Genomic DNA, 57,671 nt, shown 5'->3' on the forward strand with positions numbered 1-57,671 from the left:
AAAATAAATATAATATTCTATTTTAACTTTTCGACTAAAAAATAATGTGTAAATATATAACTAATATCTAATGAAATAATTGTAAAATGGCAATATACCATTATTTTTCAACAAAATCATTATATCATATTTAAAAATTATTGTCTATTATATTATTGTTTTTATATTTATAAATACACATCCCAACATTCCACGATGCTTGCATAGGATAGATTCCCTAGAACCTTGTTGTTTCAAAATAAAAAGAGAAGAAATACTAAAATTTCTTCTCTATCTTCATTCAAATTATTTTAGAATATAAACTTTTACATTTCTTCTACCAAAAGCTTCAGCTTTTGCTCTATCAGTGTAGCAAAGGTCTATTCTATTTCCCTTTATGGCTCCACCTGTATCTTCAGCAACAGCGTAACCATAACCTTCAATGTATAATTTTGTTCCTAAAGGAATAACTCTAGGATCTACGGCAACTACCCCATATCTAAGTCTAGTTCCCATTTTTGTTGTGTTATATCCTCCATTTTCTGCTGGATCATCAGTATATGAAGTTGCATTCATAACTAATACTTTACTATATTCAAAGCTTGTATCAGTTTTTTTGTTATCAGATGTTTCTGTAGTTGATACTGGTTTAGTTTCAGCTTTATCAGCTGCTACCTTTTCTTGTTCTTGTTCTTTAGAAACAACTTTTCCATCAACTAAAACTTCATTTGAATTAACTGTAACTTTTTCTGAAACTGCACTTTCATCTTTCTTATCTGCATTAGAATCAGATACTTTAATTTCACCTTCAGTTTCATTTACTTCAAATCCTGTAGCTTCTTCTTTGTTTACAGATGATAATAAAGCTCTAAAATTAACATATTTTGCTAACTCATCAGTAGAAACATAATATAAGTTTTTAGCTCCAGATTCAGTAATTAGCTTTTCAACATCTAAATTCATTGAATCTGAATCAATTACCAAATACTCATAATTAACTTTATCAGCAAAGATATAAGAACTTAACATATCTGTTAAATTTTTATTTTCAGTTAAAACAACATTGCTGTCGTTTTTTGCTGAATAAGCATCTTTGAATATTTTAACTAAATCTTTACCATCCAAAGAATAACTTTTGATTTCTTTTTTATCTTTTTTAGATAAATTATATATCTTAACTTTTAAATCTTCTGGTAAAGAATTAACTCCATCATAGAAGTATATATTACCTTCATTCTTTACTTCTGAAATTATATTTTCATCGACTTTTTTAGTTGAATCATAGATGTATAAGCTCATATTATAGATACGTGCATAATGAATAGCACCTAAAATATCAGAATCATTTCTCGAATCAACAATCAAAAGATCACGATTATCTAAAAATTTATTTACATATAAATTCGTGTCATCAGGATTGTTAGAACCAATTCTTTCGAATTTAATTCCTAAATCATTCAAAATATCATCTGAAATTGAACTATTATCTCCAACAACATACACTTGCTCGCTTTTTTTCAAAAGTTCTTTTGAAACATCATCTATATTATTATTCTTTACTGGAATAACAACTCCGTCCTTATCTAGTGAAAGTAAACCTGCCAAGCTGAAGTTAATTTTATCGTCTATATTAACTACGTAAGAAACTTTTGAAGCACTACCATTAGTGTTATCTAAAATTCTGTTGTTTACTTTTTCAATAGTTTTAAAATCGGATTCTGATGAAATTACAAATCCTTTTACTTTTTCGTCTGCAAGTGACTTAGATGAAAATCCAGAAAATGTAGCATATACACACAAACATGCTAAAACACTTCTAAATATTGCTCTTTTCAAATAATCACTCCTTAATTAAATTAACCAGACTAACAGCTTTAATCTGATAATAAAATTATAATGATTTTACATAAACCAGTCAATAAAATTCAAATTTTTCTAGAAAAAACCTAAAAAAACGAGTAAAATTAACAAAGTTTTTAACTCGAAAATAGTATTTGTAACATTTTTGTAATTTTTTTCAATTTCTACTTCTCTAATTTTCAAAGGTTACAGAAGTGTTACAATCAAAAGGCGTTTTTTCTTAAAAAAAACTTGAAAATATTAAAAAAATGTAATATTTGCTATTTTTTATGCTTTTTTCTCTCTATTTTTCTTTGTGTTTAATAAATATGACATTAAAGACATTGAGAAAATTAAGCTAATTCCTATTAAACTATAGATACTTACAGACTCATTTAGTATTAATTTTCCTAGTATAACTACAAATACAATTCCTAAATAATTAAATATACTTACATCTGAAGCATTTGCATATTGATAGCTGATAGTTAATCCAAACTGACCAACTGCAGAAGCAATTCCTATTAAAATTAAATATATAATACTAGTTAAATCCGGTATATTTAAATTATTAAAAATAAATGGAAAACTACAAATAGTTGAGAATAATGAAAAAACAAAAATTATTGTTTCGGTTTTTTCTGATTTTCCTATTTTTGATACACACATATATGCTATAGCCGAACTAAGAGCCGAACTCATTCCAACCATTGCAGGAAGTAATCTAGAATTAAATTGTGGTCTTACTACAAAAATCGCACCAATAAATGAAAATGTTAAAGTTAAAAATCTTTCTAATGTAAATTTTTCCTTAAATAAAAAACAAGCTATTAAAACTACAAAAATAGGACTAGTTCTTTGTAAAATCCCTGCATCTGCAACAACCATATTATTTATAGCATAGAAATTAAAGATAACACCCATGTATCCAAAAGTTGATCTCATAAGAAGTAATTTTCTATTTTTCTTTTCTCCCAGGAAACTACTTCCTCTCACTAGTATATATATAGCACAAATAATTAGCATTACAAAATTTCTCATAAAAACTTGTTGCATAAGTGTGTATTTCCCTGCTGTTAGCTTTACAAAAATTTGCATAAAACTAAAACCAAGTGTAGAAATTATCATAAAAATAATACCTAGTCTTAAATTTTTATTATTGGAATTTTCTACCATAAAACCTCCTTATTAAAAAAATAAATGCCACGCAAGTGGCATTTATTAAAAAATTAATTTTAAGAAACTATTATAATGATGCTTCATAATCAGCGTCATTAGTTAATTCTTCTAATTCAGCTGGATTAGACATTTCAATTTTGCAAACCCAAGCAGCATAACAATCTTTGTTAATTTCACCTGGTTCGTCGTCTAATAATTCGTTAACTTCGATAACTTTTCCTGATACAGGAGCGTTAATATCACTTGCAGCTTTTACTGATTCAACAGATGCTAAAGAATCACCAGCTTCAACTTCATCATCAACTTCTGGAAGTTCAACGTAAACAATGTCTCCTAAATGATCTTGTGCATAGTCAGCTAAACCAACTGTTGCAACATTTCCTTCAACTTTTACCCAATCATGATCTTTAGTATAAAGTAATCCTTTTTCTACTCTCATTCTAATATACCTCCTAAAATTTTTACTATAACAATAATTCCAATTATGTACTAATTTATTGGATATTAACTATAACATTATAGTATACTTAAATTATAGAGTAGTTTAGAAAAAATTTCAATACCTTTTATTAATTTTTTTGAAATTTATTCAAAAATTTAAAAAAAATAGTTAAATAATAATACTTATAAAGTAAATTTTTTATGTTTTTCACATTAAATAATACATAATTAAAGAAAAAAACAAATAAATCGTAAAAAATTTTTAGGAAAACTTTTATCTTATTAATTTTTTAATTGATTTTTTTATAAATTGTTGTATAATATATGTTAATATATTTTTTAATAAATTTTGTTGTTAAATAATAAAATATCTCTATAATATAATAAAAATATTACATAGTTAAATGAAATATTTATTATACAATAAATTTTTTACAAAAATATGTTTGAATTTAATAAAATTTTTTAGGAGGAAAAGATATTATGTGGGAAACAAAATTCCAAAAAGAAGGATTGACATTTGATGATGTACTTTTAATTCCAGCAAAGAGTGAAGTTCTACCAAAAGATGTTGTTTTAACATCACAATTAACAAAGAAAATTAAATTAAATATTCCAGTTATTTCTGCTGCAATGGATACTGTAACAGAACATAAAATGGCTATTGCTATGGCAAGAGAAGGTGGACTTGGTGTAATACATAAAAATATGCCAATAGAATTACAAGCTGAAGAAGTAAGAAAAGTTAAACGTTCAGAAAGTGGAGTTATTAATGACCCATTTTTCTTAACTCCAGATAATAAGGTTCAAGAAGCTGAAGATTTAATGAGAAAATATAGAATTTCTGGAGTTCCAATTGTAAATTCTCTTGAAGAAAAAAAATTAGTTGGAATTCTAACTAACAGAGATTTAAGATTTTTAGAAGATTATTCAGTAAAAATTGATTCTGTAATGACAAAAGAAAATTTAGTTACAGCTCCTTCAAAAACTACATTAGATGAAGCTGCTAAAATTTTAAGAAATCATAAAATAGAAAAATTACCACTAGTAAACGATGAAGGAATCATTACTGGCTTAATAACTATAAAAGATATAGAAAAAGTTGTTAAATATCCAAATTCTGCAAAAGATGCACAAGGAAGACTTCTTGTAGCAGCTTCTGTAGGAACTGGTGCAGATACTTTTGAAAGAGTTGAAGCTCTAGTTAATGCAGGTGTTGATGCTCTTGTTATTGATACAGCTCATGGTCATTCAATGGGAGTTGTTAAAAAAGTAAAGGAAATAAGAGAAAAATATCCAGATCTTGATATTATTGCAGGAAATGTTGTAACAGCTGAAGCAACTAGAATTCTTTTTGAAGCTGGTGCAGATGTTGTTAAAGTTGGTGTTGGTCCTGGATCAATCTGTACAACAAGAGTTGTTGCAGGTGTAGGTGTTCCTCAAATTACAGCTGTTTATGATTGTGCAACTGTTGCAAGAGAAATGGGAAAAACAATTATAGCTGATGGTGGTTTAAAATATTCAGGAGATGTTGTTAAAGCTCTTGCAGCCGGTGGAAATGTTGTAATGTTAGGCTCAATGCTTGCTGGAACTGATGAATCACCAGGAGAATTTGAAATTTTCCAAGGAAGAAGATTTAAAACATATAGAGGTATGGGATCTCTTGCAGCTATGGAAAAAGGCTCAAAAGATAGATACTTCCAAGAAGAAGGTAAAAAACTTGTTCCAGAAGGTATTGAAGGAAGAATTCCTTATAAGGGAACTTTAGCAGATGCTATTTATCAAATCGTTGGTGGAATTAGAGCTGGTATGGGATATACTGGTGCAAAAGACTTAGAAACTTTAAGAGAAACTGCACAATTTGTTAGAATGACAGGTGCAGGATTAATTGAATCTCACCCACATGATGTTCAAATAATTAAAGAAGCTCCAAATTATTCAAAATAGAAATATAAAAAAGGCTATTCGTTTTAAAGCGAATAGCCTTTATTGTTCTTATAATCAGAATACCATTTAGGTATAATTGTTTTAAAATTCTCATAATTATCAAAAGTCTTATAAAATCTTCTTTTCATTCCAAGAATTTCTTTTTCTCCAAATTTTTCAGCCCATTTAATTGAATACAAGGTGTAACAAGCAACATAAATTGCTTGAATTTCCCAAAATTCATTCGGAACATCATCTTCAAAATATGAGTCAATCTGCCCGACACAGTATGGAATACTAAACTCTATCCCGAAACTTTCCAATTTATAAAATTCCTCATAAGAATTAGATATATCCCAACGATTAAAATCTATAACACCTATATCTTTATTTTCCATTAAAATTAAATTTGAAGGATGAAAGTCTCCATGTAAATAAGAATAATTTCTACAAACTTTATCTACATTTCTTTTAACATATTCAATAAAATTATCGTCATTTTCAACTCTCACATCAGATGATTCATATTTTTCTATTTTACCCAACAATTTTATTTTAAGCTTGTCTTCAAAATTTTTGTCCTCAACTTTTAGACTGTGAATAGCTTTTAGAATTTTCCCTGCTTTTCTTCCAAGTAAATATTGTTCTTCTTTTGAAAGTTTTGGAAGTGCATCACTTAAATCAACTCCGTCAATCCAAGATAAGAGTATATACACATTCTTTTCATCATTACATATTCCAAAACTAATAGGCTTTGACATTTCAAGGCCTAGTTTAGAAAATTTTGAAATAACTTCATATTCTTCCTTTTTTTGTTCATAAAGGGAAATATCGGATAATCTTAAAAGCAAATACTCATCTTTATTTTTCAATTTTATCTTAAACTTTTTATCTTTGGAATATCCTTTACTTATCTTTTCAACACTCTCTACGTCTTCCAATTCTTTTATATCTTTTAAAAATTCAAACATATATTCTCCAAGTAACTATTGATAAACTGCTCTACTTCCGCCAATCAATTTTGGTCTTGAAGTTAATGCAGTCAAATGTGCATTTCCTATTTCTTTTATTGATAATCTAACTGGAACTTGAACAAATTTAACATGCATTCCAATTGATGTATCTCCAATATCAAGTCCTGCTTTTGCAACTATTTTTTCAACAACCACTGGATTTTTAAATAATTCGTATGCTGAAGTGGCAACTCCACCACCAGCATTTTTTTGCGGAATAACATTTACTATTTCAAAATTATTTTTAATAGCAACTTCTTTTTCTACAACTAATGCTCTATTCAAATGTTCACAACATTGAACGGCAAAATTAACTTTAATCTTATCCAACTTTTCTTTTATAGTTTCAACAATTAGCTTTCCTACTTCAATATCAGTATCTTTTCCTATATATTTTCCTTTTACCTCACTTGTACTGCAACCTAAAACAAAGATGTCTCCCTCTTCAAATTTAGCTTTTTCGATGAGTTCATCCATACAAATTTCTAAATCTTTTCTAATTTTACCTAAATCCATAATAACCTCCTAAAAAGTACTAATCTTTTTAACAGTTTTTAAAAGCAAAATAAATCCTGTTATAGCGGAAATAAAATCAACTATTGGGTAAGTAATCCACGCTCCTAAAACACCAAATTTACCTATCATAATTATAACTATCGGAATATATAGAAGTGTTTCTCTATAAATTGATAAGAAAAAATTGTATTTTTCCTTTCCGACTGATTGAAAAAAGTATATACAAATGTAATAAAAACTTAAAATCGGAAAAACTAAAATAACATATCTAAAACTATCTGTCGCCATTTGTAAAAGTCTTTCATCTTTTAAAAATAGTCCTATAATTAAACTAATATTATAATTCATGAAAATCCATATAATAGTAGATAATGAAAAGACAAAAACAAATCCTGTTTTTAAAATTTTCTTTATTTTCAAAAAATCTTTAGCCCCATAATTGTATGATATAAGTGGTTGGATTGAACTACTTACACCTATCATAGCAACAAACATAAACATAGAAACTTTTGTTATTACACCATTAAGAATAATTGCATCGTTGCCACCTACAGGTAATAGTAAATGGTTTAATACACTAATCAATATCGCATCTGAAAATTCAATTATAAAAGAGGAAAATCCAATTGCTAATATATTTCTAGAAATGTTAAAATCAAGTCTTGGAATTAAAGAAAAATTGTTTATTCTTTGTAATTTTTTTACAAAAATAAGTGAAAAAACAAATGATATAAATTGGCTTGAAATAGTAGCTATTGCCGCCCCTTTAATACCCATATGCAAATTTTTAATTAAAAAATAATCAACTATAATATTTATAAAAATACCAATACTTGAAGCTAATAGCATTACTTTCATATTGCCATAAGCAATATTCATATATCCAAAAACTGTTGTAAATGCTAAAAAAACACTTCCAAACATAACTATTCTTAAATAGTTAGTAGAATATAATAAAATATTATCTCGAGCTCCTAAAAACATACAAATATTCGAAGTAAATAGAAATGTAAATACACTAACTATTAATATTATTAACAAAGTTAGTCCATTTACTGCTGTTGTATATTTTGTTATATCCTTATTCCTTTTTTCACCAAGTCTTCTAGAAATTAAATTTGAAACTCCAATTCCTAAACATACTGAAATTGCAATAATAAGTCTTTGTAATGGAAAAACAACACTTAAAGCACCTATAGAATCTGCTCCTACATATCTACCTACGAAAAAAGTATCAACCATATTGTATAGTTCTGCAATCAGTATACTTAAAATTCCTGGAATTGCAAAATGTAATATTGCCTTAACTATATTATTTTCGTTATAAATGTTTTTCGTGCCCATTTTAAACCTCTTTAATCCTCATATCCATTTGGATTATTTACTTGCCATCTCCAACTATCTTCACACATTTCTCTGATTCCATATTTAGCTTCCCAACCTAATTCATTTTTAGCTTTAGAAGAGTCAGCATAACACTCTGCAATATCTCCACTTCTTCTAGGAGTAACTACATATTTTATTTTTTTTCCAATAACTTCTTCAAAGTTCTTAATCATATCTAAAACACTGTAGCCCTCTCCAGTTCCAAGATTATAAATCCTAACATCTTTACTATCTTCAAATTTCTTTATAGCTTTTATATGACCTAAAGCTAGGTCTAAAACGTGGATATAATCTCTTACACCAGTTCCATCTTTAGTTTCATAATCATCACCAAAAACTCTAACATATTCTAATTTACCAACTGCGACTTGAGTTATATATGGAATTAGATTATTAGGAATACCATTAGGATTTTCACCTATTTTGCCACTCTTATGCGCACCAATTGGATTAAAATATCTAAGAAGAACAATATTCCAATTGTTATCTGAAATATATAAATCTCTAAAAATTTCTTCTAAAAATAACTTTGTTCTTCCATAAGGATTAGTTACAGAAAGTGGAAATTCTTCATTAATTGGAACTGTTTTAGGCTTTCCATATACAGTTGCTGAAGAACTAAAAATAATATTTTTTACATTAAACTCTCTCATAACTTCTATTAACTTTAAAGTTCCGTTAATATTATTATCATAATATTCTATAGGTTTTTCTACTGATTCACCAACAGCTTTAAGACCTGCAAAATGAATTACTCCATAAATATCATTTTCATTAAATATCTTTCTAAGTATTTCTTTATCTCTAATATCACCTTCATAGAACTTAAACTTTTTTCCACTAAGTTCTTCAATTCTAGTTAAAACCTTTTTACTAGAATTGTAAAAATTATCAATTATTACAACTTCATATCCTTCATTTAAAAGCTCTATACAAGTATGTGAACCAATATATCCAGCTCCACCTGTAACTAAAATTTGCTTCATATCAATCTCCTATTTATACTCATTAATTAATTCTCTACATTTAATTTCATCTTTTTTTAACTGCTCTATCAATTCTTCTATAGAGTTAAATTTGATATTATCTCTAAGCCTTTTTAAAAAGCAAAGCTCAATATCTTTCCCGTAAATATCTTCATGAAAATCAAATATATGAGATTCTATTGTGGATTTTTTATTATCAAAAGTTGGATTATGTCCAACGCTTGAAAAACTGAAATATTCCTTACCATCTACTATTGTTTTTGTAAGATAAACACCTTCTTTTACCATAACGTAATTAAATGACATATCTAAATTTGCAGTTGGATATCCTAGATTTCTTCCTCTTTGGAAACCTTGTATAACTTTTCCCTTAATTGAAAAATAGTCTCCTAGCATAGTATTTGCTAATTCAATTTTCCCAGTTTTTATGTATTCAATAATTTTTGTACTACTAATTTCATTATTATCATAGCTTAATTTTTCTATAATAGTACAAGATAATTGTTTTTCTTTCATATAAGATTCAATAAAATCAATATTTCCTTCACGATTTTTTGAAAATCTATAATCTTTACCAACAACAATATGTTTGACATTAAGATTAATAGTTAAAAAATCTAAAAATTCAATTGGAGTTAAACTTTTAATTTTTTCAGAAAAATCGATACTAAAAACATAGTCTATTTTGAAACTTTCTAGTTTTTTCAACTTATCTTCAAAAGACATAATTCTACTAAAATTTTGATTGAAAATTAAATCTTTTGTATGATTTACAAAAAGGAAAACTGCACTTTTATATCCTTTATTTAATTTTACATTGTTTAATTCTGAAATTAATTTTTGATGGCCTATATGGAAACCATCAAAATTTCCTAGAGCTACAACAATATCATCAAATTTAAAATTACTCTCCAAATTTAATTTAAAATGCTCCATACAAACCTCTTCTTAATCCATATTTTACAATAATTATACACCAAATAATGCTTTATTTCAATTTATCATATTGGAATATCTATTTAAGAAAATAAAAAACATGTTCTAATTGAACATGTTCTCTCTATAATTTTTCAATTGAATCTAATATATCTGATAAATAATCTGTATCTAATTTCTCTGCTTCTCCCTCATCTACCATTTCAGGTATGTTTTTATTTAGAGGAATTTTAGCAACATTTGTAAGTCCAAATTTTCTAGAAATATATGGTAAGTCACTTTCACCAAATATACTCAATTCTTCATTACAACATGGACATTTGAAATAACTCATATTTTCAACAATTCCTATTATTGGAATATTCATCATCCTTGCCATCTTAACAGCTTTTTCAACAATCATAGATACTAAATCTTGTGGTGAGGTTACAATAATAATCCCATCAACTGGTAGTGATTGAAATACTGTTAAAGCAACATCTCCTGTTCCCGGCGGCATATCCACAAACATATAGTCTACATTTTCCCAAACAACATCTGTCCAAAATTGCTTTATAACACCACCAATAACAGGCCCTCTCCAAATAACTGGATCAGTTTCTTTTTCAAGTAATAAGTTAATACTCATTATTTTTATTCCATTTTCAGTTTTACATGGAATGATTCCTCTGTCATCTATTTGAGCTTTAGTGTCAATACCAAAAGATTTAGGTATAGATGGTCCAGTAATATCTGCATCTAAAATACCAATTTCTTTTCCTCTCTTCATCATTCCAGTAGCAAGCATAGATGTAATTAAAGATTTACCAACTCCACCTTTACCACTTATAACACCTATTACTTTTTTAATATCACTAAATTGATTTTGTTCAACCAATAAACTTTCAAATTCTTCAGATACTCCACAGCTTGATGCACTTGAGCATCCTGAGCATCCGCCTGAGCCACATCCACTACTCATAATATCCCCCTAAATTTTCAATTCTTCAGAAATATACATTTTATAATATATTCCCTTTTTATCTAATAATTCTGTATGTGTACCTTGTTCAAGAATATTTCCTTTTTCTATCAATACAATTTTATCACAATGCTTAATTGTTGACAACCTATGTGCAACAATTATAGACGTCTTTCCACTTAAAATATCCTTCATTTTATTTTGAATGAATTTTTCAGTTTCAGTATCTATTGAAGAAGTTGCCTCATCTAATATTAACAATTTTGGATTTTTAATCAAAGCTCTTGCAAAAGAAATTAATTGTTTTTGTCCACTTGATATATTATACCCACTTTCTCCTATAACTGTATCTATTCCATTTGGTAATTTAGAAATAAACTCATCTATTCCAAGCAAATTACATATTTCCATAATTTCTTCATCAGTTGCATTTTCATTTCCAAACTTTATATTTTCCTTGATAGAAATAGAAAAAAGTTGAGGCTGTTGTAAAACATATCCTAAATTATTATATAAACAAGTTTTATCAATATTCTTATAGTTAATTCCATCTAAAAATATATCTCCAGAAGTAGGATCATAGAATTTACAGATTAAATTAACAATAGTAGATTTACCACTTCCAGTACTACCAATAAAGGCAACGCTTTGTCCATTTTTTATTTCAAAATTAAAATCTTTTAAAACTAATTTATCATCATCAAAATAGTGAAAACTTACATTTTCAAACCTTATATTTCCACCAAAATTTAAATCAGTTTCTTTTTGTTCTATAATTTCATCATCTTCATATAATATTTGAAAAACTCTTTCCGCAGAAGCCTGAGCAGACTTTAAATCTGCAAAAATTTGAGCTAACATTTTAAAAGGTTCAAAGATTTGAAAACTGTATGTTAAAAAGCTCAAAAAAGCTCCATAAGTCATTATATTTTTCATAACTGAAATTGATGAAAAATTAAATGCAAAACCAACTCCAATACTTGCAATAAACATAACAGTAGGTACAAAAATTGCTGAAATAAGAATTGATTTTAAATTATATTTCCTATATTTTTCATTAAAACTTACAAATTCATTCTTCTTTTTTTCCTCAATTCCAAGAGCTTTTATTGTTTTAATATAACTTAAAGATTCTGTATAGCTTCTTATAATTTTAGAATTATAATCTCTTACTTTTCTTTGGAATTTTAATATATTTTTTTGAAAAAGAAGAGTTACAATGTATATTATAGGTAACATTAAAAATAGCATTATAGTCAAAGTAAAGCTTAAATAAAGCATTATTGCAATTGAAAACAATAGAACAATTATACTATGACAAGCATCCATAACTCCCCAACTAAAAACTTCACTAAGTTTTTGAACATCAGAAGTTAATCTTGAAATTAATTCGCCAATTTCATATTTCTTAATATTTGTAATTGAGAATTTTTCAATTTTTTCAAAAACTGATTTTCTTATATCTTTTGATACTTGATATTCAAGCTTTCCACCAAAAACATAAAAACTATATATTGCAAGAGTTGATATTACTACAATTAAAAAGAATGAAAGTCCAGCAATAATAAAACCCCTTAAATTTTGCTTTGTAATAAAATCATCCGTTAATAATTTGATTGATAATGGTACAACCGCTTGTAAAAGACCTGAAATTACAACTACAAACATAAGCATATAAAGTTTTTTGTATTCAATTTTATAAAATTTTATTAAGTCTCTAAAAACATTAATATTTACAACTTTCTTTTTATTCATTACTTACATCATATTCCTTACTTTGAATTTCATTAATTTTACTATATATTCCATTTTTCATAATCAAATCATTATGTTTTCCACTTTCAACAATTTTTCCCTCATCCATAACAATTATATTATCACAGTTAGTTATTGTTGAAATTCTATGTGAAATAAAAATAGAAGTAAATTTTTTATCCATTGATTTTAGTGCATTATTTATCTTTAAGTCTGTATTCATATCTACAGCACTTAAACTATCGTCTAAAATTAGTACTTCAAAAGGCTTTAACAAACCTCTTGCTATAGAAATTCTTTGTTTTTGACCTCCAGATAAATTTCCACCATTATCAATTACAATCGTTTCATATTTAGATGAGAAATTTAGAATTTCATCATGAATAGATGAAACCTTAGTTGCATTAAAAATTGATTTGTCATCAATTTTATCATTTGTAATCTTAACATTTTCTAAAATTGACATATTAAATAATTCACTCTCTTGCATAATTGCAGAAATCTTTTCTCTAAGATATCTTTTATTTATTTCTTTGATATTAATTCCATCAATAAGAATTTCTCCACTTGTAGCTTCAAATAATCCTAAAAGCAAATATACAATCATACTTTTTCCACTACCAGTAGAACCAATAACACCTAGACTTTCGCCTGCATTTATAACAAAACTAATATTATCTAAAATTTTATTATCATTTATTACTAAGCTAACATTTTTAAATTCAATTTTTTCAGAGAAAGACACATCTCTAATACCATATTCATAATCCTCTTCAGGTAAATCTAACACTTCATAAATTCTAGAAATTGAAATACTTGCTTTAGCCATATCACTAAGTAACTGTCCCATTTGTCTAATAGGCCAAATAATCATATTTATATAGATAACAAAAGCTATCAAATCCCCAAAATTCATTCTACCGGAAATAGTTTCATAACCTCCTACAACTATAATTATTGCAAGTTGCAAGAAAGTTAAAAAGTCATTTACAGCTCTAAATTTAGCAAAAGTCTTCATAAATTTATTTTGAGTTATATTAAATTCTTCGTTTTTTTCTCTAAAGAGTTTTAAAATATAATCCTCTCTATTAAATGCTTTTATAACTCTAATATTAAATAAAGCTTCTTTTATGAATACCATAAGTTGACTTTCAGCTTCGTCTGTCTCTTTAAATATCTTTCCAATTTTGCCATAAAAAACATAAGATAAAAATGATATTACTATACAAAGACTTATACTTATCATAGCAAGTTTTAAATTTATTAAAGACATAACAATAATTACTAAAATAATTGTTGCAATTGATCCAAAAGCATTTACTAGCTGAGTTGAAAATAACTTTCTAACAGTCTCTATATCAGAAGAACTTCTTTGGATCAAGTCTCCAGTTGAATAATGATTTAAGCATCTTATATCTATATTTAAAAATTTATTATACATTTTTTCTTTTAAATTATAAATTAAATTTTCACACGCAACATTAGAGTAATAATTTCTTAAAAATATAAAAATACAACTAATACCTGTTAAAATAACTATTACAAAAGCTAATATGTATATATGACTTCTTAGAAAATCTCTACCTCCGATTAGATTAACAGCTTTCTCTAAAATATCGTATTTATACTCTTTATCTCCAATTATTGAATCCACAGTAATCATAATTACAATAGGTGTAAGGCCAGAAAAAATTTGTATAAAAATAGTAGAAATCATGGAAAGAAAATAAGTCAGTCTATTATTTTTTAAAATCTTCCAAAAAAGTTTAATTTCTTTCAATACATCACCTCAAAACATACTTACTTATATTTTAATCTAATTTGAAAAAAAAGGCAAATTTAATTGCATTTATATGGTATAATACAATAAGAGGTGATTTTATGTGCACTACTTTTTCAATTAACAGAAATGGTGAAACACTACTTGGACGAACAATGGATTTAAGAGTCCATCATAGATATGAATTTAAATATTTTCCGGAAAACTTCAATTATGAAGAAGATGTTTTTGGAAATAAATTATATACAAAATACAAAATAATGGGAGCAACTTTTAAAGATTATGACCATCTAATTGATGGAATCAATGAAAAGGGACTTTTAGGATGTACTAATTCTTTTAGAAATGCAATTAGCTTTAAAACTGAACCTGTAGAATCTAAATTAAATTTAACATCAACTAAGATTTTAAATGTATTTTTGACAAATTGTGAAACACTTGAAGATATAAAAAATTTAGCTCCAAAAATATATATAATTGAAAAATCTCTTGTTGATGAAACTAACTTTTCAAGACATTATCACTATATGTTTACAGACAAAAATAATAAAAGTCTTGTTTTAGAAATAGAAGATGGAAATTTAAAAGTATATGAAAATAAATATAATGTGATGACTAATAGTCCAAGTTTTGCAAAACATATAAGAAATTTAGAAAAATACCTAGAAAAAGGAGAATTAAAAGGAAACATTTATACTCCTACAAAAAGATTTATACGAGCTTACATAGAGTTGCAAAACTTAAAAGAAAATAATCTTTTTGAAAATAATGAAAATATTTTATTTAATTCTTTGAAAAAATTTACAATAAAAAAAGAGGACTTAGAAAATATTTCAGAAGAATCACAAAATATAACTCTATACTATTCTATAACAAATGCAAAAACTTTAAATTACTTTTTAAAATATACAAATAAAGAACATATAAATACATTTTCTTTTGATGATTTTAAAAATGAGAAAAATAAAACTACCGTTCAATTTAAATAAAAAAGAGACTTTACAATGTAAAGTCTTTTTATTATTTTATTCAAATACTATTTTATATTTTTCTTTTATTTCTTTTGTTGTATTTAAAAGCTCAGTAATTATTTTCTTTGCTACCTCTTTTGACTGTTCAAAAACTCCGCTTTCTCTAGCATCAGCCTCAGCATTTTCCTTGCCACTTTGAGTAAATTGAGCATAATCATCAATTTTAACTGGATTAAAAATAGAATTAGTTTCATCATAAACTTTTATTGATTTCATATCTATCTCATTAGATAATACTTTTGATTCAGGCAAAGTAACCTTTATTGTTTTACTACCTTCGTCAACTTCAATTTTTGTTTCCGCAAAATCAATACCTAATTTTAAAACTCCAGTATAAGTTAAAATAAAACTTGATTTTGTAAATGGTAATTTAATATTAAATAAAGTATTCCAGTCTTCTCTACTAGCCAATTGTTTATACTTATATTGTATAGTAGACATCTCCTTTATTTCTTTAATTTGAATTCCTATAGTTTCATTAGTAATTTTTGGCTTCCCATTATCAGTTCTAAACCAAAAATAAGAGCCTCCAGCAATTACTATAACTAGTAAAATAACCATGGGCATTGAAATAGTTTTTTTTAAAAAACCTTTTACATTCATTTTCATTTTAGAAAATCCTCCTAAATAAATATAATTACGTAACAATTATATATATATTATACATATATGATGTCAAGTATTTTTTTCATTAAAAAAATGGCGAATAAATTATAATTTATTCGCCATTTCAATTATTTTTTTAAATCTATGATTTACTCCTGATTTACTAATCTTTAAAATATCTGCCAATTCTTTTAATGAATAACTTGGATTTTTTAATCTTAGTTCACAAAGATCGAGTAAATTTTTATCTATATTTTTTTTACCATATCTTTTATAAAGCTTATTTATTGCATCAATTTGTGCAAAAGAAGTATTTAAAGTCTTATCTAAATTTGCAGTTTCACAATTTGTAAGTCTATTTGTATTATTCTTAATTTCTTTAATCATTTTAGTTTCTTCAAACTTGAACAAACTATTTACAGTTCCTATTAACGAAAGAAAATCAGAAATAAGTTCACTATCTTTTACATATACAATATATAGTCCCTTTTTTTCAAGACTCTTTGCTTTTATTCCAAATATTTTTAAATACTTAATTACGAGTTTAGCTAACTCTTCTGAATTTAAAGTAAATTCTAAATGGTAACTCTTATCTGGATTTGTAACTGAACCAGCTCCTAAGAAAATTCCACATAAAAAGTTTTTAATAAAATTTTTGCTTTTAACAGAATCTTCGTATAAATCATCTTTTGGAAAAAGACTATCTAAATCTGAGAAAAATGCATCTTTTAAAAATTTCTTTGAAATTTCCTCATCTTCAATTGCAATTTTATAAACATTATTTTTTCTTAAATTAGAAATCTTAGACACCATTATTTTCCCATCATAAGAATATAAAAATTTAAATAGTTTAAAGATTCTTCTAATAATTGAATTATTAGTAGTTTCAAATCTAATAATAAAAGCAAAATTACTAAAAACAATTGTTCCATTTGTTCTTATAAAAGCACAAAGTTCAGAAATAGCAGTTTCTCTATCTTCTATTTCTCTTCTTGAAAGTTCATTTTTTAAATCAATTGAAAAAGCCATTATTATCTTTTTTTCTTTCTCTTTTCATAAAAATAATTAGCACTCTTTAACATATTTCTTTCCGCATCATGTTTTACTAATTTCATAGCTTTATCATATGGTAAAAATATAGCTTCTACAAAACCTTCCTCCCTTTGAGGAATTAAATTTAAATCTTCAGGCTCCATATAAAAATAATGAACTGTCTTTTTTACTTTTTCGCCGTCATTATGTTGATAATCATACTTTACAAATCCCAAATACTTTTCAATCTTAGCACTTATTCCAGACTCTTCTTGTACTTCTCTTATCGCAGCAAGTTCAATAGTTTCATTATTCTCAAGTCTACCCTTAGGTAGAACCCAATCGTTACTAAATTTCTTCAATAACAGAAATTCGCCATTGTGAATAACAACTCCACCAGCACTAACTTCTAGCATACACCCTCCTATTATCTTGTCTCATATCTTCCTAATATTATACCATGAAATTAGCTTACATTCAAATTATACTATTATATTTGATTATAACAGAGAAATTATGTTATAATATGTCTTGTGTATTTCAGATAAAAAACAAATAATAAAGGAGATTTTAAATGAAGTTAGGAATAGTTGGACTACCAAATGTAGGTAAGAGTACATTATTTAATGCAATTACAAAAGCCGGAGCTGAATCAGCAAATTATCCTTTCTGTACAATAGATCCTAATGTAGGTCTTGTAAATGTACCTGATGAAAGATTAAATAAATTAACAGAACTTTATAACTCAAAAAAAACAATCCCTGCTGTTATAGAATTTTATGATATTGCAGGTCTTGTAAAAGGTGCAAGTAAAGGTGAAGGTTTAGGAAATAAATTCCTATCTCATATTAGAGAAGTTGATGCTATCGTTGAAGTAATAAGATGTTTTGAAGATGAAAATATTGTCCATGTTGATGGAGAAGTTAACCCTTTAAGAGATGTTGAAACAATAAACTTAGAACTTATATTATCCGACCTTGAATTAGTTGAAAAAAGATTAGAAAAAGCTAGAAAATCTTTAAAGGGAAATAAGAGCTTTAAAGAAGAAGTTGATCTTTTAGAAAAAATATTACCAGTTTTAGAAGAAGGAAAATCTATTAGAACATTAACATTTGACGACAATGAAAAAGCGATATTAAAGAACTTTTCTCTACTAAGCGTAAAACCTATCATCTATGTAGCAAATGTAAATGAAGATGATATGTTAGATGAAGGAAAAAATAATGAATATGTAAAAGTATTAGCAGACTTTGCAAAAAAAGAAAATTCTGGTATTGTAGTTATCAGTGCTCAAATCGAAAAAGAAATTTCCGAACTTGAAGATGATGAACAAGTTGAATTTTTAAATGATTTAGGTATTTCTGAAAGTGGAGTTTCTAAATTAATTAAAGAAAGCTACAGCCTACTTGGTCTTATGAGCTTTTTAACTGCTGGTCCAGAAGAAACAAGAGCTTGGACTATTAAAATTGGAACAAGTGCTGTAAATGCTGCAGGAAAAATTCACTCAGATATTCAAAGAGGTTTCATTAGAGCAGAAATAGTAAATTATGATGATTTAATTTCACTTGGAAGTATGGTAACTGCTAGAGAAAAAGGTCTTGTTAGACTTGAAGGTAAAGAATATATTATGCAAGATGGAGATGTTGTTTACTTTAGATTTAATGTTTAATATAAAAAACAAAAGACTGTGTTTAAAACACAGTCTTTTTTATTTTCCTAAAATATTTTTTACTTCATCATCTTTTAATTCGTAATTATAAAATAATTTGTAAAATTCTTTTACTTCTTTTTCCATATCATAATTATATATTTCTGGATAAACTAGATTTCCTAACCATTTCATACCAATTACTCTATTAACTGCTGGTGGTCTACCAAAGAAATTATAAGGTCCAGTTGGAGCATAAAATACTTTATTTTCTTTTACAGCTTTTAAAGTTTTAAAAGTTTCTTCGCCTTTAATTTGGTCAGCTAATTCTTTTGATTCAAATATTAAGAAGTCTGGATTTGCCTCTGATAATTTTTCAAATGGAATTTCATTTCCTGTTCCACCTTGAACCTTTTCTACTGTAATAGCGTTTTGAGCACCTATAAATTCAATAATATCTGCGTGGATAGAACCTTTTGCATTTGCATTAAGCCCTGTTTTTCCTCCACCATAGTATACTTTTTTAACATCTTTAATCTTTGCTTTATTTTCTTCGATTTCCTTATAAGTTTTTTTGATATATTCTGAAAGTTCCTTTCCTCTTTCTTTATTTCCTAAAACTTCCGCAAGTCTATCAAAAGCTTCTGGTAATTTTTCAAGAGTTAATTCTATGAAAACTACAGGAATTTTTAATTGCTCTTGTAATTTATTCAAATCTTCTTCAATTCCCTTTTTCTTTTCACCCATATCAATTATAACATCGGGTTTGGCATTAATAACTGCTTCCATGTTAAGATTTGCTTTCTTTCCATAAAACGCTCCAAATTCTGGTAAATTTTTTAATTGATCTGAGATATATTTTTCAGTGCCTTTTGAGAATTTTGATGCAACACCAACTAATTTGTTAGGCTCAAAAACATGCAACATAACTTGAGCTGGATTTCCTGATGGTGCAACCCTATCAATTTTTTGTTTTAAAGTAACTTCTCTTCCTAAGTCATCTTTAAAAACTCTTGTTTCTTCTTTAGACTCTGTTTGTTCAGTTTTCTTTTCTGTAGGTTTTGAACAAGCCGTAAATAAAAGTCCAAAAGCTAAACAAAGAGCTAAAATTCTTTTAGATTTTTTCATATATCCTCCTTATTTACAACTACAATGGCTGTATTTTTAGGTTTACAATAATATTTTGTAAATACCTCACCATTGTAAGTATAATCTATATCTTTTACATTAGATATCAAATTTATTCCATCTTCTCCATACCATTTATCTAAATATTTTAAAACTTCCTCTTCATCTTTTAATGGTTGGCCAAATTCGTATGTTTGCCTATAAATATTATAAGAAATTTTTCTTTCTTCTAGAAAATTACAAATATCTTGAATTGTATTTTTATTGTGATTATGAACAATATTCTTTTCGACATCGTTTCGTATTATAATCATCCTTTTATTAAATAAATTATAAAAATTGTAAAAATAATCTTGAATATTGCCAAAATGGCTAAATAAAATATTATCTGGTTTCACAATATTTTCAACAAGTTCCCCATTATAACAATTAGAACAAATAGTTTTGAAATTTTTAATATTTTTCTTTGAAATACTATCTTCAAGAATTTCTAGTACATGTTCATCATAATCTACTCCGATTATATCACTGAAATAATCTGATAATTTCATAGGTAGAATTCCTAAACCACAGCCAAAATCAACAAGACTTTCTCCTTCTGGAATGATTTTTTTAATTTCCAATTTCATATTATCGTGATATTTAGTATATTCCGAAGCAACCAAATACCATTTTATTCTATCTTCATTCCAAAACATAGTCTTTTCTAACCTCCTTATAATCAGGAATACAATACTTTCCATCTTGTGTTTCTATTAGATTTATAGGAACATTGTATAATTTTTCTAATGTTTCTTTATTTAAAATTGAGATAGTTCCAAATTGACTTTCCTTATTTTTCTTAATAATTAATATTTTATCAGCATAAGTTAAAGCATGATTTGGATTATGGGTTGTAATTAAAAAACCTATATTTTTTTTCTTTAATGAATTACAAATTTCCATAATTTTAAGTTGGTTTCCATAATCCAAATTAGCAACAGGCTCATCCATAAAAATATAATTATTAGCTTGTAACAATGCTCTTGCAATTAACACAAGCTGTCTTTCTCCACCACTAATTTGTCTATAATTCTTATCTTTTAAATACGAAATTCCTAAAGTTTTTAAAATTTCAACAGATTTTTCATAATCTTCCTTAGTCGTTTTATAAAAAAATCCATCTTTTTTAGAATAATTTCCCATTAATATAACATCAATAACTTTATAATCAAAAGCTGGAAAATGAATCTGTGGAATATAAGAAATAAATCTTGAAAGTTTTTTACTATCTAATTCTTTTAAATCAAAATCATCAATGATTGCATTTCCATTTTTAATAGGAATAAGTTTTAAAAGTGCTTTTAATAAAGTTGATTTTCCAGCCCCATTTTCTCCTAAAATGCAAATTATCTCTCCTTTATTTAATGAAAAACTAATATCTTTTAATATTTCATTCTTCCCATAAAAAACATTTAAATTTTTAACCTCTATCATAATCTCTACCTTTTTTATAAATCAAATACAAGAATATTGGAGCTCCGATAAAAGAAGTAACTATTCCAATTGGAATTTCTGATGTAGTAATATTTCTGCATAAAATATCTACAACAAGTAAAAAACTTGCCCCTAAAAGACCTGATGCTGGTATTACAAATCTATAATCGTCCCCAAAAATAAGTCTTGTAAAATGTGGAATTATTAGACCAATCCACCCAATTACTCCTGTTACAGCAACACTTGATGCTGTCATAAGCGTTGCAAAAAATATTATAATAAATCTTATTTTTTCAGTATTAAGTCCAAGTGTTTTAGCCTCTTCTTCACCCATTGTAAATATATTAATTTCAATCTTATATAAATTTGAAACGATAAGTCCAATTACAATTGGGAAAAATATAAATTTAAAATCTATCATTTTTACTGATGCAAAAGAGCCCATCAACCAATATGTTATACTTGGAAGCTGATTTTCCGTATCTGCAACAAGTTTTACAAAAGATATTAAAGAAGAAAATAAACTACCTATCATCATCCCCGTTAAAATTAGCCCTAAAATTCTATCACTTCGAAAAATTTTACTTAAAGTATAAGTTACAAAAACAGAAAGAATTCCTAAACTAAAAGATAAAAGTGTTATTTCAAAAAAATTAAAATACATAAGTATTCCAAAAGCACAACCAAAAGCTGCAGCCTGTGTAGTCCCCAAAATATCAGGACTTACCATAGGATTTTTTAAAAGACCTTGGTATAACGCTCCACTTGTTGAAATTCCAGCTCCAACAAGTATAGTACATAATACACGAGGAATCCTTATATTCCAAATAACTGTACTTGCAGGTGAATTATCAACTATTCCATAAAAAATTCTATCTATAATTACTTTTATTACATCAAAAAATTTAATTGGATATCTTCCAATACTAAAAGACATAATAAAAGATAAAATCAAAAAAAATACTAAAAATATAAATTTTATTCTTATCTTTTTTTCAGTCATTTCTATCTTCTCCAAAAACTATAACGTTATATAGATTATAAAGTATTAATATGAAAAAGTCAATTAAATTATTGATTATTCATAGATGAAATTTTAAAATTTAATTAAACAATTAATACTCATAAGAAATTATATTTTTTAACAAACTTTTTCATGGAGAAACTTGACCATTATATATAATTTCAAAATTTATATATAAATAGCATAAAAAAATTTAGATAAGAATTCTACATTCATAATTTCTACAATTTATTTTACATAATTTAAATAATTCATAAAAAAAGTAATGTTTTCGTTAACATTACTTTTTTTATATAATAATTATATACATTGTAAAAATTTTTTCTCTATTAGTCGTTCAGTCCTAAAAATTCTTCTAATGTAAGTTTGTTTTTTAAATTATTCATGCTTCTATAACTCTTCAATTTTAAAATGTTCTAATTCTCTATCACTTCTTACAATGTATTGTTTATTTGCACGAAAATTAAATTCTATTTTTTCTTCAAATAATACATTATCAATCTTACTTTTATAATATTGATTCACTCTTTGTACATTAACTTCATGTATTCCCTTAGCGATTAACATTTTATTATTAAAACAAAAAAGAGCTATTTTTGAGAAATGAAGATATTCTCCATCAACATGTGAAATTCTTATACATCTAGTTCCAATAACATTTTCTTTAGGATAATCATTTCTATTTACTCTTTCAAAATAGACTACAGCATATTCTGGATTTTGACGTTTCCAAGATCTTATTTTTAGATTATATATAAAAAATACTATACCTAAAGTAAATAAAAAAAATAATATACAAACTATTAAAAAAACAACTACTCCTATCATATTATTCCCTTTCTTTTTTCTTCTAAAATTAATTAATTTTTATCATTGTAACATAATATACAATATGAATCAAATACTAAAAAGTTTAGAAACTTCTTTAAAGTACAACAGTAAATATATTTACATATTATTATTTAAGTTTAATAACTAATGAGAACCCCACCTTTTCACGATGCTTCGCATCTGGTTGGTACCTGGGAACCTTTTTGCTTCACAATAAAAAAGTAATGTTTTCGTTAACATTACTTTTTTCATATAATAATTAAATATATTATAAAACTTTTTATCTATTAGTCGTTCAATCTTAAAAATTCTTCTAATGTAAGTTTGTTTTTTAATATTTTGTTCGCGTTTTCTACTCCAACATAGCGGAAATGCCAAGGTTCAAATCTAAAATTAGTTTTATCTTCTTGATTTTCAGGATAGCGAAGAATAAATCCATACTTATGAGCATTTTTAATAAGCCATTTGAATTCTTCTGTATCTTTAAATTCTTCTTTTAGATTTGTAGCATCATCTTTACCTATAATATCTATACTTTGTCCAATTTGTGATTCATTATGCCCTGCAGTAGCATATAAAGCATAATTTACATTTCTATCAGACTTAGGAGCACTTTTATGAAGTTCTTTCTGTTCGTCATAGCTTATATAAGCTTTATATAAATCTAAAGTTATTTTTTCTCTGTTTGCATCAATTTTCATTAATTCAAATTGTTTTTCAACAAATTTATCAAATTTAGGATCAAAATCACTTGGCAATCCATACTCAGTATTAACTAATAAAATTCCTTTTATTACTTTGAAATTTTTATCTTTAGATTCATTCTCTATATTTTTACTTTTTACAAAATAAAATTTTTCGCCAAGTTTTATTTTACTTACACCATCTTTATAACCAAATACTTCAACATATTTATTTTTTTCTATTTTTCCATTTTCTTTTTGTAAATCAGAACTATCATAAATAGATGTTTTTTCAACAGTTTTTGCGTAATTTGTTAAACTTTCTGAAAAATCAGATACTTCTGGTATGCTTATGTTTTCAAAATTATAAGGCATCTTCTTTTCATTTTCTAATCTTTTGTTTTTATTTTGAACATAAAAAAATATTATTGAAGTAACTATTATTATAAAAATTGATAAAATGATAATAACTTTTCTGTTTTTTACTTTTTTCAAAATTACCCTCTATCTTTTCTACATTAATATATAATTAAAGGGATTTAGAAAACTAAATCCCTTAAACTACTTTTTATTCAACATCTAATACTTTTCTTCCTTTATACATTCCTGTGTCAGGATTAACTCTGTGAGGTACAACCAATTCATTAGTTTCAGGATCTCTAACTAGAGCCACTTTAGGTAGTCTATATGAAGATGCTCTTCTTTTGTCTCTTTTTGCTTTTGAAGTTTTTCTCTTTGGTACTGCCATTAATAACACCTCCTCTGAATTTTATAACATATACCTCCGTTTCAAACGGATAACAGAAGTATTATACTACAAAAAAATTAATTTGTCAACATTATTTTACTAAATTCATAGTATCTCTTGCAATCATTAATTCTTCATTTGTAGGAACAACTAAAACTTTTACTCTTGAGTTATCAGCTGAAATAACAGCTTCTTCTCTTGTATCATTTTTAGCATCATCTATAATAATTCCATATTCTTCCATATTTTCTAATATTAATTTACGCATTGAAGCTGAATTTTCTCCAATACCACCAGCGAAAGAAATAGCATCAATATGACCTAATTCTGCCATAAATCCACCTACATATCTTCTTACTCTTGTAATAAACATATCTAATGCAAGTTGAGCTCTTTCATTTCCTTTTTCAGCAGCTTCTTCTAAATCTCTAAAATCTGAACTTAATCCAGAAACTCCTAGAACTCCAGATTTTTTATTTAAAATTTGATTCATTTCATCAGCTGAATATCCTTTTTCATTCATTAAGAATGTCATAACAGTAGGGTCAATATCTCCACTTCTTGTTCCCATTACAAGTCCTTCTAACGGAGTTAATCCCATTGTAGTATCATAACATTCTCCGTTTTTAATTGCTGCGATTGATGATCCATTTCCTAAATGAACAGTTATAACATTTAAGTTTTTCTTATCTATATTTAATAATTCAGCAGTTCTTAAAGTTACATATCTATGGCTTGTTCCATGGAAACCGAATTTTCTAAGTCTATAATCTTCATAGTATTCATAAGGAATCGCATACATAAATGTTCTTGCAGGCATTGTTTGATGGAATGCTGTATCAAATACTGCAACATTTTTCTTTCCTGGAACTAAGTTTTCACAAGCTTCAATACCCATTAAGTTTGCAGGGTTATGTAATGGCCCAAATTTAATAAATTCTTTAACTTTTGCTTTTACATTTTCATCAATTATACATGAAGCAGTTAATTTATCTCCACCGTGAAGTACTCTGTGTCCAATTGCATTAACTTCATCTAAGCTTTTAACAACTCCGTATTTTTCGTCAACAAGAGCATCAAATACATGTTTAATAGCTGCTGTATGATCTTTCATAGCTTCTTCAACAACTAATTTTTCACTTCCAACTTTGTGAGTTAATTTTGAACCTTCAATACCAATTCTTTCAACTAATCCTTTACATAATACACTTTCATCAGTCATATCAAATAATTGATATTTTAAAGATGAACTTCCACAGTTAATAACTAAAATTTTCATTAATGTCCTCCTAAATTGTTTAAAAACATATTTTACATACATAAATATTTTACTATTTTGAGCTTAATAAGTCAATACAATTTTATATTATTATAAAAAATCTAAAAAATTTTTAATAAAAAATTATAAAACAAAAAACAGAAATTCTTTAGAATTTCTGTTTATAATTTTCTTATTTTTTTACTGTAATTTTATTTTCAGTTCCATTTAATAGTCTAATAATATTGCCTTTATGTCTAAATATAGTAAGTCCTGCTAAAAATACAAAAGTTAATAAAACATTAGTATCTCTATAACCAAAAATTATATATGATATAGGTAAAGCAGATATTGTTGCCAACATTGACCCTAATGAAATATATTTAGTTAATAAAACTATAGCTATAAAAACTGTAATAGCTAAAATTGCAACTTTATAGTCTAAAAATATAATAAAACCAAAAGATGATGCTATTCCTTTACCGCCTTTAAAATTTAAAAATACAGGCCAATTATGACCTAAAACAACAAATATTCCAGCTAATAATACACCATTTAACCCTAAAAGTTTCATTCCTATAAAACAAGCTAAGATTGACTTTAAAACATCAATAATAAAAGTCAAAGCTCCCGCTTTTAATCCAAAAACTCTTAGTGCATTTGTTGTTCCAGCATTTTTACTTCCATAATCTCTAATATCTTTATTGAATAATAATTTTCCGAAAATCATTCCTCCGGATATATTACCTAAAAGATATGAAATAATAATACAACTGATAACTTTAAACATTTTCTTCTCCTCTTGCTCTAAGTTCAAAAACTATAGGTGAAGAAGTAAATGAGAAATTCTTCCTAATTTGATTTTCTAAATATCTTAAATAAGAAAAATGCATCAATTCTACTTTATTAACAAATATTACAAATTTCGGAGGTCTAACCGAAACTTGACTTGCATAAAATATTTTAAGTCTTTGTCCTTTATCTGTCGGTGGTGAATTATGAACAACTGCATCATTAATAATATCGTTAAGAATTCCTGTTGAAATTCTTGTACTATAATTTTCATCTGCAATTTTTATAGCATCAAAAAGTTTATCTATTCTTTGACCAGTTTTAACTGAAATGAAAACTAATTGTGCATAAGGAACAAAACTTAATTTAGTTCTAATATCATCTTCAAAAGCCTTATAAGTTTTATTATCTTTTACTATTAAATCCCATTTGTTAACTGCAATTATTAAAGCTTTATTTTGCTCTTTAGCAAATCCTATAACTTTTGTATCTTGCTCTGTAACACCTTCAGTAGCATCTATTAAAAGAATAGCAATATCAGATCTTTCAACTGCATTTAAAGTTCTAACAACACTGTATCTTTCCAAATTTTCAGTTATATTCTTCTTTCTTCTAAGTCCTGCAGTATCAGTAAAAATATAAGTTTTTCCATCAATCTCAACTCTTGAATCAATAGAATCTCTTGTTGTTCCTGCAATATCAGAAACAATCATCCTCTCTTCACCTAAAATTCTATTCATAAGAGAACTTTTACCTACGTTAGGTTTTCCGATTAAAGCAATCTTAGTTACATCATCCTCTTCTCCAGTATATTTATTTTCAGGAAACTCTCGAATAATTTCATCAAGTAAATCTCCAAGTCCATATCCTTGAGTAGCAGAAATAACATTTAATTTTTCATAACCAAGTTCATAAAACTCATATACTTCAGCTGGTGTCTTATGACTATCAACTTTATTTATTGCAAGAACAATTGGTTTTTTTGTTCTTCTTAAATAGTTTGAAATTTCTCTATCTTCATCCATCAAACCATTTTTTCCATCTACAACAAATAAAATTACATCAGCATTCTCCATAGCAACATCTGCTTGAGCTTTAATTTTTTGTAAAATTATATCATCACTATTAGGCTCTAATCCACCTGTATCACAAAGAATAAAATGTTTGTTTTGCCATTCAGCATCTTGATATAATCTATCCCTTGTAACACCTGGAGTATCTTCAGTAATAGCTATTCTTTTATTAATAAGTTTATTAAAAAGTGTTGACTTTCCAACGTTCGGACGTCCAACCACACAAACTAAAGGTCTTTCCATAACTTCACCTCCATCTTCTTTATATATATTTTATCATATTTTATTATTTAAAAAAATAAGCTCCTTAGAAGGAGCTCATCATTATACTGGATAAATAGAAACTTGTTTTTTATCTCTACCTTTTCTTTCAAATCTTACAACACCAGAAACTTTAGCAAAAAGTGTATCATCTCCACCCTTACCAACATTTACTCCTGGGTGTATTTTTGTTCCACGTTGTCTAACTAAAATATTTCCTGCAAGAACGAATTGCCCATCCCCTCTTTTAGCACCTAATCTTTTAGCTCTACTATCACGACCGTTTTTAGTACTACCTAAACCTTTTTTACTAGAAAAAAGTTGTAAATTCATTTTTAACATACTCTACACCTCCTTATAATAAATCTCAATATATTTATTATATTCTTTTTTCAATGATATAATGCCAACTTCAAAAGTTTTAATTATAGTCTGAACATCTCTAATCTTATAATCTTCTAAATTATCAATATCTATCATCATTCTTAAATATCCATCCCCTACTTCTAAATCCATGTTCTTTGAATCTAAAGCACAAATTTTTTCAATAGCATTTGGTGTATTTATTGATAAAATAGATAATGATGCACAAAGAATATCATTTTCTTCACTAAAATCAGCATGTCCATCCATTTCAAATCCATAATATAAATCTTTTTTCTTAAAAATATAAATATTAGTCATTAAAATACGATACTTTCAATCTTAACTTTTGTAAATGGTTGACGATGTCCTTTTTTCTTTCTATAATTTTTCTTAGCTTTAAACTTGAAAATTATAACTTTTTTTCCTCTTCCGTGTCTTTCAACAGTTCCTTCAACCTTAGCTCCTTCAACTACTGGAGAACCAACTTTAATATCTCCATCTTTAGAAACTAAAAGAACTCTATCAAAAGATACTTTAGAACCTTCTTCAACATTTAATTTTTCAACAAAAATGCTTTGTCCTTCTTCAACTTGGTATTGTTTACCACCTGTTTCAATTATTGCGTACATAGTGCACCTCCTCATTCTTAAGACTCGCCGAAATTAGGTGCTATGCTTTAAAAACCTAATCCGTGCGGTAACACAACAAGTAGTATATCATAAAAAGAACAAAAAATCAAGATTTTTCAGAATTTTTTGTACGAAAAAACCCATCTGCAAATCACATTAATATAAACATTGAAATTCCAATAATTTCTAAATATTTATATTATTTTAATTTTGTGATATAATTATTGTAACCTTGTCCTTATGGCAAGACTATAATAACTTCATCAAAATTACTATTATAGTAATTTTGTGTTTTTAAAATTTGATTTTTTTTACTTTTAAAATTAGATAAAAAGTAATTAATATAAATTTAAATGATTGTTCTTTGAGGAGGTTTTTTATGTCAGAGAAAAAAATAAAAAGTATACAATCGAAAAATAAAAAAGACAAAGAAAGTCCTTTAAAACCCATTTTAAGAATTTTAAGTATCACAATATTGGCAATCTTAATGATTGGAGCAGGTATAACTGGTATTTTCGCAACAACTTTTGTTGATATTATGAAAGATGCTCCTGTTGTTGATACATCTAATATGAATGATCTTATGATTCAATCATCAAAAATTCTTGATAGAGATGGAAATGTGGTTGAGAAAATAGAAAATTTAGAGAACAGAACTATTGTAAAGCTAAGCGATGTTCCTCAGCATTTAATAGATGCTTTTATTTCTATCGAAGATGAAAGATTTTATTCTCATAATGGTGTTGACCCTATTGGTATTGCAAAGAGTCTTTTAGATACTGCTAGAGGTAGACTTAGAGGTGGTTCTACAATTGCACAACAGTTGGCGAGAAATATGTATCTTTCAAATGAAAAGAAAATAGAAAGAAAATTAAAAGAAGCATATCTTGCTATTAAAATTACTGATAGCATAAAAAGAGAAGGTGTTCTTGAGGCTTATTTAAATAGAGTATTCTTAGGACAACACTCTTACGGCGTTCAATCTGCAAGTCAAGGTTACTTTTCAAAAGATGTTAAAGACTTAACTATTGCAGAGTCTGCACTTCTTGCAGCAATTGTTCAAAGTCCAACAAATTATTCTCTTTATAAAACTATTAAGCCTGAAGATGTAAGTGATGAAGCTTCAGTTATTAAAGACTTAAATATCGGAGGACAAATATACAAGGCTGTATATAATCCTAAAGTTTTAGATAGACAAAAATATGTTTTGAAAAAAATGTATGAACTTAAAAAAATAACTAAAGAACAATATGAAGAAGCAATTAATGAAGATGTTTTTGCTGCTATAAAACCAAATAAAGGTTTTGAAAGAGAAGTTTCAACTTACTTCACTGAATATGTTAAATATCAAGTTGCTGAAAAGTTAATGAAAAAATATAATTATTCGAAAGAAGATGCTTGGGACAAAATTTATAATGGAGGTTTAACAATCCATTCAACAATGGATCAAAACATCCAGAAGAAATTAGAAAATCTTTACAGTAATTTTGCAAGTGTTATGAACGCTCCAAAAAGTGGTGGACCTGCATTTGCATCATTTAATAAAGATAAATCAGGTAATATAACAGATGCAAAAGGAAAAATAGTATTATATAAAAAAGCTAATCTTTTAGATGGAAATAATGGTATTATAATTCCAAAAGGAGAATTTACTGTTAATGAAGATAAATCATTAATATTAAAGAGTTCAAGAGTAACAGTTTATCAAAATGTTCTTTCAATAGCTAGTTTTTATACTATTAATAATCAAAATAACTTAGTTACTCATGGAATTGGAAATTTCCAAATCCCTGAAGATAAATTAACTAATGAGGGAGAAAAAACTTTTAAAATTTCTGCAGATTTCTTTGAAACATACAAAGATTTCTATAGTGTAAATAACAACGGAAATTTAGTTTTAAATTCTAAATATTTCCAAATTGATGAAAATGGAACTGTTCAACCTCAATCATCTTCTGTTGTAATTGACCACACTAATGGTGAGTTAATTGCAATAATTGGTGGTAGAGAAACAACTGGTCGTCCACTAAATAGAGCTTATAGAGTTCCTAGACAACCAGGTTCTACAATGAAACCATTAGGAGTTTATACTCCTGCATTAGATAACGGATTTACAGCCGCTACTGGAATTGATGACTCTCCACATTATAACGACAAAGGTGAATTATGGCCTAAAAACTGGTATAATGGATATAGAGGTTTACAAACATTACGAACAAGTCTTGTGCAATCTATAAACGTAAATGCTGTTAAGGTATTAGAAAAAGTTGGAATAGAAAAATCAAAAGAATATCTAAAGAAATTCGGAATAATTAATGAAGAAAATGAATTAGATGATACTTTTGTTTCAAAATCTGAAAATGTAGATTACAATGACGAAAACTTATCAAGTTTGGCTCTTGGTGCCATGACAAGAGGTGTAACAACTCTTAAAATGACAGCAGCTTATGCTGCTATAGCAAATGATGGAAAATACCTTGAACCAATATCATTTACAAAAGTTGTAGATTCAACAGGAAAAGTTATATTAGAACCAGAGCAAAAGCAAAATGAAGTTACTTCTAAAGGAAATGCTTTTATTATGAGAGATATTCTTAAAGGAGTACCTGATGCAATGGCACCTGGTGCAAAGCATCCAACCATTGAAGTCGCAGGAAAAACTGGTACAACAAATGATATCAGAGACTCTTGGTTTGTTGGTTTTTCACCTTATTATACGATTGGTACTTGGATTGGATTTGATAATCAAAATATAGAACTTAACAACAACAATTCAATGGCTGCTACCCTATGGGGAAAAGTTAATAAAATTGTTCTTGAAGGAAAAGAAGCGAGAAAATTTGCTCCAGCTCCTGAAAATGTAATAAAAAGATATGTTTCTATGATATCCGGTTTATTAGTTCCAGAAGGAGCAGGTGGAATATACGAATACTTCGTAAAAGGTACTGAGCCTACAAAATACGAACAACTATATTATATAATTTACAAGATTGATACAAGAAATGGTAAATTAGCTAGTTCATCAACTCCTGCACAATATATAGAAGAAAAGAAATTCTATATAAAACCTAGTGCATATAAAGAAGGTAAAACTAGTTACTCAAGTGATGAGTTTATAAATGCACCACCTAGAGAAGTATCAGATATAGTCGATACTAATGAATCTCCAAATCCTACTGATAATAATACAAATACTAACCCTAATCCTAATCCAAATAATGGAGATAATAATAACAATAATAATACCAATAATAACAATAATAATAATAATAACAACAACAATAATAATAATAACAATAATAATGGTGAAAATAATAATAACAATAATCCATAAAAAAAGAGTTGCAATCGCAACTCTTTTTTTAATATACTTCATCAATTATTCCGCCACCAACAACAATATCATCCAAATAAAAAACAGCTGACTGCCCTTTGTTTGGTGCTCTTACAGGTTTTTTAAATTCTGCAAACAATTCACTATTTTTATAATATAATAATGCTTTTGTTTCACTTTGTCCATGTCTTACTTTTACATTTACTTCTAATGGTTTTTCTAAATTATCAAATAGTATGAAATTTTCATCTCTTACCTTTATTTTGTCTTTATATAGAGCATCTTCATCAGATAATGTAACTGTATTGTCAAAAGCATTTATTTTTGATACAAAAACTCTCTTTCCAAGAGCAATACCAAGACCTTTTCTTTGACCAACAGTATAATAAACTATTCCATTATGTTTTCCAAGTTTTTCGCCTTTTTCGTCAATAAAATAACCTTCCTTAATAAGTTCTGGATTTCTTTGTTTTATAAATAATCCATGGTCCCTATTTTGAACAAAACAAATTTCTTCACTATCTTTTTTTGAATAAGTCAAAATATTCTCATTTTTAGCTATTTCCCTAACTTCATCCTTTAACAAATCCGCAAGTGGAAATATAGTCTTTGAAAGAACTTCTTGACTTGTATTATATAAGAAATATGTTTGATCTTTCTTAGAATCTTTAGCTCTTTTTAAAAGATATCTATTATAGTCTTTATTAAATTCAACTTTTGCATAATGTCCAGTAGATATAAAATCAGCCTTTAAAGGCTTTATTTTATCTACAAAACTATTAAATTTTATATATTTATTACAAGCAACACATGGATTTGGTGTATATCCTAGTGAATATTCTCTAACAAAATTTTCAATTATCTTTTTGTCGAACTCTTCTCTAAAACTCATTGTATAATGTTTAACACCCATAGCTTCAGCAACTATTTTTGCATCCATTACAGAAGACAATGAACAACAACCTTTTTCTTCATCATATAGATGACCTTTTGGTACTAAATTCATTGTAACACCTATTACTTCATATCCTTCTTTCAATAACAAATGGCAGGCAACACAACTGTCGACCCCGCCACTCATTCCTAAAATTACTCTTTTATTCAAAACTACCTCACTAATAGCTTATAATTATTCCGCCTTCATTTTCGTAAGTAGTAGACAAACCTCTAGCAGAAATAATTAAAACATCCCTAAAATTATATTTTTCAATAATTTTTTTCTTTATTTCCTTTGCTCTTTCAAAACAATTGCAATGTGTAATTACCATTGTTTTTTCTTGAAAGTTAGAACAATTTTCACCTATTGCATCAACAAGTTCACAATATGCCTTTTTTAGACCTCTAACTTTTTTGTAAATATCTATTTCTCCATCAACACCATGCATAACTGGTTTAATAGAAAAAGCAGAAGCTATCATTGCTTTTATTTTAGAAATTCTTCCATTTTTTATTAAATTATCAAGACTTTCTAAAACAAAAAATATTTTCATTTCTGAAATGTATTTTGTTACATTGTCAACAATTTCTTGAAATGTCATCTTTTTGTCTATACATTCTTGTATTTTTAGAGCCACTAAAGTTTCTCCAGCAGCAGCAGACTTAGTATCAAAAACATGGATTAATCTTTCACCTTTATCAAGTATCATAGATTTTGCTAAACAAGCATTAGAATATGTTGCACTTAATTTACTAGACAAAGTTAAACAAAAAATTTCTTTAGCTTGTTCAAATTTATCCATAAAAAGCTTAGGAGAAGGTGCCGCAGTTTTTATTGAACTAGCATTTCTCATATCTTCAATATATTTATTAACATCGAGATTTTCATCATCTAAATAATCTACATCATCAAGTTGTAATGTCATAGGAACTATTTCAATATCTACTTTTAATTCCTTCTTCAATTCTTCTGTAAAATCACAACAACTATCAGCTACTATGAGTCTATCTTTCATCTTATCCTAACCTCTCTTCAATAAACTTGGCAAGTTTTTTAGCTTCAACTTCCAATTCTTCTTGATTTTCTCCTTCAATCATAACTCTAACTAAAGGTTCAGTTCCTGAAGGTCTTATTAAAACTCTACCATTTCCTGAAAATTTTTCTTCAATTTTATTTATTTCAGATACAATTTCTTTATCTTGTGCATAAGCATTTCTATTTTCTAATTTAACTTTAGCATTAACTAAAACTTGTGGATATGAAACCATAAGTTCGTTAAAATATGATAAATTATTTATACTGCTAGCAACTAATTCACAAATTTTTAGGGCTGTAAATGTTCCATCTCCAGTTGTACTGTCATTTAAGAAAATCATATGTCCAGATTGTTCTGCACCTAAAATATAGTCATGTTCAAGCATTTGTTCTAAAACAAATCTATCTCCAACTTTAGCTGGTACAAAATCAACATCAATTGAATCTAAGTATTTTTTAAGACCAATATTACTCATAACTGTACCAACAACAGCATTATTTGTTAATTCATCTTTTTCTTTATATGACTTAGCCATAGCTGCTAAGATATGATCTCCATCCATAATATTTCCTTTTTCATCAACAGCTAAGCATCTATCAGCATCACCATCAAAAGAAAATCCCATATCAACATCATTTTCTAAAACAGCCTGTCTTATTACTTCCATATTTGTACTGCCACAGTTTAAATTTATATTCTTTCCATCAGGAGCAGTATTTAAAGAGATTACTTCCATTCCTAATTCTTCAAATAATTTTCTTGCAATTTTGTAACTAGCTCCATTTCCAAAGTCAACTGCTATTTTTAAATTTGAAAAATCAGCATCAACTCTTGATTTTAAATAGTCAGCATAAATAGAAACAGCTTCTTTCTCTTCTGAAAAAATTCCCTCTTGAATTTCTCCAAAATCAAAATTTTCATCATCTAAAATACTTTCAACTCTATATTCTATTTCATCAGAAATTTTAAATCCATTTTCATTAAATACTTTAATTCCGTTATAAATATAAGGATTATGAGATGCTGAAATAACAGCTCCTCCAACAGCTTTAAAGTATTTAATTAAGTAGGCAACTGTAGGTGTTGGCGCAATTCCTACTGTAACTACATTAAATCCCATTTCCAATAAACCTTTTGCTAAACTACTTTCAAGATTTTTTCCACTTTCTCTAGTGTCTCTACCAATTATAAATAATTTTTCTTCTTTATCTTTTAAAATGTATCCAACAGATTTTCCTAATTTATAAGCGAGTTCATCAGTTAAATTTTCTCCATAAACTCCTCTGAGTCCATCTGTTCCAAAATAATTTCCCATTTTTACTCCTAATTTAAATCATATTTATTCTTGATTACATACATAATCACAGTAATTATATCATAAATCTATAAAAAAATCATTAATTATTATCTTAAAACAACTATAAGTATTGTAATTTACTATTTATTAAAGTCATAATTTATATAGTTTTTCCTATATTATTTTTTATCTTTAATTGTGCCATTAATATGCTAATCAATGTTATTCCAACAACTATAAGGTATATTGATTTATTTTGTTCAAAACCTAAAATACCATGTGGAATTAGTTTTGAAATCCATAAATATACTCTATCTCCAAAATACACTCCCATAGCAAAAAATAATTGAAATATTCCCATACTTACATTTCTATCTTCCTTTTCAAAATATTGCATCGCCATTGATATTAAACATGTATAAGCAATTCCATATCCAAAACCATTAAATGTATATCCTAAAAATGCAGGTATATAAGAATCAGTTAGTATTATAATTATATAGAAAACTAAACTTGAACCCAAACCTAGTACTAATGTTTTCTCTATTCCGATTTTTTTTGCAAAATAAGTTCCAGCTAGAACACTTGCAATCAATTGAGGGAAAGCAAATAAAACATCAATATATGCCAAAAGAATTGGTGGCATATTTAAAGTAACCTTAGCATAGGCTATCATATTTGCTCCTGAAGTAGAGAACTTAATAAATGAAACTAATATCGCTATTAAGCAAATATATAAATAGCCTTTAAACTCAAAAACTTTTTTAACTTTTTCAAAACTAAATCTCTTTGCAGAATAAGAAACATCTTTTACAAAAAAAGTTAAGATTAAAGCTACAATTGAAATTGTAGCAGAAAGCCCCCAAAGTAATTTAAAATTTTTATATGTCCCATAAGTTGATAGATACTGTATGGGGGCGGCTATAAATTCCGCCAAAAGTGGCGCTACGGATAAAATCGAAGCAGAAATTGCAGCTTTTTCTTTTGAAAAAGTCTCTGAGAATAAAACATTGAATACAGCAAGCATAGATGCACAAATTCCCATTGCAATTGATGAAAAATAAAGAGTATTATAACTAGGTTTTAATACAACCATTACTGATGCCAAAGTTAATGTAAAAAGTGCAATTTGAATAAATATTTTCTTTCGATTAAAAATATCACTTAATATAAAAATTGGCAATCTTATAAAACAACTAATAAGACCGTATGCAGAAGTTATTTGAGCAGCTAAGACTATTGAAAATCCAAGCCCACCCTCTTCAATTGGACTAATAGCATATAATTTTCTATAAGCTCTTACAACTGTTATTCCGCTCCAAAAAAGTACAAAAAGCCAAAATATTAATTTTTGATTTCTATCTAAATCATATTTTTTTGAAATAAAAAATACGATAATAAAAGTTAAAACAATCATAAAGATTGATGAATAAAGTTTAATCATTTTTCCTCCTAACTATTTTGGCTTAAATGCTAAAATTTTTCCACGTCTAATATAATCTCTTAAATTCAACTTATGACCCCATTTTGCCAGATATTCGTCTGTCAACTCTTCTTCAATTATTGTATAAAGCTCAAAACCAACTTTTTTCAATATATTTTTTAACTTCACCGAAGTTATAGATCCCGCAACTCAAGTAGCATGGAAAATTGGCTCATCTTTTATCCAAGCCGGCAATTCATTAAATTGAACAATATCAGAAATTGAAATTCTTCCACCAGGTTTTAGAACTCTGAAAATTTCAGAATAAACTTTCTCCTTATCTTCACATAGATTTATAACACAATTTGAAATTACACAATCAACTGTATCATTTTCTACTTTTAGGTCATCGATATCAGATACTCTAAAATCAGTATTTAAGAATCCTTTTTTACCCCTTATATATTTTGCTTTTTCAACCATTTCAACAAGTCTATCTACACCAATTACCAAGCCTTCTTCACCAACTATTTTACAAGCTTTAAAAACATCCATTCCTTTTCCACAGCCTAAATCCAAAACTGTTTCTCCAGATTTTAAATTTGCATTTTCAATTGGATTTCCGCAACCCAATCCTAGATTTGCGCTATTTTCCAAATCTTCTAAAGTGTATCCTAAACTTAAAGCAATTCTTTCTTCTATTTCTTTACTATCTTCTGTTTCACTTAATCTATCATTTAAAGCAATATTCTTATATAATTCATCAATTGCTTTTTTGTTATCACAGCATTTCATAACTAACCTCCTAATGACTTTATTATTTTACCATAAAACAAAATATTAGTCTATTATAAATATAACCCAAAAATAAAATTCTATTAAATTATTTAATCACTATCCCTTGATTTTTTTCTCAATTCCTTGTATTATATGGGTATAAGATTATTAGGAGGTGCAGTTATGAAAATAACAAAAGATATGTTAATCGGAGACATTATTCAAATCCATCCAGATGCAATTGAAATTCTATTTAACTTCGGACTTTCTTGTGTAGGTTGTCCTGCAAGTCAAATGGAAACTCTTGAAGAAGCTACTATGGTTCATGGACTTAATTTAGATTTACTTCTTGATGTCTTAAACGAAAACGCTTAAGTTTAAAATTCCTCACCTTTCACAATAGTGCTTGGTGAGTCGTACATAAAAAAATCGCGAGTTATTACTCGCGATTTTTTTATTATAGATTTTCTAATAATTCTCTAACAAATTCAAAAGTCCTTTGTGTTGAAGGAATATTTAATCTTTCAACAGGGCTATGAACATCTTTCATTGCAGGTCCTATTGAGATCATTTCCATATCTGGAAATGTATCAACAAAAACAGCTGGCTCTAAAGCAGCATGAACAACTTCAACTTTCATTTCTTTTCCTGTTAAATTCTTATAAACTTCTAATGCAGTATCTCTCAATTTTGAAACTTTTGCAAATTCCCAAGGTTTATAATAATCTTCTAATGTATATTCTACACCATTTTCTTCATAAACTTTTTTTACAATATTTGTATATTCTTCAAAAGTTTTAGGATTTGAGCTTCTTAATGAAAGTGTAAATCTAACGAAATTTCCATCAAATTTAATCATAGCAAAGTTATCAGAACATTCAACAATTGAAGGATATTCTTCCATCATTGAATATACTCCATGAGGAATATTTCTAATTACATTTTCAATTTTTTCTTGACATCCTTGACATAAAACTTCTTTTACATTTTCAACTTTTTCTATAGATACTCTCATATCCTTATCAAGTGGATATTCACTTATTAATTTTGAAAAATCAATTTTAAATTCATCTGCATCACTTGTGAAAACAACTTTTGCATCTCTTGGAATTGCATTATGTTTTGTTCCACCTTCAATACTAACTAATCTATAATCAGCGATTTCTTTAACTAAATCCATTGCTCTTAAAGCAAATTTTAAAGAATTTCCTCTTTGTTGATGAATTTCCATTCCAGAGTGACCACCAAGCATGTTGTTTACTGATAGAATAAAAGTATTTTTCTTATTATTTTCTTCGAATTTAACCTTTAAAGTTCCCATAACATTATGTCCACCTGAACAACCTGATAAAAGAACTCCTTCTTCCTCAGCATCAATATTTAAAAGTTTTCTTCCATTTAATAATTCTCTTTTTACAGCTCTAGCTCCTGCCATTGTTCTTTCTTCATCTGTAGTTACAAGTAGTTCTAATGCAGGATGTTTAGCTTCTTTATCTTCTAAAATTGCAAGTCCCATAGCAACAGCGATACCATCGTCAGCTCCAAGAGTTGTTCCTTTAGTTTTAACCCAATCTCCATCAACAATTACAGGTATTGGATCAACTAAGAAATCATGTTCAACTCCATCAGCTTTTTCAGCAACCATATCCATATGTCCTTGAATTACAACTGGTTCATGATCTTCATAACCTTTATATGCAGGTTTTCTAATAACAATATTATTACTTTCATCTTGGATTGTTTCTAATCCTAATGACTTTCCAACGCTGTATAAATAATCACTTACAGCTTGTTCATTTCCAGATTCTCTTGGAATTTTTGTAAGTTCTTCAAAATAATGAAAAACTCTTTCAGGCTTTAAATTTTCTAACATGAATACCTCCTATTTAAAATATTCATCAAATTCTTCAATACTGAAGATTATTTTTTCTCCATCATTTACAACCATTGCTGGTATTCCGATAGATCCATTTTCTTTTGCAAAATCAAATGCAGGATCTTCTCTAAATTTTAAAAATTTCTTTAGATTTGCTAAATTTTCAGTAATATCTAAATATAAGTATTTAACTTCTCTCTCATCAAGAGCCTTTTTCATAACAATACAATCAGGACACATGCTTGATCCAAAAACAACTTTTTTACTAACCATAATTACCTCCTAAAATTCTAAAGATTTTTCAATGAAATCTTTTAATTCTGAAATCTTAATTCTTTCTTGTTCCATTGTATCTCTAAATCTTACAGTTACACATTCATCTTCCAAAGTATCAAAATCAACAGTTATACAGAAAGGAGTTCCAACTTCATCTTGTCTTCTATATCTCTTTCCTATACTTCCAGAAACATCTGTATCTATCATAAAATATTTTGAAAGTTCATCATAAATTTCATCAGATTTATCTGATAATTTTTTTGTAAGTGGTAAAATTGCAGCCTTAAATGGAGCTAGGGCAGGATGTAGTCTTAATACAGTTCTAACATCACCTTCTCCTATTTCTTCTTCATCATAAGCATTACATAAGAAAGCTAAAGCAACTCTGTCTGCTCCAAGTGAAGGTTCAATACAATATGGAATATATTTTTCATTTGTAACAGGGTCTATATATCTTAAATCTTCACCAGATACTTCAATATGTCTTGATAAATCATAATCTGTTCTATCTGCAATTCCCCAAAGTTCTCCCCAACCAAATGGGAATAAGAATTCTATATCACAAGTAGCCTTACTGTAAAAACTTAATTCTTCTTGTTCATGATCTCTAAGTCTTAGAGTTTCTTCATTCATTCCTAAAGATAATAACCAATTGAAAGAGTAGTTTTTCCAGTAGTTATACCATTCTAAATCTTCTCCCGGTTTGCAGAAAAATTCTAATTCCATTTGTTCAAATTCACGAGTTCTAAAAGTAAAATTACCAGGTGTAATTTCATTTCTAAAAGATTTACCAACTTGTGCGATACCAAAAGGAATTTTCTTTCTTGAAGTTCTAGCAATATTTTTAAAATTGACAAAAATACCTTGTGCAGTTTCAGGTCTTAAATAAATTTCAGATTTACTATCTTCAGTAACTCCTTGAAAAGTTTTAAACATAAGATTGAATCTTCTAATAGGAGTAAAATTTTGCTTTTTACAGTTTGGACAACAAATATTTTTTTCCTTAATCAATTCTTCAACTTTTTCATTTTCCCATCCGTCAACATTTATATCACCAAGATTATTTTCAAAATAAAAATCTTCAATAAGCTTATCAGCTCTAAAACGAGATTTACATTCTTTACAGTCAATAAGAGGATCACTAAAACTACCAACATGACCAGATGCTACCCAAACTTCAGGGTTCATCAAGATTGAACTATCAAGACCAACATTATATTTAGATTGTTGAACAAATTTTTTCCACCAAGCTTTTTTAACGTTATTTTTAAATTCAACACCTAAAGGACCATAATCCCAAGTATTTGCTAGTCCACCATAAATTTCTGACCCTGGATAAATTATTCCCCTACTTTTACATAAAGAAACAACTTTTTCCATACTTTTTTCTGATTTCATAATATCCTCCTATATTTTTACAATAAAAAAGGTCATATCGTAAGGGACGATATGACCGTGGTTCCACCCTAATTATGTTAAAAAACATCACTCTAAAATTTAATTACTCCCGATATCCCCATAATACAAAAATATAATTTTTCACCAAACAATTACTCTCTAAAAATTTCATATTATTTTTTATCGTTCACCGTAAGTATTAATAAATTTATTCTAACATATTTGCCTTTTAAAATCAACTAGTAAACTATTACTCTCATTCCAACAAATGAATTATTGAAAATATATCCCATTGATCCAGGACTTACATTTACACAACCATGTGAGCCACCCCATCTATAGAATCTATTATTTGAGAAAGCAGAACTTGGTTGCCAATTTGCATCATGAATTCCATAACTTCCGTGGAATGGCATCCAGTAACTAACCCTAGAAGCATATCCTGGTCCTCTTAAAATTCTAGAAGTTTCTCTTGATTGAACACTGAAATTTCCAGTTACAGTAGGAGTTGAAGGTTTACCACCAACAATACCAATTTTTGAAATAATTTGACCATTTCTAACAAGCCATAATGTTTGGTCGCTTAAACTTACAACTATAAAATTTCCATTTACATGACAGCTTCTACCTGAACCTTTTACTCTCCAGATTCCATTTTGAACATACCAATTAGAATCAGCTAATTCAGTTTCAACTCCATCAATATAAGATGTTCCACCATGCCATCCATTAGCATATTTTCCACTTATAAAGTATCTATTTCCATTACCATCTGTTGCATATCCAGTATATTTGTAACCATCTCTAAAGTAATACCATTCACTTCCATCATCATACCAACCAGTTGCTGGATATTTGCTTCCGTCATAATATTGTCCACTTATATAAGTATTTCCGTTTGATTCTAAACCTTCTTTATATAGTTTATTATCATATCTTCCATTAGCATATTTACCATTTATGAAATATCTTTTACCATTTCCATCTGTTGCAAAACCTGTAACTTTCTTACCATTTAAGAAAAAGTACCAAGCTGTTCCATCATCATACCAGCCATTACCGATTTTTCCATAACCATAATATACTCCATTTATATAAGCATTAGCATATTTACCATTTAAGAATTGCATTTCTCCATTTCCATCTTTAGATTTTCCAGTAAATTTATTTCCATCTCTAAAGTAGTACCATGCGCTTCCGTCATCATGCCATCCATTTGCAGGAACTTTATTTTCATCATAGTAAATATTATTTACATAAGTCTTGCCTTCAGAGTCTAATCCGTCCTTGAATAAATTCCCATTATATTTTCCATTAGCATATTTACCATTAACAAAAAATCTAATGCCATTACCATCTATGCCAATTCCGTTATATTTATATCCATCTTTAAAGTAATACCATGCACTTCCATCATCATGCCATCCATTAGCAATTTTACCATGTCCATAGTAAACACCGCCTATATAAGCATTAGCATATTTACCATTAATGAATTGCATTTCTCCGTTACCATCTTTTGCTTTTCCAGTAAATTTGTAACCATCTTTAAAATAATACCATGCACTTCCATCATCATACCAACCAGTAGCTGGTTTACTATTTTCATCATAAAAAATGCCTTTCGCATATACTTTTCCTTTTGAAACTACACCATCTTTATATAGCTTTCCTTCATATATCCCATTAGCATATTTACCATTGTCAAATAATCTCTTACCGTTACCATCTACTCCATTTCCAGTAAATTTTTTACCATTTATAAAGAAGTACCATGCAGTTCCATCATCATGCCATCCATTAGCAATTTTACCATATCCATAGTAAGTACCGCCTATATAAGCATTAGCGTATTTACCATTAATAAATTGCATTTCTCCATTACCATCTTTTGCTTTTCCGGTAAATTTATTTCCATCTTTAAAGAAATACCATGCACTTCCATCATCATGCCAACCTGTAACAACTTTTCCGTCTTTATAGAAAGAGTTATTTACATAGCCATTTGCATATTTTCCATTAACAAAATACATTTCGCCATTTCCGTCTTTGGCTTTTCCATTATGTTTCTTTCCGTTCTTGAAATAATACCATGCGCTTCCGTCATCATACCATCCGTTAGCTGGCTTGCTATTTTCATCATAGAAAATATCATTAGCATAAACTTTACCTTTTGATTCTACACCATCTTTAAAAAGTTTACCTTCATATATTCCATTTGCATATTTACCATTAGCAAAATATCTTCTTCCGTTACCATCTTTTGCATAACCTGTGTGTCTTTTACCATTTTGGAAGAAATGCCATTCAGATCCATCTTTAAACCACCAATTAGCGACTTTACCTTCATAATAGTAAATATCTCCAACATAACCATTTGCGTATTTACCATTTACGAAATACATTTCACCATTAGCATCTTTTCCTTTTCCAGTATGTTTTATACCTTCTTTAAAGTAATACCAAGCAGTTCCATTATTAAACCAACCGGTAGCAAATTTTCCTTCATAATAATATTTACCTTCAAATTCTCCAGTAAATTTTTTCCCTTTTTGGTAAAAATATCTTTCATTACCTTCTTGTTTCCAACCACTAAATTCATCAGCAAAAACTATTTTTTTGTCTGAATACTTATTTACAACTAAAACATTTGCAAAAAGTAGTGAAAAAACTAGAATACTTCTTGAAAAAACTCGCTTTTTCATAATTCCTCCTAAACATAAAAATAAAAATCAATATATAAAATCATAACTAATTTACCCAAAAATTATAATTAATAAATAGTTAAATAAAACAATTTTTATCTAATATAATAGTATAAATCGCTCATAATATAGTATATAAAATTTTCGGACAAAAGTCAATCGAATGCGAACGTTTGCTTTCGAAAAATTGCAACAAAAAACTGTTATAAACAAATATCTATAACAGTTTTTTAAATTACATTTTTCTTCTTTTATTCTTTTCTTTTAAAATTTTAAGATTATCTTCGGTAAGATAACTAAATCCTTCTCCAGATACTTCATTTACTGTTGCAACATTTACAAATGCAGTATCGTCAAATTCCCTTATAAAATTCATAAGTTTAATATATTCTGGTCTTGTAAGAATTGTTTCTACCATAACTCTTTCACTCTTATTATATCCACCTTTTACTTCATAAAGTGTACTTCCTCTTACTAATTCATGAACAATAAACTCATTAATTCCTTCCCAATATCTTGAATTGATATAAACTTTAATTCTAGTCTTGTATCCAGTAAGCACTTTATCAATAACAACTGCATTAAATAAAATTCCAACTAGAGCATACATTGCTGCATTAATTCCATAAGCAGCATAACCCATAACTACAACAGAAAAATCTGCAATAAATACTCCAACACTTAAATCTACATGCATATATTTGTTTAAAATTTTTCCAACAATATCTGTCCCACCTGTAGAAGCATTTTGATTCAATGTTAAAGCTATACCTATTGCTGTAACCCCAACTCCAATAATCATACTCATAAAAGGAGTATCAACTAAAGGTTGAACATTAGGAATCAATTTTTCAAAAACTATAAGTGCAATAGATAGTACAACTGTAGCATAAATGCTTAATCCCCCAAACTCTGATCCTATTAGCAAGAAAGCTAAAATAAATAAAATAACATTTATTCCAAGTTGAAATACCCCAACAGGAATGCCAGGCATAAATTTAGCTAGTGCTATTGAAAATCCTGCTGTTCCTCCTATTGTTAAATTATAAGGAATCATAAAGAAATAAACCCCTGCAGATACTATAATAGATGCAAATGTTGTAATAATAACTTTTCTTAATGTACTATAATTCATATTCTCCCCTCCTATAATCTACCGCTCAAGTATAACAAAACTTTTCAAATTTTACAACAAGTAAATCATATAACTATTGATTTTTTTATAAAAAAAGTTTAAAATAAATTTATACTATATTTTACACTTTCGATAAATTTATTTTATACATCTTGTTTTTTTGAAAAAATAAATTTTTATGTAAAGTGAAATAATAAATATATTGGAGGCTTATATGATTAAACAAATTGAATTAAACTTAGAAACTATCGAATCCATGTTATATTTATGGACAGCTTTAGCTGAAAAAGAAAAAGTTGCTGAAAGCTTTTTTATTGATGTAGCTAAACAATATCCACTACAAGCTATTAAAACAAAAGATTTCGATGAAGAATCAGTAAGAAAAGTTTTATCCGCTATCCAAAACAGAGAATTACTTTCTGCTGCAACTAAGGAAGAAAAAAGATTTTGGAATAACAATATGTGGATGATGGAAGATCTTGAACTTCCTAAACTTATGGCGAAACCTATAAAAGTTTTAAATGTAAATCATTTAATTGATGAATTAAACAAAGAATTCCCAAATAATGATAGAGAAATTTTAAAGGTATATATTGCTCCTCTACATATAGATGATTACTATATAGTTGACGGTAATTTAATTATCAACTTCTTTAGAATTATGTTACCAGATGGAGAAAATGCATTCATCGAAGGAAAACCTGTTGATGAATACATTCTTGAAAAATTAAAAGAAGTTTTAAAATAATTATATGAAAAAGGAAGTGTTCAAAACACTTCCTTTTAATTTTTAAATATTTTATACATTATTAATGCTGTTGCTATTGAAACATTTAAAGACTCCATTGAATTATCCATATCTATTTTCAAATGGTCATTAGAAATATTGAGCATCTCTTCAGAAACTCCATTAGCTTCATTTCCCATAACAACAATATTTTTTCCTTCGAAATTAAATTCTTCTAAAAATTTTGAATTTTCACTTAATGTTGTTGAAATTAATCTATATCCATTTCCTTTAAGCTCTTTAATTTTATCAATATTACAATCTACAATATTTGTTCTAAACAAAGCTCCCATAGTGGCTCTTAATACTTTTGAGTTATATTTATCAACACAATTTATCGTTAAAATATCTTTAATTCCAAAAGCATTTGCAGTTCTTATTATTGTACCAAAATTACCTGGATTACTTATATTTTCAAGGCAAATTATATTTTTAGTTGAAATTTCTTTCTTATCAACATAATTTACAATTGTAATTACTCCTTCGGAATTTGTTAGTTCTGTTAAATTTTTAAATAAATTTTCTGATAATATCATAATTTTATTTAATACATTATCTCTAAATTCGAAACTTTTTACAAATTTTTCAGTACAAATTATATTTTCAATATTAAGATTTTCATTTATAGCTTCAATTAAGAGTTTTTTTCCTTCCAATAAAAATAGTTTGTTTTTATCTCTATTTTTCTTTAAAAATAGGCTCTTAAAAAATTTATACTTTTTATTTTCTTTACTATCTATCGCTTTAAAATCCATATTATACCAACTTACTAATATTATCATTTCTTCCAGCAACTAGAAGAATATCACTATCTTTTATTATATAGTCAGCTAAGGCATTTATTTCTAAACCATCTTTCGATTTTATTGCTACAATATTAACATGATAATTATTTCTAACTTCTGATTCTTTTATTGTCTTTCCAACCCACTCAGAAATCGGAGAAATCTCAACAATTGAATATTCATCAGATAAATAAATAGAATCTAAAACATTCAAATTATTAATAGAATTTGCAACTCTTATTCCCATGTCTCTTTCAGGAATTATAACTCTATCTGCTCCTATTTTTCTAAGTACCATTGCTTGAACACTATCAGTAGCCTTTGCAATGATTTTAGGAATACCAAGTTCTTTGGCTTCAACAGTTGCGATAATAGAAGTTTTGTAATCAGAGCTTATCGCAACAACACAAATGTCAAAGTTTGCAAGACCTAATTCCTTTAAACTTTCCTCAACTCTAACATCACAAACTACTGCATGAGTAACCTTATCTGCAATAGAATTTATGATTTCTTCGTCTTTATCTATAACCATTACTTCATTTCCAAGTTTTTCTAAGGTAATGGCTAAATTCATTCCGAATCTTCCACAACCTATAACAACAATTTGTTTCATAATATCTCCTATCCAATAATAACATTTCCGTTTGAATACTTAAATTTCTTTCTATTAACTTTATTATAGAAAGAAAAAATAATTGTAAGCGGTCCAACTCTTCCAATAAACATCAATATAATTATAAACACTTTTGTAATATCTTTCAAATGCGGAGTTAAATCTTTACTAAGACCTACTGTTGCAAAAGCTGATACTGTTTCAAAAAGTAAGTCTATAAAACTATAATCTTCTATTAGGCTTAAAACGAATACAACTGCATTAACCAATATTATAGATATTACAAAAATACCAATAGCTCTTTTAACAATAGAAAAAGAAATTCTTCTATTAAATACTTCTATCTCATCATTATTTTTTATAAAAGATATTGTAGTAACAATAAGTAAAAATATCGTAGTAGTCTTTATTCCTCCAGCAGTACTTGCAGGCGAACCTCCTATAAACATCAAAAAAATAGTTAAAATCGTTGACGATTCAGTAAAACCAGTTTGATTTATAGATGCAAACCCTGCTGTTCTGGTAGTAACAGATTGAAAAAATGAATTTATTATTTTATCAAAAAAGTTAAAATTCTTTAAAGTTTTTGAATTAGAATATTCCAAGATGAAAAATACAATTGTCCCAAAAATAAGTAATCCTAAAGTCATTACCAAAACAATCTTAGTATGCAAAGAATATTTTCTAAAATTAAATTTAAAATTATTTATATCAATATAAACGTGAAATCCGAGCCCACCTAAAATTATTAAAAAAGAAATAACAAAAAGTAAATAAGGATTTGTATTAAAACCTTCTAAACTATTTTCACCTAAAATATCAAAACCAGCATTACAAAAAGCTGATACTGAATGAAAAATAGAATAAAAAATTCCTTTTATACCAAACTTTGGAACAAATGTAAAAGAAAGTAAAATCGCTCCCAGCCCCTCTATTAAAAAAGTTGAAAAAATTACATATCTTATCAGTTTAACCATTCCACTAAGTTTTGTAGAGCCCATTTGTTCTCGAATTACAAGCCTATCTTTTAAAGTTATCTTTTCACCTAAAATCATCGCTACCATTGTAGCCATAGTCATAAAACCCAATCCTCCCATTTGAATTAATAACATTATGACTGTTTTCCCGAAAAAATTAAATTCATTAGTTATATTTATAGTTGAAAGACCTGTTACACAAACAGATGAAGTTGATATAAATACACAATCTAAAAAATTTGTAAAATTTAAGTTTTTAGATGAAAAAGGTAAAAACAATAAAATTGATCCAACTGTTATAACCAGAAAAAAACCTAAAGTTAAAACTGCTGGAGGATTTGATTCAAGTTTATCTTTTATATTATCTATAATTTTTTTCAAATTAACCTCCAAAAAAAATCCCTTCTTATGAAGGGACATTTCTCTATCTTACTAATTCAACTAATTTTTTGAATCCTTCTGGATCATTAATAGCCATTTCAGAAAGCATTTTTCTATTCATATTTATGTTGTTTTTCTTTAGCCCATACATAAACTTGCTATAACTTAAACCATATTGTCTTGTTCCAGCATTAATTCTAGCAATCCATAGACTTCTGAAATCTCTTTTCTTTCTCTTTCTTCCGATGAAAGCATAAGTCATAGATTTCATAATTGCTTGGTTAGCAACTTTGAATAATTTTGACTTTGCTCCGTAATATCCTTTAGCTTGTTTTAATACTTTTCTATGTTTTTTTCTTGCATTTAAACTACGTTTTATTCTTGCCATTACTCTTTACCTCCATAATTAAGGAATCATATGATTGATTCTTTTTTGATCTCCACTACTGATAACTGTTGATTTTCTTAAGTTTCTAATTCTCTTTGATGATTTTTTACTTGTTAAATGGCTCTTATATGCCTTAAATCTTTTAATCTTACCAGTACCAGTTCTCTTGAATCTCTTAGCTGACGCTCTATGTGTTTTCATTTTAGCCATACCTAAAACCTCCTATTAATCTTGTTGTTTTGGAGATAAAAACATTGTCATATTTCTACCTTCCATTACAGAATCTTTTTCTACATTTCCATATTCTTCAGTAAGTTCTTTAAATTTATTTAAAACTAACTTACCAATTTCAGTATGTCCCAATTCTCTACCTCTAAATCTTACAGAAACTTTTACTTTATCTCCACCTTTTAAGAAGTTGTTTGCATGTTTTGCTTTAACTTCAATATCATGTTTATCAATACTTGGAGTAAGTCTAATTTCTTTAACATTTATAACTTTTTGTTTTTTCTTTGACTCTTTTTCTTTCTTTAAAGAATCATATCTATATTTTCCATAATCTAATATTTTGCAAACAGGTGGATTAGCATTTGGAGAAATATTTACAAGATCCAATTTCTTTTCGCTTGCCATTTCCATTGCTCTAGAAATTGAAACTACTCCTATTTGATTACCTTCTGCATCAATTAATCTAACTTCTTTTGCTCTAATTTCTTCATTAATTAAAAGCTCTTTTATAATAACACCTCCATATAAAAAAACGGCGAGTAAAAACTCGCCATAATAATTACAAAACTTAAATTATTAACATAAACCTGAAACAAAATAGTAACTAGGTGAGAGCGAGTACTCTACTTCATTAATCATATTACTCGAATATTTTACCATAAAGAATAAGATTAGTCAAGTAATTTTTAAAAAATTTTAGTTTTCTTTTTCTAATAAAAATTTCATATAACCAATAAATACATATAGCACTATAACAGTCGCTAATATTTCTTGGAAATTAACAAATAATTTTAAAATTGAATTTGCACCATTTACTTTAGTTACATATCCATTAAATAATTTAGATGAAATCGCACTAATTACTAATGGGAAAGTAAATCCTGAAAATCCTGGTGAAAATTTTAATTTTAATAATCTTGGTAAATTAACCAAAACTATAATATAGAATAATACTGAAATTGCAAATAAAACAGTTGCAAAAGTAAAACTCTTTTCTGGAAAAGTATTCAAATATCCTGCTAGTACAAGTGAACCTGGTGCAGATAATATTGCGAATGTAGGTTGTGCTGGTTCTGGAATTTCTTTAACTTTAAACACTCTGTAACAAACTACAGGGATTAAAACTAAATAAGAAACCAATGAAAACCAAAAACAAATTTGTCCTAATTTTAATTGTCCAGCAGCACCAGCTGTAACACTAGCTGTTGCAATACCAACATATACTATATACCAAGATGGAAATACTTTTTTAATTGAAAAATTTGGTAAGAATTTTAAGCTAAACCAAACCATAAGTAATGTATGTAATATTACACCTGCAAACCAAAACGCAACAGCTAAACCTGATGAATATGGTTTTGCGTAACTACTAAGTAAAATAGTTGCCATTGTAATTGTTAAAAGAACACTTGCAGCAACTGGATTTTCCAATACAGTTTTTAATTTGCAATTAAGAACTATAATTTTTAAAACAAAAAGAAAATATAAAATTAATGCTACCGCACCAATGCCTAATCTAACAGCATTGCTATAAGATTGTAATAAATTTCCTAATGCGAACATTGATAATATTAACCCAGCAATAGGAATAGGTAATTTTTTTAACAAATTCATAAAATTCTCCTTTACTAATATAAGTTAGGAATTTCTTTAAAAGAAACTCCTAACTATTTTTAATTTATTTATCTATAGGTCCACCTACATATACTCCAGTATCGTAATTCTTGTTTAATTCAATTACAGAGTCATCCATTTTATTGGATTTCATCTTCTTAATGATTCTTCTCTTATTTCCATTACGTTCAAATGGATTTGTTGTTTCAACAATTCCTTGAACAACATTATACCAATGTTTCCAAGCCATACCGATACCTAATTCATCTGGATGCCAGTTAGCCATTAATCTTGTTCCTGGACATAAGAATGTAATATTAATTGTTCCATGTTCATAAGGAAGAGTTGTAAGATCGTGACATACAGCTTGTAATCCTACAGTTTTCATTTCTGGAGAATATCCATTAAAATAAGAATATCCATGAACAACTCTCATGATGTTATAAGCTTTTTCAACCATAACAACAACATCTGGTTCAACTGTAAAATTTTCTAAAGGCATTACAGCCATTCCGTAGATTTTATCTTTTAAAAATATCATTTCATCAGAAACACTTTTAGATGTTTCAAGATCTTTATAAATATTTTTGCTTAGTCTAGCTTCACCTGATGCTAACTTTGGTGGTGCTTGATTAAAGCCAAAAGCAACTGATCCATTTGGACAACCTTGATGTACCTTTCTAACCTTTATGTTTGAACCTTTTGATGCTAAATTAACAGCATTACAATATGTAACTTTAGTTTCTCTTTCAGGTACTTCAAAATTTTCATAACTTTCTTCGTCGTGGAAGAATTTAACCCCAACAACTTTACGATTTAAGTCTAAATACGAATTAATTAGTTTAACACTTTCTTGAATATTCATTCATAACCTCCTAAATAGAATATTTATATCTGATAAATTATTTTATTAATACATAAAAAATTATCATTACGCTTATATTATCATACAGTTATAAAATAGTCTAATAGTTTTTTTCTATGGATAAGGATTATTAATAAGTTTTTCTTATGTAAAATAGATTTATCTGAAATTCCAACATTTCGTGACTAACTAGAACTAAAAAATTTCTTATAATATATGACAACTCTTCTTAAAAAAATTCTTAAATTATTTAACAAAAAAAGAAATGTGTTTAACACATTTCTTTTTTATTTAGTAACAAAGTTTCCAGATACCCCCCGATGCAAAACATCGAGGATCTTATCTCATAGTTAATTTTACCTTTTGTTTTTCAAGGTCAATTTCTAATATTTTAACCTTAACTATATCTCCAACTTTTAATACTTCTGAAGGATGTTTAATATACTTATTTGAAATTTGTGAAATATGAACAAGTCCATCATTTTTAATTCCAATATCTATAAAAGCTCCAAAGTCAACTACATTTCTTACCGTTCCCTTTAATTCCATTCCTACTTCCAAATCTTCAATTGAAAGTACATCAGATCTTAAAATAGGTTTTGGCATATCTTCTCTTATATCACGACCTGGTCTTTTTAATTCCTCAATAATATCTTTTAAAGTTAATTCCCCTACTCCTAATTCTTTTGAAAGTTTTGAAACATTTATCTTATCTAAATCTTGTCCATATAATTTTTCAGCTATTTCATAACTTTCAGGGTGAACAGCAGTATTATCAAGAGGATTTTCTCCATTTCTAATTCTTAAAAATCCTGCAGATTGAGTATATGCTTTTGGTCCAATTCCCTTTACTTTCTTAATTTCTTCCCTATTTTTAAAAGCACCATTTTCATCACGATATGAAACTAGATTTTTAGCCATAGTTTTTGTCATACCTGAAATGTATGATAAAAGAGAGAATGAAGCAGTATTAACATCAACTCCAACTTTATTTACACAATCTTCTATTACATCAGATAATGTTTCTGTTAATTGTTTTTGATTTACATCATGTTGATATTGACCTATACCAATATGTTTTGGTTCAATTTTTACAAGTTCTGCCATTGGGTCTTGAATACGTCTAGCTATTGAAATTGCTCCTCTAACAGTAACATCTAAATCCGGAAATTCCTCTTGACCAAGCTTTGAAGCTGAGTAAATAGAAGCTCCAGCTTCATTTACAATTGAATAGAATAAATCTTCTTTTTTTAACTCATTTATAAGTTCAACAACAACTTTTTCAGTTTCACGACTTGCTGTTCCATTTCCTATTGCAATTAAACTAACATCATATTTTTTAATAAGTTTTGCTAAAATATCCTTACTTTCCTTAATCTTTTCTTGTGGTTTTGTAGGATAAATATTTACATGATCTAAAACAGATCCTGTCTTAGAAATTACAGCTACCTTACAACCAGTTCTATATCCTGGGTCTATTCCTAAAACAACTCTATCAAGAATTGGAGATTGCATAATATATGGTTTTAAATTCTTACCAAAAACTTCTATTGATTGAGTATCTGCCTTTTCTTTTAAATCAGCTCTAATCTCTGTTTCAATTTGAGGAAATAACAATCTATTATAACCATCAACAACAGCTTCTTTTAAAAATTTATAACAGAAATTGCTCTTATCCATACATAATGAGAATAAAATATCATCAATATTTTTTTCATCACTTAATTTTACAGAAACTTTTAAAGCTTTTTCCTTTTCCCCTCTATTAATAGCAAGAATTCTATGAGGAGGAAGTTTTGAAATTTTTTCAGAAAATTCATAATACATATCATAAACATTGTTTTCTTCTTTTCCTTTTTCAGAAACTAAAACTCCGTTTTTATTTGCATCTTTTCTCAAAATATCTCTAAAATCTTTATCCTCAGATACCATTTCAGCAATAATATCTAAAGCTCCTGCCATTGCATCTTCAATAGTTAAAACTTCTTTTTCTTCATCAATAAATTCGGAAACTTTTTGTTCAAAATTGCTTTCATTAAGTTTTCTATCTAAAATTAAATCAGCAAGTGGTTTAAGACCTTTTTCCTTAGCTATTGTAGCTCTAGTTCTCTTCTTTGGTCTAAATGGAAGATAAATATCTTCAACCTTAGAAAGTGTTTCAGCATTTATGATTTCTTTTCTTAATTCTTCTGTTAACTCGCCAAGCTCGTCAATTAATCTTATAACATCTTCTTTTCTTTGTTCTAAGTTTCTTAAATATTGTAATTTTTGTTCTAAATTTCTAAGTATTTCATCGTCTAAATTTCCTGTAACTTCTTTTCTATATCTAGCGATAAAAGGAATTGTATTACCTTCATCAATAAGTTTTACAGTATTTTCAACCTGTCCTACTTTGATATTTAACTCTTTTGCAATTTGTTCAAAAATATTCATTCTTACCCCTTTAAATAAAAAAGGGAGCTTACGCTCCCTAAAATTCTAACAAAATAATTATTTTGCAGGTGCACTATGGATTGATTTTCCTTCTAATTGGTGAATAGCTTCCATAAATGCTTCTGATAGAGTTGGGTGAGCGTGAATCATCTTTCCTATTGATTCAACTCCCATATCATTTGCCATTGCAACAGTTCCTTCATGAATTAAGTCATTTGCATGAGGTCCAATAATATGGATACCTAAAATTTTCTTTAAGTCTTCAGTTGCGATAACTTTTACAAATCCATCAGCTTCTCCTAATGAAACAGCTTTACCATTTCCACTGAACATAAATTTGCTCTTAACATATGGAATATTTTGAGCAATAACTTCTTCTTCAGTTAAACCAACTTGAGCAACTTCAGGTAAAGTAAATGTACAAGCAGGAACGATGTCTAAATTAATTTCAGGGTGTTCTCCCATTAATTTTTCAACAACATGGATTGCTTGAGCACTTGCAACGTGAGCAAGTTGAACATTTCCATAAACAACGTCACCAATTGCATAAATATGGTCAACATTTGTTTTAAATCCTTTATCAGTAACTACAGCTCCTCTTTCGGTAACAACGCCAGCTTTTTCGATTTCTAATCCATCAATATTAGCTTTTCTTCCTGTTGCTAAAAGAACCATTGTACCTTCTGCTTCTTCAACTTTATCTTTATCAACTCTCTTAGCTGAAACTTTTAATTTTCCGTTTTCTTGTGTAATTTCACTAGCACGAACTTTGTTTATGATCTTAATTCCTGCTTTTTTGAAAATACTTGGTATTCTTTTTTGAATTTCTCCATCAGTAGCTGGTAAAACACCGTTTGTAATAACAGTTACTTGAGATCCAAATTGAGCATAGATACTAGCAAATTCCATACCTATAACTCCACCACCAACAACTACAAGTTCTTGTGGAATTTCTTTTAAATCTAAGAATTCATCACTTGTAATTACATTTGGTAAATCAGTTCCAGCAATTGGTGGAACGCTTGGTTTAGAACCAGTAGCAATAATTATGTAGTCAGCTGTAACATCTTTTTCTGAACCATCATTTAATTTAACATGAATTGTATGTGGATCAACAAAAGAACCAAAACCTTTTAGATATTCAATATTTGGATAAGAACCAATTAAAAATTCTACCCCACCTACGATTTTTTCAACAACTTCGCATTTTCTTTCATTAAGTCTTATTGGATCAATTTTACATTCGTCCATAAGTAAACCGAATTCTGCTTTTCTATGGATATTTTCCATAATTTCAGCATTTTTCCAAAGTGTTTTTGTCGGGATACATCCTCTGTTTAAACAAGTACCACCTGGTCTATCTGCCTCAATAAGTACAACTTCTGCTCCCATTTGTGCAGCTCTGATTGCAGCCTCATATCCTCCTGGGCCTGCTCCAATAACAGCTATTTTAGTCATAAAACACACTCCTTAATAAATTTTTTTAAGTTTTCACTCACTAAAATTATATATCAAAAATACTTTTTTTTCAAGTTTTTAAGTAAAATTGTTTTCACATTTAATAAAAAATGAAAAACTAACTAAAAAACTCGGATTTTGATATTAAAAAACACAAAAACCAAGTTTACAATAAATACTAGTTTACCAATACTAATTAATTAATATTATATTTTTGAAACCATTTTAACAAATTATCACTAGACAGCTCATCATATTCTTTATCATAACTACCTCTTATAATATCTTTCTAAATATTATAAATAAAATAGACATTAAAACTATAATCAATCCATGAATTATAGATGTAAATAAAGATATATCAGTTGTCGTAATAATAGTCAAAACTATTGAAATAAATTCAATAGAAAACTCTACAATAATTGTTATATCTTTTGTTTTTTCTATGTAAAAATAGATTAAAACACCATCTATAACTACTAGTAAAAACATCAAAATCTCTAAACTAATCATATATTAAATATTATGAAAAAAAGGCAAACTCATAACTGTAAATGATAAACAAATACATATTACAACAATTAAACTGAAAATTTTTTTCATAACATATCCTCCTACAAAACTATTTCTAAAATACAACAACTAATAAATATGTTATAACACAAACAAATAAAACTATTTAATTAACCTTATCACATATATTATATATCAAAAATACTTTTTTTCAATACTTTGTACGAAATAGTTTTCATGTTTTAAATGAAAATTCTAAATTTTTGTGGTAAAATATATAGTAATTAATGAATCTTAGAAAGGAGTAAAAAATGAAATTAACTGAAATTTTGGATATGTTTGAAGATTTTGAACTACTTACTAATTTCAATATAGATGAACTTGAAATTTTACATACTACAGTTCTTGATGCTCCTGATGGAGCAACATTTGCTTGTGGAAATGAGTTTGTAATTAGTTCTGGATATATTTTCAAACAAAACGAAAAGGAGATTACAAACTACATTAAAAGATTAAAAAAATTAGGTTGTTGTGCTTTAGGAATAAAGATAGAAAGATATTTTAGTGAAATTCCTGAAGAAATGATAAAAATTGCAAACGAACTAAGATTTCCTATAATTAATATTCCTATATATTATCCTTTTTCAGCAATTTTAACTCCTATTTTAGCAAAACTTATAGACAGCAAAGTTGATAATCTTACAAAAACCGAAAAGATTAGAAATAATTTTATTAGAATTGTACTAGAAAATAAATCATTGGAAACAACTTTAGATTATCTATACAATTTATTAAATATCGATTATATTTTCTATGACTATTTTTTAGATAAAAAATATTATAATAAAGAATTTACAGAATCACAAAGACTATTTTCAAAAAGTGTTTTCAGCAAAAATAAAGAGATTGGAAAATTAGTTTTAAATACAACAAAGTCTAAATTATCAGACTTTGATAATACAATAATAGAATATGCTTTAGAGATTGTTTTAATACAAATAGAAAAAGAAATAACCATAGTTAAGCTAAAAGAAAATTATTTAAATGACTTTATTAGTGATATTCTAAGTGGTAATGTTCATTCTAGAGAGGAGCTATTAACTAGGGCAAAACTTTTTAATATTGATATAAGTGGATATAATTCTGTTGTAA

56 protein-coding genes (1 of these 56 only partly in view) are annotated in these 57,671 nt (G+C 27.3%); 7 read left to right on the plus strand and 49 right to left on the minus strand.

Annotated features, from left to right (window positions below; translation table 11 throughout):
- Positions 1 to 285: 285 nt before the first annotated feature.
- The 3 genes from LW893_RS05515 to gcvH all read right to left on the minus strand — a co-directional run bounded on the left by LW893_RS05515 (position 286) and on the right by gcvH (position 3,436).
- Entirely contained in the window at positions 286 to 1,815 is a 1,530-nt protein-coding gene (locus tag LW893_RS05515) for a G5 and 3D domain-containing protein (protein WP_233056306.1), read from the minus strand.
- A gap of 291 nt (positions 1,816 to 2,106) precedes the next feature.
- On the minus strand, positions 2,107 to 2,994 hold the full coding sequence (locus tag LW893_RS05520) for a DMT family transporter (RefSeq protein ID WP_233056307.1): 888 nt from the start codon (positions 2,992 to 2,994) through the stop codon (positions 2,107 to 2,109).
- Positions 2,995 to 3,064: 70 nt separating this feature from the next.
- Positions 3,065 to 3,436 carry a glycine cleavage system protein GcvH gene (gcvH, locus tag LW893_RS05525; RefSeq protein ID WP_233056308.1) on the minus strand — a complete coding sequence of 124 codons (372 nt, stop codon included), beginning with the start codon at positions 3,434 to 3,436 and terminating at the stop codon, positions 3,065 to 3,067.
- Positions 3,437 to 3,921: 485 nt separating this feature from the next.
- Here gcvH and guaB point away from each other — a divergent pair, with 485 nt between their 5' ends.
- Positions 3,922 to 5,385 (plus strand): IMP dehydrogenase, encoded by a 1,464-nt coding sequence (gene guaB / locus LW893_RS05530; protein WP_233056309.1) that lies wholly within the window; start codon positions 3,922 to 3,924, stop codon positions 5,383 to 5,385.
- 23 nt (positions 5,386 to 5,408) lie between these two features.
- Here guaB and LW893_RS05535 read toward each other — a convergent pair whose 3' ends face one another.
- The 8 genes from LW893_RS05535 to LW893_RS05570 all read right to left on the minus strand — a co-directional run bounded on the left by LW893_RS05535 (position 5,409) and on the right by LW893_RS05570 (position 14,697).
- On the minus strand, positions 5,409 to 6,335 hold the full coding sequence (locus LW893_RS05535; RefSeq protein WP_233056310.1) for an aminoglycoside phosphotransferase family protein: 927 nt from the start codon (positions 6,333 to 6,335) through the stop codon (positions 5,409 to 5,411).
- A gap of 15 nt (positions 6,336 to 6,350) precedes the next feature.
- Entirely contained in the window at positions 6,351 to 6,893 is a 543-nt protein-coding gene (locus tag LW893_RS05540; RefSeq protein WP_233056311.1) for a TIGR01440 family protein, read from the minus strand.
- A 9-nt stretch (positions 6,894 to 6,902) separates the two neighbouring features.
- Complete coding sequence (locus tag LW893_RS05545; RefSeq protein WP_233056312.1) at positions 6,903 to 8,237, minus strand: MATE family efflux transporter; 1,335 nt, start codon at positions 8,235 to 8,237, stop codon at positions 6,903 to 6,905.
- A gap of 11 nt (positions 8,238 to 8,248) precedes the next feature.
- Positions 8,249 to 9,265, minus strand: coding sequence for a UDP-glucose 4-epimerase GalE (gene galE, locus LW893_RS05550; RefSeq protein ID WP_233056313.1), 1,017 nt, complete (start codon positions 9,263 to 9,265; stop codon positions 8,249 to 8,251).
- Between the two features lie 9 nt (positions 9,266 to 9,274).
- Positions 9,275 to 10,201, minus strand: coding sequence for a bifunctional riboflavin kinase/FAD synthetase (locus LW893_RS05555; RefSeq protein ID WP_233056314.1), 927 nt, complete (start codon positions 10,199 to 10,201; stop codon positions 9,275 to 9,277).
- Between the two features lie 124 nt (positions 10,202 to 10,325).
- Positions 10,326 to 11,162: an Mrp/NBP35 family ATP-binding protein gene (locus tag LW893_RS05560; RefSeq protein WP_233056315.1), complete on the minus strand. Its 837-nt coding sequence runs from the start codon at positions 11,160 to 11,162 to the stop codon at positions 10,326 to 10,328.
- 9 nt (positions 11,163 to 11,171) lie between these two features.
- Entirely contained in the window at positions 11,172 to 12,917 is a 1,746-nt protein-coding gene (locus LW893_RS05565; RefSeq protein WP_233056316.1) for an ABC transporter ATP-binding protein, read from the minus strand.
- Positions 12,910 to 14,697, minus strand: a complete 1,788-nt coding sequence (locus tag LW893_RS05570; protein ID WP_233056317.1) for an ABC transporter ATP-binding protein — start codon at positions 14,695 to 14,697, stop codon at positions 12,910 to 12,912. Before LW893_RS05570 ends, LW893_RS05565 begins: the two co-directional genes overlap by 8 nt.
- Positions 14,698 to 14,798: 101 nt before the next feature.
- Here LW893_RS05570 and LW893_RS05575 point away from each other — a divergent pair, with 101 nt between their 5' ends.
- Positions 14,799 to 15,686, plus strand: coding sequence for a linear amide C-N hydrolase (locus tag LW893_RS05575; protein WP_233056318.1), 888 nt, complete (start codon positions 14,799 to 14,801; stop codon positions 15,684 to 15,686).
- A 36-nt stretch (positions 15,687 to 15,722) separates the two neighbouring features.
- Here LW893_RS05575 and LW893_RS05580 read toward each other — a convergent pair whose 3' ends face one another.
- From LW893_RS05580 to LW893_RS05590, 3 genes are all read right to left on the minus strand, one after another.
- Positions 15,723 to 16,337, minus strand: a complete 615-nt coding sequence (locus LW893_RS05580) for a DUF4230 domain-containing protein (RefSeq protein ID WP_233056319.1) — start codon at positions 16,335 to 16,337, stop codon at positions 15,723 to 15,725.
- A gap of 102 nt (positions 16,338 to 16,439) precedes the next feature.
- The gene (gene whiA, locus LW893_RS05585) at positions 16,440 to 17,363 is read right to left on the minus strand and encodes a DNA-binding protein WhiA (protein ID WP_233056320.1); all 924 of its coding nucleotides are present in this window, start codon (positions 17,361 to 17,363) and stop codon (positions 16,440 to 16,442) included.
- Between the two features lie 2 nt (positions 17,364 to 17,365).
- Positions 17,366 to 17,782 carry an NUDIX hydrolase gene (locus tag LW893_RS05590; RefSeq protein ID WP_233056321.1) on the minus strand — a complete coding sequence of 139 codons (417 nt, stop codon included), beginning with the start codon at positions 17,780 to 17,782 and terminating at the stop codon, positions 17,366 to 17,368.
- Between the two features lie 158 nt (positions 17,783 to 17,940).
- Here LW893_RS05590 and ychF point away from each other — a divergent pair, with 158 nt between their 5' ends.
- Entirely contained in the window at positions 17,941 to 19,035 is a 1,095-nt protein-coding gene (gene ychF / locus LW893_RS05595) for a redox-regulated ATPase YchF (protein ID WP_233056322.1), read from the plus strand.
- A 39-nt stretch (positions 19,036 to 19,074) separates the two neighbouring features.
- Here ychF and LW893_RS05600 read toward each other — a convergent pair whose 3' ends face one another.
- From LW893_RS05600 to rplU, 13 genes are all read right to left on the minus strand, one after another.
- Positions 19,075 to 20,142, minus strand: coding sequence for an ABC transporter substrate-binding protein (locus LW893_RS05600; RefSeq protein ID WP_233056323.1), 1,068 nt, complete (start codon positions 20,140 to 20,142; stop codon positions 19,075 to 19,077).
- A complete protein-coding gene (locus tag LW893_RS05605; RefSeq protein ID WP_233056324.1) occupies positions 20,139 to 20,840 on the minus strand; it encodes a class I SAM-dependent methyltransferase in 702 nt (233 codons plus the stop codon). Before LW893_RS05605 ends, LW893_RS05600 begins: the two co-directional genes overlap by 4 nt.
- Positions 20,827 to 21,618: an ABC transporter ATP-binding protein gene (locus tag LW893_RS05610; protein ID WP_233056325.1), complete on the minus strand. Its 792-nt coding sequence runs from the start codon at positions 21,616 to 21,618 to the stop codon at positions 20,827 to 20,829. Before LW893_RS05610 ends, LW893_RS05605 begins: the two co-directional genes overlap by 14 nt.
- Positions 21,605 to 22,621, minus strand: coding sequence for a FecCD family ABC transporter permease (locus tag LW893_RS05615; RefSeq protein WP_233056326.1), 1,017 nt, complete (start codon positions 22,619 to 22,621; stop codon positions 21,605 to 21,607). The genes LW893_RS05610 and LW893_RS05615 overlap by 14 nt, the downstream gene beginning before the upstream one ends.
- Before the next feature lie 411 nt (positions 22,622 to 23,032).
- Entirely contained in the window at positions 23,033 to 23,470 is a 438-nt protein-coding gene (locus LW893_RS05620) for a hypothetical protein (RefSeq protein WP_233056327.1), read from the minus strand.
- A 290-nt stretch (positions 23,471 to 23,760) separates the two neighbouring features.
- Positions 23,761 to 24,651 (minus strand): M15 family metallopeptidase, encoded by an 891-nt coding sequence (locus LW893_RS05625; protein WP_233056328.1) that lies wholly within the window; start codon positions 24,649 to 24,651, stop codon positions 23,761 to 23,763.
- Positions 24,652 to 24,724: 73 nt separating this feature from the next.
- Positions 24,725 to 24,904: a 50S ribosomal protein L32 gene (gene rpmF, locus LW893_RS05630; RefSeq protein WP_009448574.1), complete on the minus strand. Its 180-nt coding sequence runs from the start codon at positions 24,902 to 24,904 to the stop codon at positions 24,725 to 24,727.
- Positions 24,905 to 24,995: 91 nt separating this feature from the next.
- Positions 24,996 to 26,183: an acetate kinase gene (locus tag LW893_RS05635; RefSeq protein ID WP_233056329.1), complete on the minus strand. Its 1,188-nt coding sequence runs from the start codon at positions 26,181 to 26,183 to the stop codon at positions 24,996 to 24,998.
- 172 nt (positions 26,184 to 26,355) lie between these two features.
- Positions 26,356 to 26,952: a glycerol-3-phosphate 1-O-acyltransferase PlsY gene (gene plsY, locus LW893_RS05640; RefSeq protein ID WP_233056330.1), complete on the minus strand. Its 597-nt coding sequence runs from the start codon at positions 26,950 to 26,952 to the stop codon at positions 26,356 to 26,358.
- Positions 26,945 to 28,270, minus strand: coding sequence for a ribosome biogenesis GTPase Der (der, locus tag LW893_RS05645; protein WP_233056331.1), 1,326 nt, complete (start codon positions 28,268 to 28,270; stop codon positions 26,945 to 26,947). Before der ends, plsY begins: the two co-directional genes overlap by 8 nt.
- A gap of 81 nt (positions 28,271 to 28,351) precedes the next feature.
- Positions 28,352 to 28,630 (minus strand): 50S ribosomal protein L27, encoded by a 279-nt coding sequence (gene rpmA / locus LW893_RS05650; protein WP_233056332.1) that lies wholly within the window; start codon positions 28,628 to 28,630, stop codon positions 28,352 to 28,354.
- A gap of 3 nt (positions 28,631 to 28,633) precedes the next feature.
- Positions 28,634 to 28,972 (minus strand): ribosomal-processing cysteine protease Prp, encoded by a 339-nt coding sequence (locus tag LW893_RS05655; protein WP_233056333.1) that lies wholly within the window; start codon positions 28,970 to 28,972, stop codon positions 28,634 to 28,636.
- A complete protein-coding gene (gene rplU / locus LW893_RS05660) occupies positions 28,972 to 29,283 on the minus strand; it encodes a 50S ribosomal protein L21 (protein WP_233056334.1) in 312 nt (103 codons plus the stop codon). Before rplU ends, LW893_RS05655 begins: the two co-directional genes overlap by 1 nt.
- A 379-nt stretch (positions 29,284 to 29,662) precedes the next feature.
- Here rplU and LW893_RS05665 point away from each other — a divergent pair, with 379 nt between their 5' ends.
- On the plus strand, positions 29,663 to 32,617 hold the full coding sequence (locus LW893_RS05665) for a transglycosylase domain-containing protein (protein ID WP_233056335.1): 2,955 nt from the start codon (positions 29,663 to 29,665) through the stop codon (positions 32,615 to 32,617).
- 28 nt (positions 32,618 to 32,645) lie between these two features.
- Here LW893_RS05665 and mnmA read toward each other — a convergent pair whose 3' ends face one another.
- The 6 genes from mnmA to LW893_RS05695 all read right to left on the minus strand — a co-directional run bounded on the left by mnmA (position 32,646) and on the right by LW893_RS05695 (position 38,105).
- Positions 32,646 to 33,722, minus strand: a complete 1,077-nt coding sequence (gene mnmA / locus LW893_RS05670; protein ID WP_233056336.1) for a tRNA 2-thiouridine(34) synthase MnmA — start codon at positions 33,720 to 33,722, stop codon at positions 32,646 to 32,648.
- A gap of 10 nt (positions 33,723 to 33,732) precedes the next feature.
- Complete coding sequence (locus tag LW893_RS05675) at positions 33,733 to 34,569, minus strand: DegV family protein (RefSeq protein WP_233056337.1); 837 nt, start codon at positions 34,567 to 34,569, stop codon at positions 33,733 to 33,735.
- Between the two features lies 1 nt (position 34,570).
- The gene (gene glmM / locus LW893_RS05680; RefSeq protein ID WP_233056338.1) at positions 34,571 to 35,905 is read right to left on the minus strand and encodes a phosphoglucosamine mutase; all 1,335 of its coding nucleotides are present in this window, start codon (positions 35,903 to 35,905) and stop codon (positions 34,571 to 34,573) included.
- 142 nt (positions 35,906 to 36,047) lie between these two features.
- Positions 36,048 to 37,331, minus strand: a complete 1,284-nt coding sequence (locus LW893_RS05685) for an MFS transporter (protein WP_233056339.1) — start codon at positions 37,329 to 37,331, stop codon at positions 36,048 to 36,050.
- 12 nt (positions 37,332 to 37,343) lie between these two features.
- Entirely contained in the window at positions 37,344 to 37,499 is a 156-nt protein-coding gene (locus LW893_RS05690; RefSeq protein WP_233056340.1) for a hypothetical protein, read from the minus strand.
- 21 nt (positions 37,500 to 37,520) lie between these two features.
- The gene (locus tag LW893_RS05695) at positions 37,521 to 38,105 is read right to left on the minus strand and encodes a methyltransferase domain-containing protein (protein ID WP_233056341.1); all 585 of its coding nucleotides are present in this window, start codon (positions 38,103 to 38,105) and stop codon (positions 37,521 to 37,523) included.
- Positions 38,106 to 38,270: 165 nt separating this feature from the next.
- Here LW893_RS05695 and LW893_RS05700 point away from each other — a divergent pair, with 165 nt between their 5' ends.
- Entirely contained in the window at positions 38,271 to 38,462 is a 192-nt protein-coding gene (locus LW893_RS05700) for a DUF1858 domain-containing protein (protein WP_233056342.1), read from the plus strand.
- A gap of 82 nt (positions 38,463 to 38,544) precedes the next feature.
- Here LW893_RS05700 and LW893_RS05705 read toward each other — a convergent pair whose 3' ends face one another.
- From LW893_RS05705 to LW893_RS05725, 5 genes are all read right to left on the minus strand, one after another.
- Entirely contained in the window at positions 38,545 to 39,960 is a 1,416-nt protein-coding gene (locus LW893_RS05705; protein ID WP_233056343.1) for an aminoacyl-histidine dipeptidase, read from the minus strand.
- Between the two features lie 9 nt (positions 39,961 to 39,969).
- Positions 39,970 to 40,236, minus strand: coding sequence for a glutaredoxin domain-containing protein (locus LW893_RS05710; protein WP_233056344.1), 267 nt, complete (start codon positions 40,234 to 40,236; stop codon positions 39,970 to 39,972).
- 9 nt (positions 40,237 to 40,245) lie between these two features.
- Positions 40,246 to 41,637: a glycine--tRNA ligase gene (locus LW893_RS05715; RefSeq protein ID WP_233056345.1), complete on the minus strand. Its 1,392-nt coding sequence runs from the start codon at positions 41,635 to 41,637 to the stop codon at positions 40,246 to 40,248.
- 239 nt (positions 41,638 to 41,876) lie between these two features.
- Positions 41,877 to 44,342 (minus strand): L,D-transpeptidase family protein, encoded by a 2,466-nt coding sequence (locus tag LW893_RS05720; RefSeq protein WP_233056346.1) that lies wholly within the window; start codon positions 44,340 to 44,342, stop codon positions 41,877 to 41,879.
- A 235-nt stretch (positions 44,343 to 44,577) separates the two neighbouring features.
- Positions 44,578 to 45,477 (minus strand): YitT family protein, encoded by a 900-nt coding sequence (locus LW893_RS05725; protein ID WP_233056347.1) that lies wholly within the window; start codon positions 45,475 to 45,477, stop codon positions 44,578 to 44,580.
- A gap of 214 nt (positions 45,478 to 45,691) precedes the next feature.
- Here LW893_RS05725 and LW893_RS05730 point away from each other — a divergent pair, with 214 nt between their 5' ends.
- Positions 45,692 to 46,225, plus strand: coding sequence for a hypothetical protein (locus LW893_RS05730; RefSeq protein WP_233056348.1), 534 nt, complete (start codon positions 45,692 to 45,694; stop codon positions 46,223 to 46,225).
- Between the two features lie 35 nt (positions 46,226 to 46,260).
- On the opposite strand, the gene LW893_RS05735 is transcribed toward LW893_RS05730, so the two are convergent.
- The 11 genes from LW893_RS05735 to LW893_RS05785 all read right to left on the minus strand — a co-directional run bounded on the left by LW893_RS05735 (position 46,261) and on the right by LW893_RS05785 (position 56,498).
- Positions 46,261 to 47,046, minus strand: coding sequence for a TrmH family RNA methyltransferase (locus tag LW893_RS05735; RefSeq protein ID WP_233056349.1), 786 nt, complete (start codon positions 47,044 to 47,046; stop codon positions 46,261 to 46,263).
- On the minus strand, positions 47,021 to 47,662 hold the full coding sequence (locus tag LW893_RS05740) for a potassium channel family protein (protein WP_233056350.1): 642 nt from the start codon (positions 47,660 to 47,662) through the stop codon (positions 47,021 to 47,023). The genes LW893_RS05735 and LW893_RS05740 overlap by 26 nt, the downstream gene beginning before the upstream one ends.
- Before the next feature lie 8 nt (positions 47,663 to 47,670).
- The gene (locus tag LW893_RS05745) at positions 47,671 to 49,020 is read right to left on the minus strand and encodes a TrkH family potassium uptake protein (protein WP_233056351.1); all 1,350 of its coding nucleotides are present in this window, start codon (positions 49,018 to 49,020) and stop codon (positions 47,671 to 47,673) included.
- A 43-nt stretch (positions 49,021 to 49,063) separates the two neighbouring features.
- Positions 49,064 to 49,408, minus strand: coding sequence for a 50S ribosomal protein L20 (gene rplT, locus LW893_RS05750; protein WP_004832268.1), 345 nt, complete (start codon positions 49,406 to 49,408; stop codon positions 49,064 to 49,066).
- Positions 49,409 to 49,426: 18 nt separating this feature from the next.
- Complete coding sequence (gene rpmI, locus LW893_RS05755) at positions 49,427 to 49,618, minus strand: 50S ribosomal protein L35 (protein ID WP_233056352.1); 192 nt, start codon at positions 49,616 to 49,618, stop codon at positions 49,427 to 49,429.
- A 15-nt stretch (positions 49,619 to 49,633) separates the two neighbouring features.
- A complete protein-coding gene (infC, locus tag LW893_RS05760) occupies positions 49,634 to 50,149 on the minus strand; it encodes a translation initiation factor IF-3 (RefSeq protein ID WP_233056581.1) in 516 nt (171 codons plus the stop codon).
- A gap of 183 nt (positions 50,150 to 50,332) precedes the next feature.
- Positions 50,333 to 51,250, minus strand: coding sequence for a TDT family transporter (locus tag LW893_RS05765; protein ID WP_233056353.1), 918 nt, complete (start codon positions 51,248 to 51,250; stop codon positions 50,333 to 50,335).
- Positions 51,251 to 51,314: 64 nt separating this feature from the next.
- Positions 51,315 to 52,115, minus strand: a complete 801-nt coding sequence (locus tag LW893_RS05770; RefSeq protein ID WP_233056354.1) for a DUF169 domain-containing protein — start codon at positions 52,113 to 52,115, stop codon at positions 51,315 to 51,317.
- Positions 52,116 to 52,454: 339 nt separating this feature from the next.
- On the minus strand, positions 52,455 to 54,548 hold the full coding sequence (locus LW893_RS05775; protein ID WP_233056355.1) for a Tex family protein: 2,094 nt from the start codon (positions 54,546 to 54,548) through the stop codon (positions 52,455 to 52,457).
- Positions 54,549 to 54,605: 57 nt separating this feature from the next.
- Positions 54,606 to 56,006, minus strand: a complete 1,401-nt coding sequence (lpdA, locus tag LW893_RS05780) for a dihydrolipoyl dehydrogenase (protein WP_233056356.1) — start codon at positions 56,004 to 56,006, stop codon at positions 54,606 to 54,608.
- A gap of 276 nt (positions 56,007 to 56,282) precedes the next feature.
- Positions 56,283 to 56,498, minus strand: a complete 216-nt coding sequence (locus tag LW893_RS05785; RefSeq protein ID WP_233056357.1) for a hypothetical protein — start codon at positions 56,496 to 56,498, stop codon at positions 56,283 to 56,285.
- A gap of 332 nt (positions 56,499 to 56,830) precedes the next feature.
- Here LW893_RS05785 and LW893_RS05790 point away from each other — a divergent pair, with 332 nt between their 5' ends.
- Positions 56,831 to 57,671: the 5' portion of a PucR family transcriptional regulator gene (locus tag LW893_RS05790; protein ID WP_233056358.1), read on the plus strand. Its footprint extends 704 nt past the window's final position; only the first 841 of its 1,545 coding nucleotides appear in the window; the start codon lies at positions 56,831 to 56,833; the stop codon falls past the right edge of the window.

It is taken from the genome of Parvimonas micra (assembly GCF_021300775.1).
Taxonomy (GTDB): domain Bacteria; phylum Bacillota; class Clostridia; order Tissierellales; family Peptoniphilaceae; genus Parvimonas.

What these genes read in the sequence shown, in the direction of transcription:
- LW893_RS05545 (WP_233056312.1), bottom strand. Translation starts at nt 8,237, where the DNA reads ATGGGCACGAAAAACATTTATAACGAAAATAATATAGTTAAGGCAATA.
- LW893_RS05785 (WP_233056357.1), bottom strand. Translation starts at nt 56,498, where the DNA reads ATGTTTTTACTAGTAGTTATAGATGGTGTTTTAATCTATTTTTACATA.
- lpdA (WP_233056356.1), bottom strand. Translation starts at nt 56,006, where the DNA reads ATGACTAAAATAGCTGTTATTGGAGCAGGCCCAGGAGGATATGAGGCT.
- der (WP_233056331.1), bottom strand. Translation starts at nt 28,270, where the DNA reads ATGGAAAGACCTTTAGTTTGTGTGGTTGGACGTCCGAACGTTGGAAAG.
- rplT (WP_004832268.1), bottom strand. Translation starts at nt 49,408, where the DNA reads ATGGCAAGAATAAAACGTAGTTTAAATGCAAGAAAAAAACATAGAAAA.
- LW893_RS05765 (WP_233056353.1), bottom strand. Translation starts at nt 51,250, where the DNA reads ATGAATTTGTTAAAAAAATTACCTATTCCTATTGCTGGGTTAATATTA.
- LW893_RS05675 (WP_233056337.1), bottom strand. Translation starts at nt 34,569, where the DNA reads ATGAAAGATAGACTCATAGTAGCTGATAGTTGTTGTGATTTTACAGAA.
- whiA (WP_233056320.1), bottom strand. Translation starts at nt 17,363, where the DNA reads ATGGCTTTTTCAATTGATTTAAAAAATGAACTTTCAAGAAGAGAAATA.
- LW893_RS05735 (WP_233056349.1), bottom strand. Translation starts at nt 47,046, where the DNA reads ATGATAATATTAGTAAGTTGGTATAATATGGATTTTAAAGCGATAGAT.
- LW893_RS05705 (WP_233056343.1), bottom strand. Translation starts at nt 39,960, where the DNA reads ATGTTAGAAAATTTAAAGCCTGAAAGAGTTTTTCATTATTTTGAAGAA.
- LW893_RS05600 (WP_233056323.1), bottom strand. Translation starts at nt 20,142, where the DNA reads ATGAAAAAATCTAAAAGAATTTTAGCTCTTTGTTTAGCTTTTGGACTT.
- LW893_RS05655 (WP_233056333.1), bottom strand. Translation starts at nt 28,972, where the DNA reads ATGACTAATATTTATATTTTTAAGAAAAAAGATTTATATTATGGATTT.
- LW893_RS05535 (WP_233056310.1), bottom strand. Translation starts at nt 6,335, where the DNA reads ATGTTTGAATTTTTAAAAGATATAAAAGAATTGGAAGACGTAGAGAGT.
- LW893_RS05665 (WP_233056335.1), top strand. Translation starts at nt 29,663, where the DNA reads ATGTCAGAGAAAAAAATAAAAAGTATACAATCGAAAAATAAAAAAGAC.
- guaB (WP_233056309.1), top strand. Translation starts at nt 3,922, where the DNA reads ATGTGGGAAACAAAATTCCAAAAAGAAGGATTGACATTTGATGATGTA.
- LW893_RS05740 (WP_233056350.1), bottom strand. Translation starts at nt 47,662, where the DNA reads ATGAAACAAATTGTTGTTATAGGTTGTGGAAGATTCGGAATGAATTTA.
- LW893_RS05715 (WP_233056345.1), bottom strand. Translation starts at nt 41,637, where the DNA reads ATGAAATCAGAAAAAAGTATGGAAAAAGTTGTTTCTTTATGTAAAAGT.
- LW893_RS05775 (WP_233056355.1), bottom strand. Translation starts at nt 54,548, where the DNA reads ATGAATATTTTTGAACAAATTGCAAAAGAGTTAAATATCAAAGTAGGA.
- LW893_RS05725 (WP_233056347.1), bottom strand. Translation starts at nt 45,477, where the DNA reads ATGAATTATAGTACATTAAGAAAAGTTATTATTACAACATTTGCATCT.
- LW893_RS05730 (WP_233056348.1), top strand. Translation starts at nt 45,692, where the DNA reads ATGATTAAACAAATTGAATTAAACTTAGAAACTATCGAATCCATGTTA.
- LW893_RS05610 (WP_233056325.1), bottom strand. Translation starts at nt 21,618, where the DNA reads ATGATAGAGGTTAAAAATTTAAATGTTTTTTATGGGAAGAATGAAATA.
- gcvH (WP_233056308.1), bottom strand. Translation starts at nt 3,436, where the DNA reads ATGAGAGTAGAAAAAGGATTACTTTATACTAAAGATCATGATTGGGTA.
- rpmI (WP_233056352.1), bottom strand. Translation starts at nt 49,618, where the DNA reads ATGGCTAAAATGAAAACACATAGAGCGTCAGCTAAGAGATTCAAGAGA.
- LW893_RS05685 (WP_233056339.1), bottom strand. Translation starts at nt 37,331, where the DNA reads ATGATTAAACTTTATTCATCAATCTTTATGATTGTTTTAACTTTTATT.
- LW893_RS05605 (WP_233056324.1), bottom strand. Translation starts at nt 20,840, where the DNA reads ATGTTTTGGAATGAAGATAGAATAAAATGGTATTTGGTTGCTTCGGAA.
- LW893_RS05710 (WP_233056344.1), bottom strand. Translation starts at nt 40,236, where the DNA reads ATGGTTAGTAAAAAAGTTGTTTTTGGATCAAGCATGTGTCCTGATTGT.
- LW893_RS05555 (WP_233056314.1), bottom strand. Translation starts at nt 10,201, where the DNA reads ATGGAGCATTTTAAATTAAATTTGGAGAGTAATTTTAAATTTGATGAT.
- LW893_RS05520 (WP_233056307.1), bottom strand. Translation starts at nt 2,994, where the DNA reads ATGGTAGAAAATTCCAATAATAAAAATTTAAGACTAGGTATTATTTTT.
- LW893_RS05560 (WP_233056315.1), bottom strand. Translation starts at nt 11,162, where the DNA reads ATGAGTAGTGGATGTGGCTCAGGCGGATGCTCAGGATGCTCAAGTGCA.
- LW893_RS05540 (WP_233056311.1), bottom strand. Translation starts at nt 6,893, where the DNA reads ATGGATTTAGGTAAAATTAGAAAAGATTTAGAAATTTGTATGGATGAA.
- LW893_RS05620 (WP_233056327.1), bottom strand. Translation starts at nt 23,470, where the DNA reads ATGATAGGAGTAGTTGTTTTTTTAATAGTTTGTATATTATTTTTTTTA.
- LW893_RS05580 (WP_233056319.1), bottom strand. Translation starts at nt 16,337, where the DNA reads ATGAAAATGAATGTAAAAGGTTTTTTAAAAAAAACTATTTCAATGCCC.
- plsY (WP_233056330.1), bottom strand. Translation starts at nt 26,952, where the DNA reads ATGTTTAAAGTTATCAGTTGTATTATTATTTCATATCTTTTAGGTAAT.
- rpmA (WP_233056332.1), bottom strand. Translation starts at nt 28,630, where the DNA reads ATGTTAAAAATGAATTTACAACTTTTTTCTAGTAAAAAAGGTTTAGGT.
- rplU (WP_233056334.1), bottom strand. Translation starts at nt 29,283, where the DNA reads ATGTACGCAATAATTGAAACAGGTGGTAAACAATACCAAGTTGAAGAA.
- LW893_RS05615 (WP_233056326.1), bottom strand. Translation starts at nt 22,621, where the DNA reads ATGACTGAAAAAAAGATAAGAATAAAATTTATATTTTTAGTATTTTTT.
- LW893_RS05590 (WP_233056321.1), bottom strand. Translation starts at nt 17,782, where the DNA reads ATGCTAGAAGTTAGTGCTGGTGGAGTTGTTATTCACAATGGCGAATTT.
- galE (WP_233056313.1), bottom strand. Translation starts at nt 9,265, where the DNA reads ATGAAGCAAATTTTAGTTACAGGTGGAGCTGGATATATTGGTTCACAT.
- rpmF (WP_009448574.1), bottom strand. Translation starts at nt 24,904, where the DNA reads ATGGCAGTACCAAAGAGAAAAACTTCAAAAGCAAAAAGAGACAAAAGA.
- glmM (WP_233056338.1), bottom strand. Translation starts at nt 35,905, where the DNA reads ATGGGAAATTATTTTGGAACAGATGGACTCAGAGGAGTTTATGGAGAA.
- LW893_RS05635 (WP_233056329.1), bottom strand. Translation starts at nt 26,183, where the DNA reads ATGAAAATTTTAGTTATTAACTGTGGAAGTTCATCTTTAAAATATCAA.
- LW893_RS05565 (WP_233056316.1), bottom strand. Translation starts at nt 12,917, where the DNA reads ATGAATAAAAAGAAAGTTGTAAATATTAATGTTTTTAGAGACTTAATA.
- LW893_RS05720 (WP_233056346.1), bottom strand. Translation starts at nt 44,342, where the DNA reads ATGAAAAAGCGAGTTTTTTCAAGAAGTATTCTAGTTTTTTCACTACTT.
- ychF (WP_233056322.1), top strand. Translation starts at nt 17,941, where the DNA reads ATGAAGTTAGGAATAGTTGGACTACCAAATGTAGGTAAGAGTACATTA.
- LW893_RS05700 (WP_233056342.1), top strand. Translation starts at nt 38,271, where the DNA reads ATGAAAATAACAAAAGATATGTTAATCGGAGACATTATTCAAATCCAT.
- LW893_RS05770 (WP_233056354.1), bottom strand. Translation starts at nt 52,115, where the DNA reads ATGAATATTCAAGAAAGTGTTAAACTAATTAATTCGTATTTAGACTTA.
- LW893_RS05575 (WP_233056318.1), top strand. Translation starts at nt 14,799, where the DNA reads ATGTGCACTACTTTTTCAATTAACAGAAATGGTGAAACACTACTTGGA.
- LW893_RS05695 (WP_233056341.1), bottom strand. Translation starts at nt 38,105, where the DNA reads ATGAAATGCTGTGATAACAAAAAAGCAATTGATGAATTATATAAGAAT.